This is a genomic window from Fischerella thermalis PCC 7521 (assembly GCF_000317225.1).
Taxonomy (GTDB): Bacteria; Cyanobacteriota; Cyanobacteriia; order Cyanobacteriales; family Nostocaceae; genus Fischerella; species Fischerella thermalis.
In genome coordinates, this window is the sequence record NZ_AJLL01000090.1 from 57,672 (window position 1) to 115,342 (window position 57,671).

38 protein-coding genes and 1 pseudogene (1 of these 39 only partly in view) are annotated in these 57,671 nt (G+C 41.2%); 17 read left to right on the forward strand and 22 right to left on the reverse strand.

Annotated features, from left to right (window positions below; all coding sequences use genetic code 11):
• On the reverse strand, positions 1 to 3,155 hold the 5' portion of the coding sequence (locus UYK_RS0119270; RefSeq protein ID WP_009454162.1) for a PAS domain S-box protein. Its footprint begins 1,132 nt before the window's first position; only the first 3,155 of its 4,287 coding nucleotides appear in the window; the start codon lies at positions 3,153 to 3,155; its stop codon lies off the left edge, out of view.
• A gap of 290 nt (positions 3,156 to 3,445) precedes the next feature.
• Here UYK_RS0119270 and trpD point away from each other — a divergent pair, with 290 nt between their 5' ends.
• Positions 3,446 to 4,549, forward strand: a complete 1,104-nt coding sequence (gene trpD / locus UYK_RS0119275; RefSeq protein WP_009454163.1) for an anthranilate phosphoribosyltransferase — start codon at positions 3,446 to 3,448, stop codon at positions 4,547 to 4,549.
• Here the strand turns inward: trpD and UYK_RS0119280 are convergent.
• Positions 4,479 to 5,576 (reverse strand): retropepsin-like aspartic protease family protein, encoded by a 1,098-nt coding sequence (locus UYK_RS0119280; RefSeq protein WP_009454164.1) that lies wholly within the window; start codon positions 5,574 to 5,576, stop codon positions 4,479 to 4,481. The two genes, trpD and UYK_RS0119280, sit on opposite strands and share 71 nt — an antisense overlap.
• Before the next feature lie 632 nt (positions 5,577 to 6,208).
• Between UYK_RS0119280 and carA the strand changes: the two genes are divergently transcribed.
• The 5 genes from carA to UYK_RS0119305 all read left to right on the forward strand — a co-directional run bounded on the left by carA (position 6,209) and on the right by UYK_RS0119305 (position 10,562).
• Positions 6,209 to 7,387: a glutamine-hydrolyzing carbamoyl-phosphate synthase small subunit gene (gene carA / locus UYK_RS0119285; RefSeq protein ID WP_009454165.1), complete on the forward strand. Its 1,179-nt coding sequence runs from the start codon at positions 6,209 to 6,211 to the stop codon at positions 7,385 to 7,387.
• Positions 7,388 to 7,511: 124 nt separating this feature from the next.
• Complete coding sequence (locus UYK_RS0119290; protein ID WP_009454166.1) at positions 7,512 to 7,916, forward strand: STAS domain-containing protein; 405 nt, start codon at positions 7,512 to 7,514, stop codon at positions 7,914 to 7,916.
• A gap of 556 nt (positions 7,917 to 8,472) precedes the next feature.
• On the forward strand, positions 8,473 to 8,955 hold the full coding sequence (locus tag UYK_RS0119295; RefSeq protein ID WP_009454167.1) for a Mini-ribonuclease 3: 483 nt from the start codon (positions 8,473 to 8,475) through the stop codon (positions 8,953 to 8,955).
• A gap of 277 nt (positions 8,956 to 9,232) precedes the next feature.
• Positions 9,233 to 10,177, forward strand: a complete 945-nt coding sequence (gene rlmB, locus UYK_RS0119300; RefSeq protein ID WP_009454168.1) for a 23S rRNA (guanosine(2251)-2'-O)-methyltransferase RlmB — start codon at positions 9,233 to 9,235, stop codon at positions 10,175 to 10,177.
• An 82-nt stretch (positions 10,178 to 10,259) separates the two neighbouring features.
• Positions 10,260 to 10,562, forward strand: coding sequence for a DUF1816 domain-containing protein (locus UYK_RS0119305; RefSeq protein WP_009454169.1), 303 nt, complete (start codon positions 10,260 to 10,262; stop codon positions 10,560 to 10,562).
• A gap of 65 nt (positions 10,563 to 10,627) precedes the next feature.
• Here the strand turns inward: UYK_RS0119305 and UYK_RS0119310 are convergent, their stop codons facing one another.
• The 6 genes from UYK_RS0119310 to UYK_RS0119335 all read right to left on the reverse strand — a co-directional run bounded on the left by UYK_RS0119310 (position 10,628) and on the right by UYK_RS0119335 (position 21,776).
• The gene (locus UYK_RS0119310; RefSeq protein WP_009454170.1) at positions 10,628 to 11,488 is read right to left on the reverse strand and encodes an alpha/beta fold hydrolase; all 861 of its coding nucleotides are present in this window, start codon (positions 11,486 to 11,488) and stop codon (positions 10,628 to 10,630) included.
• Between the two features lie 102 nt (positions 11,489 to 11,590).
• Positions 11,591 to 12,286, reverse strand: a complete 696-nt coding sequence (locus tag UYK_RS0119315; RefSeq protein WP_009454171.1) for a CAP domain-containing protein — start codon at positions 12,284 to 12,286, stop codon at positions 11,591 to 11,593.
• Positions 12,287 to 12,654: 368 nt separating this feature from the next.
• Positions 12,655 to 13,377: a CAP domain-containing protein gene (locus UYK_RS0119320; RefSeq protein ID WP_016871984.1), complete on the reverse strand. Its 723-nt coding sequence runs from the start codon at positions 13,375 to 13,377 to the stop codon at positions 12,655 to 12,657.
• 372 nt (positions 13,378 to 13,749) lie between these two features.
• Positions 13,750 to 14,514, reverse strand: coding sequence for a DsbA family protein (locus tag UYK_RS0119325; RefSeq protein WP_009454173.1), 765 nt, complete (start codon positions 14,512 to 14,514; stop codon positions 13,750 to 13,752).
• Between the two features lie 245 nt (positions 14,515 to 14,759).
• Complete coding sequence (locus tag UYK_RS0119330) at positions 14,760 to 21,554, reverse strand: PAS domain S-box protein (RefSeq protein WP_016871985.1); 6,795 nt, start codon at positions 21,552 to 21,554, stop codon at positions 14,760 to 14,762.
• Positions 21,555 to 21,575: 21 nt separating this feature from the next.
• A complete protein-coding gene (locus tag UYK_RS0119335; RefSeq protein WP_009454175.1) occupies positions 21,576 to 21,776 on the reverse strand; it encodes a hypothetical protein in 201 nt (66 codons plus the stop codon).
• A 713-nt stretch (positions 21,777 to 22,489) separates the two neighbouring features.
• On the opposite strand from UYK_RS0119335, the gene UYK_RS0119340 reads away from it, so the two are divergent.
• A complete protein-coding gene (locus UYK_RS0119340; protein WP_009454176.1) occupies positions 22,490 to 23,050 on the forward strand; it encodes an SRPBCC family protein in 561 nt (186 codons plus the stop codon).
• 5 nt (positions 23,051 to 23,055) lie between these two features.
• Positions 23,056 to 23,631: a DUF924 family protein gene (locus UYK_RS0119345; protein ID WP_009454177.1), complete on the forward strand. Its 576-nt coding sequence runs from the start codon at positions 23,056 to 23,058 to the stop codon at positions 23,629 to 23,631.
• A gap of 95 nt (positions 23,632 to 23,726) precedes the next feature.
• Here the strand turns inward: UYK_RS0119345 and UYK_RS0119350 are convergent, their stop codons facing one another.
• The 4 genes from UYK_RS0119350 to dnaK form a co-directional block, all read right to left on the reverse strand.
• A complete protein-coding gene (locus UYK_RS0119350; RefSeq protein ID WP_009454178.1) occupies positions 23,727 to 23,957 on the reverse strand; it encodes a Nif11-like leader peptide family natural product precursor in 231 nt (76 codons plus the stop codon).
• Between the two features lie 327 nt (positions 23,958 to 24,284).
• Entirely contained in the window at positions 24,285 to 26,033 is a 1,749-nt protein-coding gene (locus UYK_RS0119355) for a protein kinase domain-containing protein (RefSeq protein WP_009454179.1), read from the reverse strand.
• 1,192 nt (positions 26,034 to 27,225) lie between these two features.
• Complete coding sequence (locus tag UYK_RS0119360) at positions 27,226 to 28,212, reverse strand: DnaJ C-terminal domain-containing protein (protein ID WP_009454180.1); 987 nt, start codon at positions 28,210 to 28,212, stop codon at positions 27,226 to 27,228.
• Between the two features lie 277 nt (positions 28,213 to 28,489).
• The gene (gene dnaK, locus UYK_RS0119365; protein WP_009454181.1) at positions 28,490 to 30,583 is read right to left on the reverse strand and encodes a molecular chaperone DnaK; all 2,094 of its coding nucleotides are present in this window, start codon (positions 30,581 to 30,583) and stop codon (positions 28,490 to 28,492) included.
• Positions 30,584 to 30,698: 115 nt separating this feature from the next.
• Here dnaK and UYK_RS0119370 point away from each other — a divergent pair, with 115 nt between their 5' ends.
• The 3 genes and pseudogenes from UYK_RS0119370 to UYK_RS0119375 all read left to right on the forward strand — a co-directional run bounded on the left by UYK_RS0119370 (position 30,699) and on the right by UYK_RS0119375 (position 33,924).
• On the forward strand, positions 30,699 to 31,544 hold the full coding sequence (locus UYK_RS0119370; RefSeq protein WP_009454182.1) for a M28 family peptidase: 846 nt from the start codon (positions 30,699 to 30,701) through the stop codon (positions 31,542 to 31,544).
• 351 nt (positions 31,545 to 31,895) lie between these two features.
• Positions 31,896 to 31,973, forward strand: a pseudogene (locus UYK_RS27395) (DUF2891 family protein); the annotation flags it as partial.
• A gap of 499 nt (positions 31,974 to 32,472) precedes the next feature.
• Positions 32,473 to 33,924: a serine/threonine-protein kinase gene (locus UYK_RS0119375; RefSeq protein WP_009454183.1), complete on the forward strand. Its 1,452-nt coding sequence runs from the start codon at positions 32,473 to 32,475 to the stop codon at positions 33,922 to 33,924.
• A gap of 344 nt (positions 33,925 to 34,268) precedes the next feature.
• Here UYK_RS0119375 and UYK_RS0119385 read toward each other — a convergent pair whose 3' ends face one another.
• The gene (locus UYK_RS0119385; RefSeq protein WP_258556039.1) at positions 34,269 to 34,922 is read right to left on the reverse strand and encodes a S1 family peptidase; all 654 of its coding nucleotides are present in this window, start codon (positions 34,920 to 34,922) and stop codon (positions 34,269 to 34,271) included.
• 536 nt (positions 34,923 to 35,458) lie between these two features.
• Between UYK_RS0119385 and UYK_RS0119390 the strand changes: the two genes are divergently transcribed.
• Positions 35,459 to 38,179, forward strand: coding sequence for a chloride channel protein (locus UYK_RS0119390; RefSeq protein WP_009454189.1), 2,721 nt, complete (start codon positions 35,459 to 35,461; stop codon positions 38,177 to 38,179).
• A 422-nt stretch (positions 38,180 to 38,601) separates the two neighbouring features.
• Here the strand turns inward: UYK_RS0119390 and UYK_RS0119395 are convergent, their stop codons facing one another.
• Both UYK_RS0119395 and UYK_RS0119400 read right to left on the reverse strand, forming a co-directional pair.
• Positions 38,602 to 41,862 (reverse strand): hybrid sensor histidine kinase/response regulator, encoded by a 3,261-nt coding sequence (locus tag UYK_RS0119395; protein ID WP_016871986.1) that lies wholly within the window; start codon positions 41,860 to 41,862, stop codon positions 38,602 to 38,604.
• Positions 41,863 to 42,101: 239 nt separating this feature from the next.
• Positions 42,102 to 42,872 (reverse strand): hypothetical protein, encoded by a 771-nt coding sequence (locus tag UYK_RS0119400; protein ID WP_009454194.1) that lies wholly within the window; start codon positions 42,870 to 42,872, stop codon positions 42,102 to 42,104.
• Positions 42,873 to 43,560: 688 nt separating this feature from the next.
• On the opposite strand from UYK_RS0119400, the gene UYK_RS0119405 reads away from it, so the two are divergent.
• From UYK_RS0119405 to lpxD, 3 genes are all read left to right on the forward strand, one after another.
• Positions 43,561 to 43,815, forward strand: coding sequence for a hypothetical protein (locus UYK_RS0119405; RefSeq protein ID WP_009454195.1), 255 nt, complete (start codon positions 43,561 to 43,563; stop codon positions 43,813 to 43,815).
• Between the two features lie 3 nt (positions 43,816 to 43,818).
• Positions 43,819 to 45,069, forward strand: coding sequence for a murein transglycosylase A (gene mltA, locus UYK_RS0119410; RefSeq protein WP_009454197.1), 1,251 nt, complete (start codon positions 43,819 to 43,821; stop codon positions 45,067 to 45,069).
• A 109-nt stretch (positions 45,070 to 45,178) separates the two neighbouring features.
• Positions 45,179 to 46,225 carry a UDP-3-O-(3-hydroxymyristoyl)glucosamine N-acyltransferase gene (lpxD, locus tag UYK_RS0119415; protein WP_009454199.1) on the forward strand — a complete coding sequence of 349 codons (1,047 nt, stop codon included), beginning with the start codon at positions 45,179 to 45,181 and terminating at the stop codon, positions 46,223 to 46,225.
• A 710-nt stretch (positions 46,226 to 46,935) separates the two neighbouring features.
• Here the strand turns inward: lpxD and UYK_RS0119420 are convergent.
• The 5 genes from UYK_RS0119420 to UYK_RS0119440 form a co-directional block, all read right to left on the reverse strand.
• Positions 46,936 to 47,697 carry an LEVG family PEP-CTERM protein gene (locus UYK_RS0119420; RefSeq protein WP_016871988.1) on the reverse strand — a complete coding sequence of 254 codons (762 nt, stop codon included), beginning with the start codon at positions 47,695 to 47,697 and terminating at the stop codon, positions 46,936 to 46,938.
• 817 nt (positions 47,698 to 48,514) lie between these two features.
• Positions 48,515 to 49,276, reverse strand: a complete 762-nt coding sequence (locus UYK_RS0119425; protein ID WP_016871989.1) for an LEVG family PEP-CTERM protein — start codon at positions 49,274 to 49,276, stop codon at positions 48,515 to 48,517.
• 531 nt (positions 49,277 to 49,807) lie between these two features.
• On the reverse strand, positions 49,808 to 50,473 hold the full coding sequence (gene nblB / locus UYK_RS0119430; protein ID WP_009454205.1) for a phycobilisome degradation protein NblB: 666 nt from the start codon (positions 50,471 to 50,473) through the stop codon (positions 49,808 to 49,810).
• A gap of 92 nt (positions 50,474 to 50,565) precedes the next feature.
• The gene (locus UYK_RS0119435) at positions 50,566 to 51,030 is read right to left on the reverse strand and encodes a CBS domain-containing protein (protein ID WP_009454208.1); all 465 of its coding nucleotides are present in this window, start codon (positions 51,028 to 51,030) and stop codon (positions 50,566 to 50,568) included.
• Between the two features lie 138 nt (positions 51,031 to 51,168).
• A complete protein-coding gene (locus tag UYK_RS0119440; protein WP_009454210.1) occupies positions 51,169 to 52,221 on the reverse strand; it encodes a M42 family metallopeptidase in 1,053 nt (350 codons plus the stop codon).
• A 149-nt stretch (positions 52,222 to 52,370) separates the two neighbouring features.
• Between UYK_RS0119440 and UYK_RS0119445 the strand changes: the two genes are divergently transcribed.
• Positions 52,371 to 52,571, forward strand: a complete 201-nt coding sequence (locus UYK_RS0119445) for a hypothetical protein (protein ID WP_009454212.1) — start codon at positions 52,371 to 52,373, stop codon at positions 52,569 to 52,571.
• 12 nt (positions 52,572 to 52,583) lie between these two features.
• Here the strand turns inward: UYK_RS0119445 and UYK_RS0119450 are convergent, their stop codons facing one another.
• Both UYK_RS0119450 and UYK_RS0119455 read right to left on the reverse strand, forming a co-directional pair.
• The gene (locus tag UYK_RS0119450; RefSeq protein ID WP_009454214.1) at positions 52,584 to 53,567 is read right to left on the reverse strand and encodes an SGNH/GDSL hydrolase family protein; all 984 of its coding nucleotides are present in this window, start codon (positions 53,565 to 53,567) and stop codon (positions 52,584 to 52,586) included.
• A gap of 347 nt (positions 53,568 to 53,914) precedes the next feature.
• Positions 53,915 to 55,339: an S-layer homology domain-containing protein gene (locus UYK_RS0119455; protein WP_009454218.1), complete on the reverse strand. Its 1,425-nt coding sequence runs from the start codon at positions 55,337 to 55,339 to the stop codon at positions 53,915 to 53,917.
• 828 nt (positions 55,340 to 56,167) lie between these two features.
• Here UYK_RS0119455 and UYK_RS0119460 point away from each other — a divergent pair.
• Entirely contained in the window at positions 56,168 to 57,373 is a 1,206-nt protein-coding gene (locus tag UYK_RS0119460) for a histidine kinase (RefSeq protein WP_180962348.1), read from the forward strand.
• Positions 57,374 to 57,671 lie beyond the last annotated feature (298 nt).

Genomic DNA, 57,671 nt, shown 5'->3' on the forward strand with positions numbered 1-57,671 from the left:
GATACAGGATCGGATATTGCTTCAACATCATCAAATCTGATAATTGCTTTTTGCAAAACTTTTTGAGCAATTGGCCCTACTTCTTCTGTTGTTGGTCGTAGATCTAGCAAACTTGGTACAGCAGGATTTTTAGCCTCTTGAACATTTTCCCAGTAAGGCGGTTCGGCTTCAGCACGATACCAGCTGAAAACACACATATCAAGTTGTAATAAATTGCGAACTTCTGTAACGGCATTTTCCAGAATTTGATTAATATCCAAAGAAGCCCGAATCTGACTGGCAAGACGATTCAGCAGTGTTTCTTTGGAAGCCAGTTCGCGAAACTGGCGTTCAGATTGCCGCAGTGCGTCTTCTGTACGCTGGCGTTGAAGTTCTGCTGTGGCACGGGCAGCAAAAATACTCAGAATTGCTTTAGCCCGTTCCTCTGCCAGCAGTGGCTTTGTATCAAAGACAGCAATGTGACCGATCGCTACTCCAGAGGTATCGAGAAATGCCGCTCCCAAGTAACTTTCTGCCTGCATGGCCGCTAAGTCTTGGTTGAGAGGAAAAACTTGCTGTAACCCATAGGGATAGTAAGCAATACCCTCTTGAATCGCAATTTCACAAGGAGTATGAGCTAAATCAAACTCAAAATTTTCTTTGAGGTTGTCGTCTATCCAGAATGCCAAAACTCGGGCTTTAGTATATTCTGTACCAATTCTTTCCGCTACCATCGCATAGCGAACCCCTAAGGCTGCTGCTAGATGGCGCACCAGAACCGGAAAAAATTCTTCACCCGTTACAGAAGCAGTCCCAGCAACAAGTGCTTGCAAAGCTGCTTCGGCTTTTTTGCGATCGCTAATCTCGCGGACAATAGCTAAAATTTCATCCTCACCGCTTGGTACTATTCGTGCTTCATAGTCGTGTAGTTCTCCTTCGATTGGCAGCTGGTACTCAAAAATCTGGATGCTGTGTTGAGCAAGAGCTTGTTCGGTGTAGTACATTACTTGCTGCGCCAAACTGGGCGGTAAGAGTTCATGGACAGATTTACCGATGATTTCATTGGCTGGTGCTACTAATTTTGCGTCTTTTGCTGCTACGTAATCTAGATAAGTACCTTTTCTGTCAAAGCGAAAAATTAAATCTGGAATCGCGTTGAGCATGGCCCTATTTCTAGCCTCGCTTTTTTGCAAAGCTTCTTCAGCAAGTTTGCGATCAGTAATATCTGTAAGCATCCCTAAAGTGCCAACATAATGCCCAGCAGCATCATGGATCGGATTAGTAGCAATCATTGTCCACAGTTCGGAACCATCCTTGCGGCGGAATTTCAAATCGTGTTGTTCAGCAATACCATGGCGACGACGTTCTAATTGTTCAGTGGCGATCGCTTGCCCTTGTGCATCCATAAAGGCAAACAAAGGCATTCCGATCATTTCCTCTACTGTGTATCCAAGCATTTGGGCCATTTTCGGATTGACAAAACTCGTCTTACCTTCTGTGTCCAGTATCCATATACCCTCTGCTGCTGTCTCAATTAAGCGGCGATATTGGGCTTCGCTTTCATGTAAGGCTGCTTCAGCACTTTTACGTTCTGTAATATCACGGGCTATACCAATTACGCCGATAATGTTACCTTGAGCATCCCGCCAAGGACTTTTGGTTGATAAAAAAATGCGTATGACTCCGTTATCGGGTATATATTCTTCACTGGTATTAGAAATACCAGTATTGATGATTCTGTTGTCTGCTGCTTGAAGCTCAGCAGCAATATCTGCTGGAAACAAATCTATGTCTTTCTTACCAATGATTTCCTTAATTGGTTTTTTCAAAAAATTTGCAAAACTAGAGTTAACCATCACATGGCGTCCCTCTAAATCTTTGGCAAAAATTAAATCCGAGGTACTGTCAATGACAGAATGTAAAAGACTATAGCTGGCTTGCAAAGCTTTTTCTGCCCGTCTGCGATCGCTAATATCAGTATGGATGCCAATTAAACCGATTATTCGGCCATTCGTGTCTTTGATCGCATCAGCACGGAGGTCGATTTGGATCAATTTACCACTGCGATTTTTCATCGTCAGTACACCATTCCACGACTGACCTGTTTGAATCGTGGTGAAAACCGTAGCCGCTTCTGTCACATTAACATAGACCGCGCTAGCCCCTCCAACGGCTTGCATCTCCTCAACGGTGTACCCGAATAAATCAATAAAAGCTTGGTTGTGATAAATTGGTTTACCTGTGATATCGGTAATCGCGATCGCATCGCTAGTACTTTCGATGGCTTGATTGATGGGGATTAATTCTGCTGTGCGTTCTGCAATGCCAGTTTCTAGCTGTTGTTTGGCTTCTTCCACAGCTAGTTCCCCTAGTTTACGCTCGGTGATGTCTAAGAGTGTACCCATCATCCGGGTTACTTGTCCGGTATGATCCCGTAAAACATCTCCTTTGCCTCTGAGCCAGCGCACACTACCATCTTGCCACACCCGAAAATCAGCATCATAGCTAGTTTTTGAGTGTAAAGTATTCCGAATTGCCCGGCTGACAATTGAGCGATCGCTTTTGTAAACTTGCTTGAGAAAAGCTTTGTAGTTTGTAGGTAAATAATTAGGAGTCCAGCCCAAAATCTGCTCTACTTGCTCAGAGCAACTAACTTGCTTGGTTTTAAAATTCCAATCCCAAACTCCTATTTCGGCTAGCCGCAGTCTGGTTTCACTCTGAGTGAAAGAAAACTTTTTTACTTCTATATCAGTAATATCTACACAATAGCCTATGTAACCAGCAAAGCAGCCATTTGCTGTAAATCGTGAGGTAATTGTATCTAAAATCCAGCGATATTCCCCATCAGCTCGACGTAGACGATACTGTCTGCTAAACTTTTTGTGTCTCTTCAAAGCTGAAATATAATGATACTGACATTGCTGTCTATCTTCAGGATGTACCCCCTCTAACCAACCTACCCCTACTTCCACCGAGTGCGATCGACCAGTAAATTCTAGCCAAGCAGGGTTAAAATAATTACAAACTGCGTCACACCCAGCCATCCAAATCATTACAGGTGCTGTATCTGCCAGTGCGCACAACAGTTCTTCAACTTGTGGCATGGCTGTTACTAACACCCTATATTCTGCGCTTTTGCTGTGAGCAATGTCATCTTGCAGCTTTTCAGGGAACATTTTCACCTGCCTGTAAGGATCACGGATCAGGGATTGGGTCAGGGACTGGGGAATAGATTTTTATGCCTTTGTTGTGGGGTCTAGCTAGTTACTCTACCCTGAAATTTTTGTAATTTATTTAACTCTACGTTTGCCATAGTAAATTTACGGTAATTCTGGTAGTAAGGTAAGGAAATTGGCAGGAAAATAATCTAGGTTTGAACAACCAACCACCAACCACTAACTACTAATTACCTTTTCGAGTTAATTTGATTTATGGCGACTAAATTTTAATTAGATAAAATCTGTATATGAACCATTCTTCGCAGCCTGTACAAGAATCTTCTGCGATTTGGTCTAACCTGCTCCAACAACTACTAGAACGTCAGTCTTTGTCTCGCACTCAAGCAGAAAAATTGATGCAAGGATGGCTAAGTGAGGCTATTCCTCCGGAATTATCGGGAGCTATTTTAGCTGCACTACATTGCAAAGGTGTATCTGCTGAGGAACTAGCAGGTATGGCTGGAGTATTGCAAGCTCAGTCTCTAGGAAGAGGTGGGGACAAGGGGATAAGGGGACAAGGAAGTAATTTTTCTTCGTTATCTCCTCACACTCCCCTGATCGACACCTGCGGTACTGGAGGAGACGGAGCATCAACATTTAATATCTCTACAGCAGTTGCTTTTGTTGCTGCTGCTAGTGGTATACCTGTTGCGAAACATGGTAATCGTTCGGCATCAAGTCGTGTTGGGAGTGCGGATGTATTAGAAGCTTTGGGTATAAATCTTAGCTGTGCTAGTGAGAAGGTAGAAGCAGCACTCAAAGAAGTGGGGATCACTTTTTTGTTTGCTCCTGGTTGGCATCCAGCCCTCAAGGCGGTTGCTTCGTTGCGGCGGAACCTTAAGGTGCGGACTGTATTTAATTTACTCGGACCGTTAGTTAATCCCTTACGTCCCACAGGGCAAGTGATTGGTGTATTTGATCCTCAATTATTAACAACAATTGCTCAAGCCTTACAGCAACTGGGTACACAAAAAGCGATCGTGCTGCACGGACGAGAAAAATTAGATGAAGCAGGTTTGGGCGATGTTACTGACTTGGCTGTGTTGTCAAAAGATGAAGTCACAATCACTACCATTGATCCTGTACAATTCGGTATAAATACTGCTCCCATTACGGCGCTCGTAGGTGGCGATCTCCAAGAGAATGCCGAAATCCTTAAGGCAGTGTTGCAAGGTAAAGGAACACAAGCACAACAGGATGTAGTAGCGCTAAATGCAGCCTTAGCATTGCAAGTGGGTGAAGCAGTACCACTGTTGGATCACGCTCAAGGTGTACAATTGGCTAGGGATATCCTCCAGAGTGGTGCGGCTTGGACGAAGTTGGAACAGTTAGTCCAGTTTCTGAAGGATTGAGTTGCTCAGAGTGGGATGGTGGACGAAATTCTACAACATCACGCTTGATTGTGATCTCGTATTCACCAAAAAAATCGTGTCCCAAAAGCCCTGTTTCTAGTTCTGTGCCAGCGATCGCAACTGGAATTTTGTTGACTGTTACTCCACCAGCTTCAATTGAATTTACGTAACCAATAGGGAATTCTACCGCTTTCGCACTGGCAGTATTTGCTTTGGCTTTCCCAAAAGGTACTATTCCCAGGGCATCTGCCATACCCTGGGTGATAACTGTACCACTTGCTCCTGTATCCAAAATCATTTCAAATTGCTGATTGCCATTAAAAGTAACATCAATAATTGGTGTACCCCCTATTCGTCGTTTGATGGGGGCGACAAACACTACAGATTCATGGCGCTGCTGTGTAGTGGGTGCTGCAAAGACCTGTTGTTTGCTGTTGGTTGGTGGTTGGTAGTTGTTGATTGGTGCTTGTTGGGTTTTTGGTACAATCGCTGGTTTAGTAGAAGGTTGAGGAACCACAAGTACTATTTTAGAAGGTTGTGCTTTAGAAGCTTGTACCTGTGTGACTAATTGTGGTGGTGGCTCCTTGCGAGAGAAAGCTTGCTGTTGGGCGTATTTGATGCGGCGTTGATATTGAATGATGTTATCTTGAGCCCTGGAAAAATAGGAACTTTGTCGATCTACTTGTTTCATCAACGCGATCGCATCTTGATACTGAGTAACTACTAAATTCCAATCTTCTGTTGATTGAGCAGATTGACTAATCGCATCAGCACTAGCTGCTTTATCTAGTCCCAGTTCAAATGTACTGGGTTGAAGTTCAGAAGCTTGATATTGCTGTGGTTGTGGACTTATTGTTGGTAATGGTGTGTTCTCACCAGAAGCGATCGCACTTTTTTGTGTTGCTTTTGGTTGTTGTTGCTCATGATTCACAACAGCCTGTTTGTCTTCACGACAGGCAACAGTAAAAATCGCCAGTGTGGTGGAAAGAAATATTAGCGTAGCCTGGGATAAAAAAGACTGAAGCATAATTGTTTAGAACGCATACCTTCCCCTACACCCACGATATTTGGAATAGTTCCTGTATCCGGCTGGATAAAGTAGACACTACATCTTTAATATAATGCCGTAACCGATAAACATTCGAGAGCATTTTTATCTTTTGCTATTGTAATGCAAGCAGACAAAGCAATTCAAATAAAGTAGTACAGTACTCGACCAAATAAGTTTTGACTCTTTAGTGAGGCGTCAGATCCCCGACTTTTCAAAAAAGTCGGGGATCTGGCTCACCTATCAAAATCAATTTGGTGAACTAGTAGAAAGCAAAAGGAAAAAGGCTGTCAGAAAATTAACCTAAAAATTTTCTCATGGGAACTCTAACGAAAATACAGGTAATAAAGCTATGAATTACAATCCTTAATTATCTGTTAACGTCATATATGAAATAGACAAATCTAAATTTATGGGATAATAATGCTTCGCAGTGGACAGGATAGTAATTAGTGGTTGTTTGTTGGTTGTTGATTGTTGATGGGTAGAGACGCGATGTTCCTCGCGTTTGTACATTGGTAATTAGTGGTTGTTTGTTGGTTGTTATCCCTTGTCTCCCCGATCCCTGATCCCCAATCCCCTATACCTATTTTTTTTGACTTATATAATCTATGGCTCTGTTTGAAGCAATACCTGCCTTACTCGTCCTTGCTGATGGAACCACTTATCGCGGTTGGTCTTTTGGTGCTACAGGCACTGCGATCGGGGAAGTGGTATTTAACACTGGTATGACTGGATATCAAGAAGTCCTGACTGACCCTAGTTATTGTGGTCAGATAGTAGTTTTTACATATCCAGAACTGGGTAACACAGGTGTGAATCCAGAGGATGAAGAATCCGCTCGACCCCAAGTGCGAGGAGCGATCGCACGCAATATTTGTACCCGACCTAGTAACTGGCGCTGTTCGCAATCGTTACCAGACTACCTCAAACAGCACCAAATACCCGGCATTTACGGCATAGATACCCGCGCCTTGACCCGCAAAATTCGGATCTATGGAGCTATGAATGGGGGCATTTCTACAGAAATTCTGGACGAAGCAGAATTGCTAGAACGGGTATTAGCAGCTCCTGTCATGAGTGGATTAAATCTGGTTCGTGAAGTGACTACCCAAACAGCATATGAATGGTCAGAAACTACTGATCCCGCTTGGGAATTTAACCCACAAGCAAAAGCTAATTCTGATGAAACCTTGACTGTTGTGGCCCTAGACTTTGGCATCAAACGCAATATTTTACGCCGCTTAGCAAGTTATGGATGCCGTGTTATCGTTGTTCCAGCCCACACCCCCAAAGAAGAAATTCTCAAATACAATCCAGATGGAATTTTTCTCTCTAATGGCCCTGGTGATCCGGCGGCTGTCACCGAAGGTATTGAGACTGCCAAGGCTTTACTGTCGGCTCAAAAACCCATGTTTGGCATTTGCATGGGACATCAAATTTTAGGTCATGCTTTGGGAGCAGAAACTTATAAACTTAAATTTGGGCATCGTGGCTTGAATCAACCAGCAGGTTTGGAAAAACGGGTGGAAATTACCAGTCAAAACCACAGTTTTGCTATTAACCCAGACACCCTACCCGAAGCTGTTGTAGAAATCAGCCACCTGAACTTAAATGATCGCACTATTGCTGGAGTACGTCACAAGAATCTACCTGTGTTCTCTGTGCAGTACCACCCAGAAGCTTCTCCTGGCCCTCACGACGCTGATTACCTGTTTGAGAATTTTGTACAAGCAATGCGCGCAGCTCGCCAAACACCAAACAGTTCTAATGAGGTAAAAATAAAGTAAAAATGGAGAAAGCGCGAGATTGGGGACTCGTGACAGTGAACATTAACTCAGTGAACAGAGAAAGGAAACTGATCACTGATACCCCATCCCCAATGTAGACAACATCTACCAAAACCATCTATACTTGAGCGTTCGACATAAATATGAGGAGGGAATTATTGCTGAGCCACTGAACCTAACCGTTAGCCTGAGAGGTACTCGTGAAGTCCGGGATAACTGTCAGCTATTCCGCCTCACAGGTTTGTTAGACGCGTTTTCGGAACCGACGTTTCGCAAAGTATTAGGAAGCAAGATTGACGAGGGTCCCAAACACATTATTCTGGATCTCTCGCAAATCGATTTTGTTGATAGCTCCGGCTTGGGTGCTTTGGTACAGTTAGCTAAGCAGGCACAAAATGCTGAAGGTACTTTGCAAATTGTCACTAATGCCCGCGTAACTCAAACAGTCAAGCTTGTCCGTTTGGAGAAGTTTTTAATGTTGCAGACATCAGTCGATGCAGCTTTAGAAAACCTCAAAAACCCTTCTTGATTGCTTGACTGCGCCGATAAAATTAGCTATCCGATGCTTTTATCTGGATAGCTTAATTTTTGTCATAATTTGGCATGACTGCTAACCTTTCACAGTTGACTTTTCGAGAAGACAATCCCAAAAAAACTATGAAGAATGAGATAATGGTGCTTCACAATTTCAAAGTTCATTCTAATCTTAAATAAGGCTGATCTCAAGGGAGAACACTCATCTGCTTACCAAGCTCTTGGTGACTAACAGTTCCCCATAGGGTACAAGTTCCTAAGTTCCATAAGTGGAAGCAATCCAAAATGCGTCTTGAAAAGCTTTGAAGTTCCCTCCGGGACGCTGCGCCTGTACAAACTTTTCGCAAAATCCAAAATCCAAAATCTAATGATGCCCCTAGCGTTAATTAATTGTTTACAATAGTTGACAAAACGTTAGTGACTCACTAACTATAGTTGAATAACAAATTTTCTTCCCGCACAATGCTTGTGACAACTGCAACAAAGCCAACGCTCAGAAAAAATGCATTATTTCCAACCTCCCAAATATAGTCTGCAAGGAATTATCACTTGTGAAATCAAAGGAGGAAAATTTATTGAATGAACAAGGTGAAACTAAAGTGTTAGATTCATCTTGTTGGCAGTTTATGCAGGCAACAATAGAAAATTTGTCTCAGCAGCAAATTGACCAAGCACAACTACAAAAACTTTCTCCTGCTGCCTTAGCATATTTGGGAGATGCAGTGTATGAACTTTATGTTAGGATGTATTATCTGCTGCCGCCGCAGCGAAGCGAAAGTTACCATCGTCTGGTAGTAGCGCAGGTAAGGGCAGAAACGCAGGCGCTACACTTGCGATCGCTTACTCCCCATCTGCGACACAGCGAGTTAGAAATAGTCCGAAGGGGCCGTAACGCCACTACAGGACGTCCCAAACGATTAGATCCCGAAATATATCAACAAGCAAGTAGCTTAGAAACTTTAATCGGCTATCTATATCTTACTGATCAGCCACGCTTAGCTGAACTATTACAAAGGCTGCAATTAGAAAAGTAATGAGAAAATTGTCTCATGACAGGACAATTGCTTATTGTATGTTCGGTAAACTATGGTGGTGAAGTTATGAGTTGAATCCGACTCTGACAGCTTATGGACAACGAAAATACTGTCACTGACAAAGCCTAACAACAAGATACCAAAAACTTAAATATGATTAATTTTTTTAGTAGCTGTGATGACGAATAATTTGTCACCAGAACACATGAAAATAATCTTACTTCCTTGTGCCTTCTATTTATTGGATGCCCGCTCCTACGTATAACATCAAAATCTCATGACAAACAACACAAAAAAAATTATTACTTCTGGTGAAAAGAATCGTGGGCAAACCCTGAAACTTAAGGGCAAGCGAGTCGTTTCTCCTTCTTTTCGTCCTCCGATGAAAAAGGTGGATGGACAAAACCAGCACAAACCAACTCAAGATAGCGATTTGATTTATGGTCGCTATCCAGTCTTGAGTGCCTTGGAAAGTCAGCGCCTGCTGAATCGTATTTGGATTACTTCTCGCCTACGCTATGATCCCCGTTTTCACTCTCTGATTTTACAAGCCAAGGACAATGGCACGATCATTGATGAGGTAGAACCCAAGCGCTTAGATCAAATTACTGAGGGTGGTAATCATCAAGGTGTAGCAGCACAAATTGCTCCCTATGCCTACATCGAATTACACGAGTTGATCGAAAACAGCAAATCTGTAACCAATCCAGTCATTGTTGCTGCTGATGGGATCACTGATCCCCATAACTTAGGAGCAATTATTCGTACAGCAGAAGCGATTGGCGCTCAAGGGTTGATTATCCCCCAACGGCGGGCTTCTGGGATCACTTCTACAGTCATGAAAGTAGCAGCAGGTGCTTTAGAACACTTTCAAGTTGCCAGAGTAGTGAATCTGCACCGTGCTTTGGAAGAATTGAAAGCCGCAGGTTTCTGGATTTACGGTACTGCTTGTGAAGGTAGCGAACCGATCAACACAGTAGATTTCAATGGTGCGATCGTTTTAGTAGTGGGATCTGAAGGAGAAGGTCTAAGTTTGTTGACACAACGTTGTTGTGATGTCTTAGTATCAATTCCTTTACAGGGTAAGACTCCTAGCCTCAATGCCTCCGTTGCTGCGGGGATGGCATTGTATGAAATTTATCGTCAACGCTGGGAAAAAAATACGCTACATTTCGATAAACTACAAAAAACTACTTGGAAAAACAATAGTAACAGAGTATAAAGAAGTAAAAATAAATGTAAAACCACAAAACAGCAGCAAACGTTTACAACCCAATACAACGTTAAAACAACTGGCAAAGACCATGAAAACTATTTGGGAACAATCTAGGGAATTTTTGATTAATACATTTCAGACTTTGGGATTGGCTTGGTGGGTTGAAATTGCAACAGAGAATCCCAAATGTACGTACTACTTTGGTCCATTTCTCAACTCGGCAGAAGCAAAGGCCGCTATTAAAGGGTATGTAGAAGATTTGGAACAAGAAGGGGCCCAAGGAATCATTGTGAATGTAAAACGCTGCAAACCAGATGTCTTGACAATTGCTGAAGACCTGGGGGAACGGATTGACCGCAAAGTACAGCCTGCCTTTAGCGGTCAAATGTAATTACAAGGCTTTTTTTGTTGTTTGCTGGTTGTTGGTAGCTCCAAGCAACTGTCAACCGCCAACTATCAACTAAATCTATTGACTGTTTCTGGATGCCCTTCCAACCAACTATCTATATCACTCAATACCTGATCGGGAATTTCCCATGGGAAAAGGTGAGCAGTGTTTGCATAGCACTGCCACTGGCAATTTTTCAGGTGTCGGGCTGTTTCTATACTAGAGTCGGGTGTGATGTGGTAGTCTTGAGAACCTGCTAGTACTAAAGCAGGACACTGAATTTGTTCAAGGTCAGCGAGGCGATTGTAACCTGCTTTGATTGCCGTGTAGAGAGCCCGAGTTGCAGTCGCTGAAGTTTGTAAATAGGCTGACACAGCATCCCTGGCTATGTAGTTATAGGTAGTAGCAGTATGTTGTTGGATCAGGTAGCGAAATAGCGATCGCTTACCAAATGTCTCAATATTCCACTGCCAACCTGGCTTAATCAAGTTCAAAACAGAGGCAATTCCAGTGTAGAGATTATCCTCCCAAGTTATAGGTGGATGGTTTCCTCTAGGTCTTGCAGCAGTTGCAACCAAAATTAACCCCGTGACACGTTCAGGTCGCCGCAGTGCCAATTCCATCGCTAAAATGCCACCCAGCGACCACCCCAATATCAGACATTTTTGCATCTGAAAACTGTCTATAAGGCTCTCTAAGTCATTTAAATGGTCGCTCATGTCAAAATTGTCATTAAACCGACTTTTGCCATAGCCACGTAGGTCTGGGGCAAAAGTTTTGAAGCGTTTGGAGAGGTGATGGGTGAAAACAGAAAGACTAGAACCAGAACCAGGATGACCGTGTAAACAGAGAATGGGGAAGCCTTCACCTTGAATGTAGACATTGAGAGGTACGGCCGGGGAATTTTGAAAATAAGAGCGATCGCCCATGATTCTTAGCCTTACTTTTGAATGACACAATTACAACCCACAACTAAAATTGTAGTGACTGTCGCTAAATCAGTTGACAAGAGTGATCCCATCTTCATCTTTTCACACTGATTCTATATATCCTCCTGCATAATTAATAACGCACATCTGCCTGTAAGTGGGGTGAATACCAAAAGCGACTCCCGTAACTTTAAAAGCGGGGTTAAAAATATTGTGGCGATGACCGCGATCGCTCACTCCATCATCGATAATTAGCTGCATGACAATATCTTGGGCTGTGTGCGAACCATAACTAATGTTTTCACCAGCAGTACTTTGCCAAGTTCCGTAGCGACTTAGGCGCGTGAAGGGATCGCTACCATCACTCCCATCATGACCTGTTGCACCTGTGGAACCTTGGTCTTTGACGTGATCTCTTGCTGCCAAAGACATACCCTGAGATGACCTCAAAGCACCCACAGGACGAACTGATTTGAGGTAGGCGATCGCTTCATCAACAGCCGCCACACCTTCTTGAGTTTGTAAATAGACATTGTGAGAAATTCGGACTTGATTACCCACAAAGCGACTTTTATACTCTTCGAGTACAGCAACATAACTTTGGGGATCTGTCCTCGCTTTATTCATTTCCACAATTACTTGTTGTTCCAGTGGCGAGAAATAATCTGCCTGTATTTGGGGAGCAGAAGTCGCTACAGGTGTTTCATTAGCCACAGAATAAGGTTGTAACACTTGATTTACAGTACAGCCGGAGATGAGAGAAATAGGAGTAAATATCCAAGATAGCAGCCGATGCATTAATTACCTCAAAACTTGACATGGTATGAATCCTGGTTTTACCCCACCCTAACCCTCCCTAACCCTCCCCTTGTAAAGGGGCTACGGTGTACACACAAGTCTGAAATAGTTTATGAATCCTGGTTTTACCCCACCCTAACCCTCCCCTTGTAAAGGGGAGGGGACTGGATTTGTTGTTTCCCCCCGAATATCGGGGGGATTAAGGGGGGTAAATCCAACTTCTGTGTACACGGTAGTTGTCTTGGATGCAAGAATATTATAAATTTTGAATTGGTGCAAAACCGATTATTTACGGCTAAAAGCCCTTTATTGATGGAAATTTTTTAACCGACTAACTACTAAAAATCAACAATCAATTATCAAAAAAATTAACTAGATTTTTCCTGATACCCACCTGCATAATCTATCACACACATTGTTCGGTATTTGGCATGGCTTCCACAAGCAACCCCTACAACTTTAAAAGCGGGGTTAAAGATGTTTTTGCGATGACCGCGATCGCTGACGCCATCATCAATAATCAACTGCATAACGATCTCTTGAGCAGTGCTTGGGCCATAGCTAATGTTTTCCCCAGCAGTGAGTAGCCATTTGCCATAACGATTCATACGCACGGAGGGATCGCTACCATCACTAGCATAGTGACTAGTTGCACCTTTAGGCCCTTGGTCTTTGACATGATCTCTTGCTGCCAAAGACATACCTTTAGATGCTCTCAAAGCACCCACAGGACGAACTGATTTGAGGTAGGCGATCGCTTCATCAACAGCCGCTACACCTTCTTGAGTCTGCAAATAGAGGCGTTCAGAGATTTTAACTCGCTTGCCTTGAAAGCGTTTTTTATGGTTTTGCAAGATGGGAATGTATGTTTTGGGATTAGTCCTTACCTTGTTCATTTCTGCAATCACCTGCTGTTCTAGAGGTGATAAGTAACTTACCTTTGCTAATAAATTGCGATCGCTTTTTGGGACTACAACAGAAATAGAATTAGGCGTGGACTTTGCTACAGAAGGCTGAGATTCAATCGCATGATAATAGCAACTCGTTATCAAGGTAATAGGTAAAATTACCCAAAGTCTTTTGCGAGGCATTTTTAAACTCACGATTTTTGAAGGTTAATTTGATGAAGTTAAACAAATAGACATAAATAAACCTAGTTTTTCATCTTGTTTATTGTTATGTCTACTAACTTGTCAGCACAGTTATCAATCAGATATTGCCTGTACAAAACTGTTTTAACCTTAATGACAAAAAATCGAAATCAGCAAGTTTGCTTAATAGTAATTTTAAGTAATTATTAAATTAGAAAATGAAATGACGAACCTAGAATATAAATGTAGAGACGTGCCATAGCATGTCTCTAGACCTGATCAAATCTCACTCAAATGTCTTAACTGAACCATATTGATTTGTAATCCTCTTACCTTCTGGCTTATGTGTTCCGCCTTAACAGAAGTTAAAATCTACTTAGCACGCGCTAAAATATCCTCTAAGTCAGATAGCTGTATAGCACCAGAAAAAGTTTCGCTGTTAATAATAAAAGATGGTGTGCCAGAAAGCCCTAATTTTTCAGCTAATTGTAGATCTTGAGCAATTGCAGTATTAGCAATACGTCTATCTGTTTCAAACTTTGCTAAATCTAAATTCAGCTTTTTAGCGATATTTATATATAAAGATTCACCTAATTTATTTTGATTAGTAAATAATGCATCATGATATTCCCAAAACTTGCCCTGTTGTTGTGCTGCCCAAGCTGCTGTTGCCGCTGGCATTGCTTCGGCATGTATTGGAGTTAAGGGAAAATGTTTATAAACAAGCTTGACATCTTTTTGATGCTTAGCTAGCACTTTTTTTAAAGTTTGATGAGCTTCAGCACAGTAGGGACATTGAAAGTCAGAAAACTCTATCAATAGAGTTTTTGATTCCCTTGCTCCAATTGTGGGAGAATCAGCGATTACTGCTTGAGGATTGGTTTTTAAATCCTCTAAAAATGCTTGCCGTTCTTTTTGTACTTTCTGTGCTTGTTGCTGTTGATAAGCCTGAACAGATTCGATAATGACTTCTGGGTGCTGGCGGATAACTTGTAAAATTTGTTCTTCGAGTTGTGGATTAATGCGAGTAGCAGCTTGTGCTGGCAATGACAAAGCAAGAAGCAGTAACGAGCATAATACCAACAAGGTACGGAGATATCGCAGAACTTGCCCAAATGCAGGTAAGAATTTACTCATAAAGTCATTGTGGTTGAAATTTTTACATTTTAGTATTTTCTGGGATGGGCAAGAGCGATCGCGCTACTTAATTAATATCAAGTTTGGCTCTATTGCTTAGGATATTATGCTCATACCATTTCATATTAATTACAATACATTTAAAGGGAATTGGTATTAGTTGTTGGACATTGGGCATGGGAAAATCATCAGTATCTTAATTACTGATTATCAATTACCAATTACCAATTACCCATTACCAATAGTTAATTTTTGACTGCGTTAATTAATTCCATTATTTTCTCAAACTGAAAGTTTTCAGCTAAATCACTCAGAGAGTTGATCAGTAAAGATTTTTCGGGAGGGATTTGCTCAAGTAAATCTAAAATCAAGTCATCACTGCATTGAGCAGCAGCATAATGCACTTTTGTCAACCACTCACTTGGCATTTTTGACAATAGAGAAACTATATCAATGGAATTTAAAAGTGTTTCTGTATTTGTTTGCTTTTGCGATAATTTTAAATGACTTTCTTGTTGGTAAAGATATTTCACTCCCAGATATTGGCTAAGTTTTTCAAGCAACAGTTCTTCACGGAAGGGTTTATTAATAAAATCATCACACCCAGCCGAGATCATGGCCTGTCGTTGTTCCTCGAAAGCATTAGCAGTGAGGGCGATGATGATCGTAGGGGAAGAAGACCCCCAGACGCGGAGAGTGGGAGGCGCGGAGAAATTATCAACAACATTCTTCCCGTCCCCGCGTCGGAGTATCCCTATGTCCCCCTTGTCCCCCTTGTCTTGTCTTTCTCTGCGTTTAATTTCCCTGGTAGCTTCGTAACCATCCATAATTGGCATCCGCATATCCATGAGGATGAGATCAGGTAGCCAGGATTCCCAAATAGAGATGGCTTCTTTACCATTGGTAGCTTCCCTGACAGAAAAGCCAATAGATGTCAGCAATTTTACTAATAGCAAACGACTATCATTAGCATCATCAACTACCAAAATCCGGTACTCAGGTTCATTAGGTGCTATACCAATTACTTGATGATGTACGGAAGTGGTGGTTTGAATTTCATCCACAGAAGCGATACCAATCTGAATATAAAAGGAAAATACACTGCCTACACCCACAGTACTGCTGACGTTGATCTCACCTCCCATTAACTGCACGTATTTGCGGCTAATTGCTAAACCTAGCCCAGTTCCCTGCTGCGATTTTCTACCTGCTTCGGTTTGTCCAAAAGCTTGGAAAAGTAAATCAATTTCTTCTGGGGAAATACCAGGTCCGGTGTCTTGTATCTCGAAGCAGAGGTGGGGCTTCTGTGATGGGGTGGTGGGGAGATGGGGTGGTGGGGTAAAATTTTTCTCCCCATCTCCCAATCCCTCAATCTCCCTATCATCTTTCTTTGCATCTGGGAGAAAAACGCGCAACTTTACGCTTCCTGTTTCAGTAAATTTAATGGCATTGCCTAAGACATTGAGTAAAACTTGCCGCAGTTTACTAGAGTCTGTTCTTACATATCTGGGAATTTCGGGTGCATATTCAAATACTAGTTTTAACCCTTTGGCTACAGCACGGATGTGCAACATTTCTTGGAGATTGTCCAACAGATAAATTAAATCGAAGCTAGATAAATTCAATGTGGTTCTACCAGCTTCGATTTTGGACATTTCCAAAATATCGTTGATTAAATTGAGTAGGTGTTCGCCAGCACGATTGATGATTGCCAGATTCTGTTTGTTTTCAGAGGAGAGAGTGCTGTCACGACTCATGATTTGGGTGAAGCCAAGGATTGCATTGAGGGGGGTGCGTAATTCATGGCTCATGTTGGCTAGGAATTCACTTTTGGCACGGTTAGCAGCATCAGCAGCGATGACAGCTTTTTGGAGTGCGCTTGATTGCTTTTGAGTTCTTGCTAGTAATTGTGCCTGCTGCAAAGCTACTCCCAATTGATTGCCAATTTGCACGACGATGTTAATTTCTCCTTTTTTCCATTGTCGAGAATTGGAATTTTGATAACTTGCTAGTAGTCCCCAAAGTTGATTACCACAAAAGATAGGAACTGTAATGTAGGCTCTGACTTGAAAGCGTTCTAAAAGATTGATGTAACAAGGATCAAACCCAGCTGTATAAATATCTGGTACGCACAGGAAACTTGCGCCTCTGGTATACACACCACCTTGGGTTTGTTGCAGATAGGTATCAAGTACTTGGTTATCTCCACTATTCAAAGTTGTGACTGTGCAGCGTTCGTTTTGGGTAGTAGTTTCTCTGAGATGAGGTTGATCTTGTTGTTGTTCAATTAGCGATCCCCAATCGCTTGCTACTGATTCGGCAACAAATTCGCCGCTCCAGTCAGGGTTAAAACGATACACAACGACGCGATCGCAATTCAGCACTTGCCGCAATTCTTGAGTAGTGGCAGTAAAAATTGTTGCCAGATCCAGTGTCTGGCGCATTCTCTGAATAACTTGGGCTATGGCTCTTTCTCTGTCTGCACTTTCGCGTAAGGCATCTTCGGCAAATTTGCGTTCGGTAATATCTGTGACTGTGCCAATGTAGCCTTTAAATTCACCATCATCTCCAAATTCTGGTAAAGCTTGACCTATGACCCAAATGACTCTGCCATCGGTGTGTACAAAGCGATACTCAGAATAAAAAGGCTTTTTTGTTGATATTGTTTCTTGCCATTCAGCAAAGACGCGATCGCGATCATCTATATGTATAATTTCATGCCAAAACCTATCTAAATCAGCCTTGGAAGTAACTCCGGTAATCTCACTAAAACGCTGATTTACATACAGGTACTTACCATGAGGGTCAGTGTGGAAAATGCCTACAGGTGAGGCTTCTGCTAAAGTTTGGTAGCGACGTTGACTTTCTTGCAAAGCTAGTTCAGTATGCTTACGATCTGTGATTTCTATCACAACTGTACCTACACTAGCGGGGTGATTGTCCTCTCCAAAAATAGGGAAGTAAGAAGTTAAAAAATGCCGTATAATACCAGGCTGCAAAGGTAATGCTGTACTTAGCTCTATGTTGAGAACAGGCTTACCAGTTTGCATAACTTGTTTGTGGACTGATGCGATCACAGGAGCAACGTCGGGTACTATTTCCCAAAGGGTCTTGCCTAAATGCTGGCTTTGGGACATTCCATTAATATTTGCTAGCACTTCGTTGATCTGCACATATCGTAATTCCTCATCTAATATTGTTAACCCTACAGGAGCGCAGGAGAAAAAAGCATTGAGGCGGGCTTCCCGTAAAGCTAATTCCCTTTCTAAAGTTTTACGTTCGGTGATGTCTTTGTGCGTACCAGTCATTCGTAGCGGTTCTCCCGATTCATCGCGCTCAAATACCTGAGCGCAAGACTGTATCCATTTCCATTCACCGGATTTAGAACGCAGGCGAAATTCTACTTCATAAACTGGACTTTCACCACGCAAATAAGCATCCAATTCTGATTTGATAACTGGTGCATCGTCTGGATGCACCAACTCCCCAAAAGCGTGGGAATCATCTGTAATTTCGTGTGCTTCGTATCCCAGCATTTTCTTCCATCGCCAGTCGCGATAGACTTTGCCAGTTTTGATATTCCAATCCCACAATCCTAAATCACTAGCTTCTAGTGCCAGTTGTAAACGTTCTTCGCTTTGGCGATGGGCTGCTTCTACCTGTTTACGTTGAATGAGCGCCCCTAGTTGAGCTGCGACAGCACCTACCAAATATAGTAAACGGCGATCCAAAGCATGGGAGGTGTTTTTAAAAAAGGCCAACACAGCTACTACTTGATTATCGGCTAAAATTGGCACGGCAAAACCAGCTTTTAATCCGACTTGCGCTGCTTGGTGCGTTCGCACAAAAGCTGATTCTGTCACTTGAGAAACATCTTCTATCCATTCTGGCTTTTGCTGGCGCCAAACTCGCCCCAACAATCCCATACCTTTTTCGAGTCTGACAATCTGGGTGTATTGGCAAAATTCTTCTAAGTTGTTGTGGCGTCCATACCAAGCTAAGCTATATTCCAAAGCAGTGCCATTGGCATTGGGTATCCACGCTTCAGCAAAATCCCAATCGATAGTAGTACAGATGAGCCGTAGAACAAGGGCTAAGGCATCATTTACATCTACAGCACGACTGATTGCTTGGGTTGTTACCAATAACAAACGACTTTCATTTTCCGCTTGCTTACGTTCTGTGATGTCATGAGCAGTACCAAGTAAGTACTGTTGTCCGTCTATTTCTATTAATTCAGCACTAAACAGTGTCGTCTTTAGCTCTCCGTTGGCAGTACGGAACTCAACCTCGTGATTGCGAATTGCTTTTGTATGGCGCAGAACTTGGGTGAGCATGGTACATTCTTCTTGATTCACCCAAATATTTAATTCTCGATAATTGCGATCAATTACCTGAGAACGAGAATAGCCAAAAAATCTACAAAAGCTATCATTAACTTCTATGTAGCGGATGTCTGGGAAAGTAGTGAGGGTGATGGGATCGGGAGATGAGCGAAAGGCTGAGGCTAGCTTGGCTTCCGACTGTCGCAGTGCTTTAAAGGTGCGTAACCTCTCCCGTGCTTCTAGTGCTAGGGAGACTAAATTGCTCAAAGAGCGTGCGAAATTTTGATCTTCTGCTGTCCAATCACGAGTAGTACCTGTGTGTTCTAGACATAACACACCCACTGTCATACCCTCAAGCTTGACGGGTGTATCAAGCATTGCAGTAATTCCCAGGGGAGTTAAATAGGATTCAGAAAATTCTTTGGTTCTAGAGTCGGTATGGGCGTCTGTGGCTACAATTGGTTGGTCTTGCTCCAAGGCTTGAAAATAAGATGGATAGTCTGCTGCTACTAGAGAACCACCATCGCTGTGCCTATTACTACTTTTTTCAAATAAGTCAAGGCATTGGATTTGAGTACGTGTTTCGTCATATAGCCAGATACTGACTCGTTCTACTTCGATATTTTTGGCTGCTACTTCAGTGATGTTACGTAAAGCAGCTTTTAAATCACCTTGATAAAGTACTTGATTTTTAGCGAGTTGGGTTAATACTAAGTTGTGATTGCGAAGCTTGTCAGCACTAGCTGTTAGCGCTTGTTCTGCGCGTTTGCGCTCTGTAATATTGGTGGCTGTGCCTGTAACACCAACTATTTTACCCTCTTCATCTTCTACGGTGATCGCATTCAAAATCAGGTAGACTAAGCTACTATCTTTGCCAATGCGGATGGTTTCATACCCAAAAATAGACTCTCCATTGAGGATACACTCAAATGCGCAAAGGTCTTGGGCAAGTTGTGCAGGTGGAACAAATTCAGTGAAGCAACGCCCGATCATCTCCTGTTGTTCATAACCAAGAATCTGTTTGACAGCAGAGTTGACATAGGTAATGCATCCGGAAGTATCCACTGACCAAATGATATCCCGGGAGGTTTCTACTAAGTGACGATATTTACTTTCACTGGCTTTTAAGGCTGCTTCCGCGTTGAGGCGATCGCGAATTTCTTGCTCTAATTTTATCCGGGCTTGTTTTTCCTGTTCTAGTAGTTTGGCTTGGGCAAGAGCAATTCCCAATTGGGCGGCGATCGATTCTAAAAGTTCAATTTCTTCTGGACTCCAGTCTCGGTAGCGATCGCACTGATGTAAACAAACCATGCCATTTGCTTGGCTGTTGTAAGAAGTGCGTACTGCTAGTATGGACTTGATGTTATATTCTCGGCATAATTCTTGAGAATTCTTTAATAAGGGATAAGTATAAACATTTTTAACTGCTATAGCTTGATCTTGAGCTAATAACTGTTGAACGTGAGGATTTCCGCTTACAGGTATTTTATAATGACTTATAGAAGTACACCCAGGGGTCAAAAATTCTGCAAAGATCGGGATTTGAGGAGTTGGTGAGTCTACATAAGAATGAATTAGGGCGCGGCTTACACCCAAAGCCTCTCCTATTTGTTGCGCAGCAGTTTTGATAATATTTTCTGTGTCTAATTCTGAACGGATTTTGTTTGTAATTTTTCTGAGAATATTACTACGTTCTAGTTGTTGTTGTAATTCTAAATCTGATTTATAGCGTTCATAGGCTATAGAAATTGCTCCGCCAACTGCTTGTAAAAAAGCGATTTCTGAAGCTTCCCAAAGACGTGATTCTATACAATTATCAAAGCCAATAAAACCTAAAAATTCTCCCTTAGCAATAATTGGCAAAATTAGAATCGAAAGTATACCTTGCGGTTCTAAAATTGCCCGTTCTGATGCGGGTAATTCTGCGACAATGCCAGAAATAATTTTGCCCTGTGGCAGTAAAGCAGCCCAGCGAGGAAAATATTCTTCATAAGGCAAGTTTTGCAGAATGGGATTATTAATTGTGGAATTAATACCCTCAGCACACCACTCAGCCCGTTGACTCATCAGCAACTTGCCATCATCTGCATAATGATTCTCAAATATGTAGACGCGACTCGCCTTGGAAGCACCTCCCAGAATTGGCATAATATCTTGGTAGCATTTATTGCTGTCATCAAATGACAGCAACCGATGCTGCACTTCTACCAGTGCTGTCAGATATTGTTCGCGCAACTGTCGGGCGGCTTCAATACGTTGACATTGTTGCATTTCCAGCAGCAACTGTTCGTTTTGCTTTTTGAGTTGCTGTTGGAGTTTCTGGATAGTAATTTGATTTTCTACACGTACTAAAACCTCTTCTGCTTGAAAGGGCTTAGTAATGTAGTCTACAGCACCAATTTTAAAAGCTTTAACTTTGTCAAAAACATCATGATACACACTGAGAAAAATTACCGGAATATGGCAAGTCGCCTCATCGGCTTTCAGTTGTTGACAAACTTCATAGCCATCTATATCTGGCATTTTAATATCAAGCAAAATCAGATCCGGTAAAGCTAATTTTGCTACTTCTAAAACCATTGAACCTGTAATTAAACCCCGGACTGCATACCCATATTGAGACAAAGTAGCAGATAAAGCTTGTAAATGTTCCCAGGAGTCATCAACTATGAGGATGCTTCCTTTGCTTGTTTGCTGTGAATTGCTGCTACCCATATTGGTTTTAATTGACGTGGTTTAGAAACGCCACCAGGTTTTTTGCAAGTGACTGAGAATACCTATTGCGATCGCTACCAATAACAACATTAAAATAATTCCTCCAGGAAGAAAAGTTAGTACCCCAAATCCCCTTAATACCCAGACGGCGATTGTAATCCCAAGAACAATACCAACTGCTTGGGTTAATCTGCGATTTAATTTAGAAGAAGATTGGCTCATATTGCTACCTATTGTCTCAACAATTAAGCTTATTCCAAGGATGAAGTATTCATGTCATGTCCGTTTAAAGACTTATCATATCTGTGAAGGCCGGTAATTGGTAATTGGTAATGGGTAATGGGAAAAATCAATGCCCAATGCTCAACTGCATCAGAATAATATCGTAAGTAATTAGCCGGACTTGATATCAAACATCAGTTTTTAGCTTTCATCCTTATTTTGGTGACAGTCGCTCATGGGGGAAACAAATCTCCAAGACTGCGCTGTCTCACCACCGCAGTGGCTCCTCTGCTCCTCTGCATACCTGCGGAAGCCACTGCGGGTCTACGTACTTCTGCCTTTCTTTGTAAAGATATTTGTGCAAGAGGTCATTTTTAGCCATTATTATGGCAGTTTTTACATTTTCTGAGAATTCCTACTTAAAAGCTAAAGTAATTTTAATTACTTTAGATTGATAAACTTTTAAGCATAATAGCCGAGAAAACAGCATCTCCGGAAATTATATATCTGGAGTTGGAATTAGAATTGATCGGATAGACTCTATCAATTGAAGTGATCACACCTTATAAACCGATGAAATAAGTAGCTATCATGAACTGCATAGGCCAGGAAGGAGTTAAAGATCAAAAGCTAGGAAAGAAACTTTTTCCTTCTACCTTTTGCATAGCTAACCACCTTCTGTTTTCGATGTGTTGAGGAGTGAGTGAAACGTTATGTCTGCATCTTATATTTCAGACTCATTTACCACAGGTTTGCCAATGACTTGGAGTCAAGACAAGCAACAGAAAATCATCCAGGGTGAAATTTTTACAGAAACGCGATCGCATACGTCTTGGGGTGGTTGTGTTACTGCTTGGATGTATTTACCCCTGCTGCGATCGCAAGTATTTTCCCAACTAACAGATTACCCTCGTTGGGTACAGTATTTTCCCGATATTACCAGAAGCGAGGTTTTGCAAATCAAAGGTGAAGCCAAGCGTCTGTATCAAGCAGCACAAAAAGTCTTCTTGTTTTTCACAGCCCATGTGGAAATTTACCTAAACGTCATTGAAGAATTAGGACAAAGAGTGCAATTTCGCCTAGAAAAAGGTACTTTTCACGACTTCAGCGCTGAATTATACTTACAAGATTATGCTAACGGTACTTTGTTGAGCTATACAGTACAAGCGACTCCTAACATCCCCATACCGTCTATTTTTATTCAACAAGCAATGAATTTTGAATTGCCTGCAAATATGCGTAAAATGCGACAAGTTATTTGTAATGCTCAGTAAAATCAATGTCACAGGCACAAGAAATATTAGACTTTTGGTTTGGTAAGCCCGATCAACCTAATTACGGTAAACCACAGGAATTTTGGTTCCAAAAGAAACCAGAGTTTGATGAACAAATACGAAATAGGTTTTTTAAAGATTATCAAAAAGCAGCAGAGGGTTACTTAGATGACTGGATGGAATTTCCAGAGTCTTGTTTAGCACTAATTTTACTGCTAGATCAGTTTCCTCGTAATATGTTTCGTGATACTCCACAAGCCTTTGCCACCGATTGGGAAGCACTTTCAACAGCTCATCATGCTGTTGCCCAAGGATATGATCAAAAATTGCTACCTGTACAGCGTTGGTTTATTTATTTACCTTTTGAACACAGTGAAAACCTAGAACATCAACGTCAAGCAGTTAAGTTATTTAAACAACTCAGTGATGATCCTGATAGTGCTAGCTGTATTGAGTATGCAATTCGTCATATGGAGGTGATTGAACGTTTTGGTCGTTTTCCTCACCGAAACGCAATTTTGGGAAGAACTTCAACTCCAGACGAAAAGGAGTTTTTGAAACAATCTAATTCGTGGTTTTAGCTAAGTTTCATCTCAAGCAGAGGGGTTCATTGGGACAGCCCTCTGCCTTCTGCCTTATCCCAACGACAATGATTTACACTAGCTAAATTATCATCTCACTGCGTAAATCCTACACAAAGACTTGTATCTCCACCAAACCATGCCAAATCCAGTTCAGTTTCAGTGAAGTTGTAACCAATAGAAGCAGCAAAATCAACTATTTTGCTTTTGTCCCAATTCCAGACACCAAAAACGCCTTTGTTAGAACATTTGTTATAGTATTGCTCGTAGAGAACTTGATCTGAATTTAAAAGCTCATAAAAAGCATTAACCTGTTCTAGCGACATAAAATGTTGTTTCCAATAGGATTTTGTGAACTTACTAAAATCTACACGGCTTACTAGAGGATTTCCGTTAAGACAGTTTTTATATTCAATGTATTTGCTTTGTCACAAGGATAAATTTTTCGGCAACGCCAATTCTTCCAATGGTCACTAAAACATTTTGTTTCTTAATAACCCACTAGCCAAATCTATCGCAAGAAGGAAAGTGTGAAAGGAGATGGAAAGACAAGAAGGACAAGGGGGATGGTTAACTAACTAATGTACAGACGTGCCATGGCACGTGTCTACAAGCAATAACCACCAACAACCAACAATCAACAACCAACAAAATTACCAAGTACGATAATTACGTGCTGTTTTGTTGCAAGGCTGAATTTCGTCTCCAAATACCCACCCTTGTGTACCATCAGCAAGTCGTACTTGAACAAAATCTCCCCTTGCTTGAATAAATAAAACTTTTTCACCAAGATTCAATTGTTTTAATGCACCAACTTCTGTTTGTGGTTCTGGACGCAGTTTTGCTAATAATTTGCCGCCAGAGGGAGATACAAGACGACACATTTGTGGTGCTTGGGAAATGAGATTTTGTTGGGAATTACCTCTGCTTAAATTAACGGTATTTAATACTATGATACCCGCGATCGCACTCATGAAAGCAGCCGTACCTGTCTTGAGTAATGGTCGTTGCGCTTTTTTGGGAGCGACTGAAACAATCATAGACTGAGGTGGTAGTGAGGGCTTAGCTACTTCTTCGGACTTTTTAAATTGAGATACCCGTATTGTCTTTAGTACAGGTTGTGGTGATGCTAATGTAATTGCAAAACGTTTAGCATACTCTATCGGGGTGTAACCATCACTATACTCTTTGCAGGTTATATCTTTAACCCTAAAATCCTGTTGACCCAAACGTATGTGACTACCAACAGCAAGAGGTATTTCCCCAGCTAAAAGCAACTGTCCATCAACGATTGGCGGGTTTTGCTGTCGTAAATTTCGTAAATAAAATCTTTGCTTTTCGGTATGAAAAAATATCTCAGCGTGCAGTCCAGATATTGTCAGATCTGGTAAAACAATATCGCACTCTTGAGGGTTGCGGCCAATACGTATTTTACCTATATTTTTACTAGCTTGATTCTCAAGAATCGTACGATATTTAATTTGTCCGTCTTCTATCCACTCTATTGTTAATTGATGTAATTTCTTACTGACAATTTCTGATTTTATCTCAACTTCTGCTGCTTCTGTTTCACTAGAATTAATTAATAATTCTCGCAGTGCTTCTAATGTCTCAGTCGCCGTTTGGTAGCGGTCTTTGAAATGATAACGAGTCATCTTAGTAAGGACATCAGCAAACTCTGGAGTCACAGAGGTGAGTTCTTGCCAAAGTACTTCTCCTGTCTCCGGATCATCTTGTAGTGTATGCGGATGTACTCCTGTTAATGCTTGAATACCCATCATCCCCAAAGCATAAATATCACTGCTGGGACGAGGTACACGCCGGATTTGTTCAGAGGGCATATAACCACGAGTACCAACAACAATTGTCATATTTTGCTTTCCTGACCCAATTATCGTTTGGTTTCGCAATTGTTTAATTGCCCCAAAGTCAATTAAAACTAATTGATTATCACTAGCGCGTCTAATCACATTATCTGGTTTGATGTCGCGATGAATTACTCCTTGACCGTGGACAAATTCTAAAATGCTTAATATTTCAATAAGCATTTTAATAGTTTGTTTTTCTGTCCATTTTTGTCCGACAAAAAATTCTCTACTGAGGGGATGTCCCTCAATAAACTCTTGAACTAAGTAGAATTGTTGGTCTTCTTCAAAGTAAGCTAAAAGCCTTGGTATCTGGTCGTGGTTACCTAACTTTTGCAGGGTTTCGGCTTCTTTTTGAAATAGCCTCCTGGCAATTTCTAAAGATTCTGAGTCCGTACTAGTAGTTTTAAGATGTTTAAGAACACACTTAGGTTTTCCGGGAAGATGTATGTCTTCAACGATATAAGTTTGACCAAATCCCCCCTCACCCAATACTTTAAGGACTTGATAGTGTCCTGCGAGTAACTGACCAATCATATTGTAAAGGTGATGATGAAAAAGTTAATCCAAATTTGCTTCACAATTTAGTTGTTTAACTTGTTTTCCCCTCCCCTATTTATCTCAAGTGCTACATCAAAAAAAGATTAAAATTTGGCGATTGTAAGGCATCTTATTGTCATTTATTGGCATTTTTGTCACTTTTTTGACCATCAGTAGACATAAATAAAAAGCCTGGTAAATCAATGAATAACAAATCTACAGAGTTTATGTTGCCAAACTGGCAACTATCATCGTAAACTATATTTTTACTTAAATTTAATATTTATTTTATTTAGAAATAATCACAGATTTGTAAATTTTGATTTTCATAAATTCCGCTGTTTATGCTACTAAATTTATAAAAAATAAAATTTTAATTTTAAGACAGAAAAAGTTGATTACTAGTATTAAATTTACTAGCATTGTGGCAAGATTATTTGAATAATTGTTCTATGGAAATAAAAACATTATAAATGTTTCCTGACAAAATAGAGTAAAAAACTTGTAAATATCCAGTTAAGTTGGTGATTTGTTTAAATTTAAGCCAACACGATAACACAGATTAGCGGCTGACATCCTCTCCCAACTAGTAGAGATAATTGCTGTAACAATGGTAACTATGATGCAATTGCAAATAAAATTCTGTTACACCGATAATCATGCAATTGTTACAAAAATCACAAAAAAGTTAGATAAAGTTATATTTGGCTTTAAAATCAATTTAATTACTTAAAATATAGAAAAAAATAGACACTTTTGATTGTCAATCAAGATTGAGATAGTTTTCAGCTGGTGCGTATAAAGTTGTATACCTTACAGCAAAAAGATGCATACTCACTCTTTTAATCTATTTTGGGGGCAATTCATATGCGATCGCACCAATGTTTTTTTGCTGATATCTTGCACCTACGCCATATCTTGCCTTGGAATTTATTTCAAGGCTAATAGCACAAGTCCGTTTCCAACAGACTCAAAGACTTGGCGCTCTGAAAATTTAGTGCAAGATATCAGTAGACATCACGTGCTACAAGCCGGGAAACCCGTCCAACGCAGTGGCTCCGCTTCCCGTCGATTGCGAACTCCCGTAAACGCGCTCATAAGCTTAAGGCACAGAGAGTACCCGCAGGGCTTAAGGTAAGGGTGGAGTGGACATTGGGCGTTGGAAATTACCAATAACCAACTAACAACCTTATGAAAACAAATCAGCACGGGGTCTAAAATTTTCAATCTGTCGTATTTTTTCGTATAATTGCCGTTCTTCTTGGCTAATATTTTTAGGAGTAACTATTTGAATTTCTACTAATTGGTCGCCGCGTTTACCTTTGTCGCTGGGATAACCCTTACCAGCTAAACGTAATCTTTGTCCAGACCTAACTCCGGGAGGAATGGTCATTTTTACCAAACCATCAAGGGTTGGTGCTTCAACTTGGCCTCCCAATACAGCTTCACTGGGAGTAATGGGGATTTGACAGTAAATATCTGTGCCTTCTATTTTAAAAAGAGGATGAGGTTCGACAGTGATTTTTAAGTATAAATCGCCACCATTGATGCCTTGATTACGGAGACGAATAATTTGACCTGTTACCATTCCTGCGGGCATTTCTACTTCTAGCGATCGCCCATCCTCTAGGCGGATTCTTTCCAAACCACCGTGATAAGCTTTTTCTAGAGGTAGAGATAATCTTGCTTCGATATCTCGCTTTGTGGGGCGTTGGTTTGGGGTATATGCAACTTTTGTTCTCGGGGTACGAAATGGATCGGCGTTGGTGGTATTAGCAGCTGTAGATGTGGCGTTTCGACCAGTTTTTACACCAATGACTTCATTAATAAAGGTTGTAAAATCCGAATAATTACTAGGGTTTACATCCTGGGTACTGCGACCATTGCTACGGCTATCCGCGCCCCAAGGTTTTTTCTGTGCTTGTTTATCAAAGCCTTTTTGCTTCCAGTAGCGGCTGAATTGGTCGTATTGGGCTCGCTTTGTGGGATCGGAGAGGATTTCATAAGCTTCACCGATATCCTTAAATTTTTCCTCTGCTGCTTTGTTCCCTGGATTCAGATCTGGGTGATACTGCCTAGCTAAGCGTCGGTAATTTTTTTTAATTTCTTCATTGGTGGCATCTTTAGATACTCCCAAAACTTCGTAATAATCGCGAAAATTCCGCAAATTCTGCATAATCAGTTTTAATTAAAGATTTAGTTTTTAAGATAGTTGGTTGTTGGTTGTTGGTTGTTGATAATGAATGATCAATTGTTAGCGGTTGGTAGTTGTTGGAAAAAACAAATAACCACTAACCATTAGCTACTGACTATTACTGATTACCTATTAATATCGACTAAATCCGAAATTCAAATCAATTTCATCACCTTTTTCTAACTAAATATTCAGTATTTTGCACTAGCAATACATCTGAACAACGAAGGAGTGATAATTTTTTACCTAACAAGCTTGATTACCAATCATCGTCATCATCCCAGTTATCCTGATAGGTGGGACGAGAGCGGCGTGAAGAACCACCGTCAAAAGCAGAAGAACGGCTGTCTCGACCATAGCTTTTGTCGTGGTCTCGGCTAGGACTGCGGTCATAATCTCTGCCATAACCTCGGTCATAGTCTTTGTCATAGTAATCGCGATCGCGGAAAGTGTCTCTAGGATAATCCCGGTCTTTATCACCACCACCTGTAAAAATGTCTTTAATCGCACCTAACAAATCGTCATCTTCTTCTTCAGCGTAGTACTGGCGGACTTCGCGGTTGAGGTCATACAACGCATCTTGCAAGTCGGCGTAAGCTTGGTCTATGCCGCGATCATCATTTTCTTTTAAACTCTCGCGCAGTTCCCGACAGATGTTGTCAATTTGTTGACGACGGTTGCGGGCAAATGCCATACCAAAATCTAGTGCCACTTCCCGCAATTGTCTTTCGGCCTGTAAAATCAAAGCCTCAGCCCGCGTACGTTTTTCAACTTTTTCTTTACGTTGTCTGTCTACGTCAGCAAATTTCTCAGCTTCTCGAATCGCTTGTTGAACTTCACTTTCACTTAAGGTAGAAGCACCTTGAATTGTAATACTCTGCTCTCTACCTGTGGTTCTATCTAAAGCAGTTACTTGTAATATGCCGTTAGCATCGATATCAAATGCTACTTGAATTTGGGGAATACCACGAGGTGCTGGAGGGATACCGTACAGCTTGAATCGCCCTAAGGATTTGTTATCTGCTGCCATTTCCCGTTCACCTTGGACTACGTGAATTTCCACAGTGTTCTGGTTATTTTCTGACGTGGAAAAGATGTCAGAACGGCGGACAGGAATAGTAGTGTTGCGGGGAATTAGTACTTTCTTAACGCCACCTATAGTTTCCAGTCCCAGAGATAGGGGTGTCACATCCAGTAACAATACATCCTTGAGTTCGCCAGCGAGAATACCCGCTTGAATTGCTGCACCCACTGCGACAACTTCATCAGGGTTGACGTTTTGGTTGGGTTCTATGCCAATCATAGCGCGTACTAGCTGCTGTACCATAGGCATCCGTGTAGAACCGCCTACTAGTACAACTTCGTCAATATCATTAGGGGTGAGTCCAGCATCTTTTAAAGCGCGTTTGACAGGGACACGTAACCGCCCTAACAAGTCATCGCATAAGCCTTCAAACTGGGAACGAGTCAGGCGAGTTTCTAAGTGGACAGGTCCTTGTTCCGTAGCAGCGATGAAGGGCAAGTTAATTTCAGTGACGCTAACAGCAGAAAGTTCGATTTTGGCTTTCTCCGCAGCTTCCATCAAACGCTGCAAAGATTGTCGTTCTCTTCTTAAATCTACTTTTTCTTGTTCGAGAAATTGTTCTGCTAACCAATCGACAATTTTTTTATCAAAGTCATTACCACCGAGTTGAGTATCACCGCTGGTAGCTTTAACTTCAAATACACCGTCACCAACATCTAGGATGGAAACGTCAAATGTACCACCGCCTAAGTCAAATACTAAGATGGTTTCCGTCTCCCCGCGATCTAAACCATAAGCCAAAGAAGCAGCAGTTGGTTCGTTGAGAATTCGCAAAACTTCCAGACCAGCAATTCTACCAGCATCCCGCGTTGCTTGCCGTTGGGAATCATTAAAATAGGCGGGAACGGTAATTACTGCTCCTGTAACGGGTTCCCCCAAGTACTTACTGGCATCTTCGGCCAATTTCTTGAGAATCATTGCCGAAATTTCTTCTGGGGCAAAATCTTTATTTAAACGGGGGCAAACAACTTTAATATTGCCAACTTCATCTTTGCGAATGGTATAAGGTACACGCTTCGATTCTGGACTCAGTTCACTGTACCTACGTCCCATGAAACGTTTAATTGCAAAAAAAGTATTTTGAGGGTTGAGGACAGTTTGTCGCCTTGCCATTTGCCCTACAAGGCGTTCGCCGTCTTTGCTAAAGCCAACTACGGAGGGAGTTGTTCGCATTCCTTCTGCATTGGCAATAACCACCGGCTTGCCACCCTCCATGACGGCGACTACAGAGTTAGTTGTACCCAAGTCGATGCCTACTACCTTGCCCATGCGTTAAGTTTCTCCTAGTATTTCTATATAAATTTTTTGTTTAGAACTAATGCTTGATTTATTGTATCTTGCTGTTGATAAATACACCTTCAACCAGGTTCGCTGTTAGAATCTTGTGAATTTAAAAAACCAACTGGAAACTCATCTTACTCAAATAGTCCGCGATCGCGATCCTTACATGGCAAGTGCTGGCCATTTTTTTGTTCAAGAATACATTCGCGCCTCATTTGCACAGTGGGGGAGTGTGGATATCCACACCTTTTATGTGAGTGGTAAAGCTTGCAAAAATCTCATCTTGAACTTACCTGCTGCGGATTCACAAAACAGAGACTTGCCACCAATTTTAATTGGTGCCCATTATGATGCTGTGCCTAGTTCCCCAGGGGCTGATGATAATGCTACAGGTGTAGCAGTGTTACTAGAGTTAGCAAGGATGTTTGCAACACAACCAATCAAATATCCGTTGCAGCTAGTAGCTTTTGATATGGAAGAATATGGCTTGTTAGGTAGCATTGAGTATGCAGCTAAGTTGCAAAAAGAACAGCAACCGCTACGCTTAATGATTTCTCTCGAAATGTTAGGTTACTGTAACTCCAATCCTGGTTCCCAAATTTACCCGCCACCTTTACAACATATCTATCCTAGTCGTGGCGATTTTATTGGTTTAATTGGCAATTGGCGAACCTTAAGAGATTTAATTAACATTAGCCGCAGTATTCGGAAAGTGGGTGTAGCAAGTCAGTGGCTACCAGTACCTAATAAAGGTCATATAGTCCGACAAACTCGACAGAGTGATCACGCCCCTTTTTGGGATGCAGGTTATCCAGCCATCATGATTACAGATACGGCTTTTTTGCGAAATCCCCATTATCACAAACCCACTGATACAATTGCCACTTTAGACTTGGATTTTCTGACTGGTGTTTGTCAGGGTTTGGAAAAGGGAATTCGACGGTTGTGAGAGACAGCGAACACAAACAACTAAATCAGCTATCAGTTATCAAATTAAACAGGTCACTTGTTCACTGATTCATGTCCAATGACAAATGACAATCCCAACTTGTACCAGACACATCTGTACCGACTTACTGATCAGATTTTTGCAGTGTGCGATCGCGTACTCAGACCTAAGCTAATTAAATCATCAATACTGCATTTCATTTAGCTTACTCTATTTACTGTTGTAGTCAGCATAAAAACCAAAGCTATGGAGATAGACGCAGCGATCGCAGCAAAATTGATCCAATTGGTACTTACCTGCATCAAAAAAGAGTATCCCCATAGCGGTATTTACTGATTTGATAACGACGAAGATATCAAGCCACCAGACCAATTAACACCTGCTTTTTATAGTTGCTTGGATTGGCATTCAGCAGTGCATGGACACTAGTTACTCACACGTCTCACTCGTTATTTTCCTGAAGCCTCCTTTCAGACAACAGTTAGAGAATCGTGCTACTGCTGTTCTACATCGTCAAAGTAGCATAACCGAAGCTGTCAGTGAACACTATTCCAGTAGTCACTGGCTGGGGACTTTTGTAGTTTACTTGCTAACAAGTCCTGGCTTGTGCAGGTCGATATAGGACTTTTCTTGGTGTCTTTGTGTCTTGGTGGTGAAAAAATATTTATTTGAAACACCAAGGCACTAAGACACAAAGAGGAAAATATTCTTAGTTTACCGAGATTTGGATTTTTTTCTACCCACTTTGACAGAGCTACCCTATATTCCTATTTTTGACGATAAATCTAAAAAATTATTGAATATTGTGTGTCAAGAACTGCTGCTGATACTTTTATCGTAATAAGTGTCAAACTGTGTCAAGATAACATCAACACATAGACGCTTTGAGTCATAACTTCTAAACTTATTAGCATGTAAGGTGAATATAATGTTGGGTCACAAGCTTCGTGGACGTTACCAAATTGTCCAACAACTGGGATTAGGAGGAGGATTTGGGGCTACTTACATTGCGTGTGACACCGACCGCCCAGGTAATCCTAAGTGTCTGGTTAAGCAGCTAAAACCAAGAACTAATGACCCAAATACTCTACAGATAGCACAGCGCTTCTTTAAACAAGAAGCAGAAATTCAAGAAGAATTAGGCAATCATGATCAGATTCCGCGCCTTTTAGCTTATTTTGAAGAAAATCAAGAATTTTATTTAGTACAAGAATTTATTGAAGGTCACGACCTGAGGCAAGAATTACCTCCATTAGCTAATAGACTCACTGAAGTTGAGACGATTAAGCTTTTGACGGAAATCCTAGAAGTTTTAGCCTTTGTCCATCGTCAAGGAGTAATTCACAGGGATATTAAACCTGCGAATATCATGCGACGACAGGACGGAAAAATTGTCCTGATTGATTTTGGTGCGGTGAAAAAGGTCAGAGGTCTGGAAGTTAATCAACAGGGGCAAACTGTCACCGTGGCTATTGGTACTCTTGGCTACATGCCCAGTGAACAAGCAGCTGGTGAACCACAATATAGTAGTGATGTCTACGCTGTAGGAGTGATTGGTATCCAAGCTTTAACAGGCATATATCCTGACCCTTCCCAAGGAAGTAAACTACCCAGAGACCCCCAAACCGGAGAAATTGTTTGGCGTGACCAAGCGCGGGTTAGCCCTGAGCTAGCTAATATTCTAGATAGAATGGTACGCTATCACTTTGGTGGACGTTATCAGTCAGCGGAGTCAGCACTGCAAGCACTAAGACAAATCTCACACCCAAATCACACTGTTACACAGGGAAAAACAAGACTCCCATCGATTCTGAAATTTCCTTCTTCCACATCTCGTTGGAAATGGTTAATTCCTGTAGGCACAGTTGCAGTGCTTGCTAGCGTATTTGTAGCAATTCGGTCTGGACAAGAACCCGAAAAGTTTATACCCTATGAAAATTCCAATTACGGTATAAAAATAAAATATCCAGCTAGTTGGCAGCTACAAATTAAAGAAATTGATGTTTTAGGAGTTACTGAAGTAGTAACATTTATATCTCCAAAGCAAAGTGAGACTGATAAATTTCAAGAAAAGTTAAATATAGATATTGAAAAATTTTCCGGAACATTAGCTGAGTCTAAAGAATTATTTGTTGATGAAATAAAAAATACTTTGCCAGAAGCTCAAATTATTAATACGAGTTCAACAACGTTGGCATTTAAACAAGCAAATCAGATCATCTACACAGGTAAAGACGAGGACACTAAGTTAAAAAATTTGCAAATCTGGATTTTAAGAGGCGATAAAGCATACATAATTACCTATACAGCAGCTATAGATGATTACGATGAATTTATCAAAACAGTGAATGAAATGATAAAGTCTTTTGAGATTAATTAGATAATTGTCCTATCTTTCTTGTCAACTTCAAAGGAAAGCTGATTTTGCACATCATGTGGAAACGTAATCCTCTAAATGCAAGGAACATTGCATTTGCTAAAAAATCGTTCTTTTTAGAAATCGACCACCGATACACACCGATAAACACAGATGGCACAGATGGATTTTCCCTTAGTGGTTGGGTGATAATTAGTATGTTGACTATTCACTATGATCTATTTGTACCTTTTTCATTGATGTTAGACGTAGATTATATTCTTGGTGTCTTGGTGACTTAGTGGTTCAATCTAATCTTCATCCCTAATTTGTGAAACACCAAGTTTTTTATTACTGTTAAAAGTTCCCTATTTCCTCTTCCCTAATCCAAAGGTGTTTGTAAATTTCTCTGTCGGGACAGCCCAACTTAGGCGAACAATCTGTTCATGCAATTTTTGATCTGCTTCGGAACCATCAACGAATACTGAAGGAACATCCCACAAAGGATATGCGTGCATTCCATTCACACCAACTACTTTACCTTGATGATTGAGGAGTGGTCCTCCACTCATACCTTTTTGGATATCATTAGTGTAGCCAATTTGATAACCACCTGCTAAAGCCTTCGGTAATATTAGTTCTACTTTACCAGTTGTAAAGGTAAAGCCTTTGTCTTTTCCGTCATCTGCATGGGGAAATCCAGCAGCAAATACTTCATCACCGATGGTAGGGTTAAAAGCAATGGATGCCACAGTATAATTTCTGTCTAGGCTACGAAACTGTAATATGGCTAAATCATTAGTGTCAAACTTGACATTTGCCAGCAAATTCGCAGACCAGATCCGACCATCCGGTGTTTGAACCCGATAGGGAGGAGCATCAGCACGCAATACATGGGCGTTAGTTAAAACTATGTAAACTGAGTCTTGCTTTTTTAGTAGAATTCCTGAACCTAAGAATTCTTTTGACATCACTTTCACAGTAATAGCTTGAGCAGTATGGCGTATTTGTTCTGTTGACAATCGGTTTGTCTGCGTAGTGTTTAGATCGTCACAGTTAATATTGGTACACTTAGCTGAATATCTCAGGTATACTGCTGATACACAAATTACAAATAACAAGCCAGGAACCAATGTTACTGACTTTGGATTGTACCATTTCATTTGCTATTACCCCTTTCTATAGGGGTTGGAAAAATAAAATCTGTGAACACTTAATAAAAACTTAGCAATATTGGCTACACAATTAATTAATTATAAACCCATTAGGGTGTGCTGTGGTTTTCGAGATTGGGATTACTTGGTTCATTTGTTAAACCTTGATTCAATAACCCCTGATTCATAAGTAATAAAGTCGATAGAAAAAGAGGGTTAACCTTGACTTTAATTATCAGGCATTTTGAGAAAGATTTTGTCAAGGTGAGCGTCGCCTTCCGAGAAGCCCCCTACGCGTCTATGCACTGCAACGATTTTGGGTATCACAAGGTTGCGGAAGAAGTTAAAATTTCTCCTATAAATGTCAAAAATACTAAATTTTTAATTTTTAATTTTTAATTTCTATGTCGCTCCCTTTTCTGAATCAGTATATTCGCACTGTCTGGCAACCAAGAAGAGGTTTAGCGATCGCAGAAGCCTGTATTATTGGTCTGGTTGCCGCTTTTTCTGCTGTATGCTTGAAATTTGGTTCGGGATGGCTAGGAACATGGCGAGTTCAGGGTTCCCAGGTTTTACCAGCCTGGCTATTCCTCCCAGCAGTTGGTTTGGGCTTCGGGTTTCTGGCTGGACTGTTGGTACAAAGGTTAGCACCAGAAGCATCTGGCAGTGGTATCCCCCATGTGAAAGCTTCTCTTGCCAATGTACCAGTCAAGCTTTCATGGCGAGTGGCGATTGTGAAGTTACTTAGTGCCATGATCACTTTGGCTTCAGGAATTACTTTAGGTAGACAAGGTCCGACTGTACAAGTCGGGGCTGCTTTGGCAGCTGGGATGAGTCGCTGGGTTCCCACATCCCCAGATCATCGACGCCAGATGATTGCCGCTGGTGCAGGTGCAGGTTTAGCAGCGGCTTTCAATGCGCCCATTGCTGGTGTCTTGTTTGTGGTAGAAGAGTTACTCCAAGATTTATCGGGGCTAACATTGGGAACTGCAATCATTGCTTCTTTTATTGGTGGTGTTGTCTCCCGTCTTTTGGGTGGTCGTAGTTTGCTACTGAACTTGGAATTAACTCAATCTTCTAGCAGTTTCTCTATCATCGAAATTCCTTTTTACCTGGTTTTGGGTGTTTTAGCAGGATTACTGGCAGCATTATTTAATCGTGGATTAATTGAAAGTATTAAAACATACCGTAGATTACATGTGAGTTTACCGCTCAGGGTAGCTTTGGCTGGATTTATCTCAGGTATCGTAGTTGCATTTTTACCTCCGGCTTTCCGTGACAATACAGGATTAAGAGAATTTGTGATCGCTGGTCAGGCTAACGCACCTATAGCGGCGATCGCGTTTTTGGCTCAGTTTCTCTTAACCCTGGTAGCGTTTGGCTCAGGTGCGCCAGGAGGATTATTTGCACCTAGTTTGATTTTAGGTTCTTGTTTAGGATATATCGTCGGTATTGTTGAATTCCAGTTACTTGGATTAGCTTCGCCAACTACCTATGCTTTAGCAGGCATGGGGGCATTTTTTAGTGCCGTCTCGAAAGTACCAATCACGGCGATTGTGATTGTCTTTGAAATGACAACAGATTTCAATCTGGTGTTACCCTTAATGATTGGCTCTGTTACATCCTACCTGGTTGCTGACAAGCTGATGACAGGATCGCTGTATACCAAACTTTTACACTTAAGCGGCATCAACCTTGAAAATGTACCCCCCGTTGAGGGTGCATTCACCAAGTTAACAGCAAAAGACGTCATGCAGCGTCGGGTGGAAACCCTGGATGCAGAGATGTCTGTGGAAGAAGTAGTACAAGCTTTCTCTCGTTCTCACCATCGGGGATTTCCTGTAGTTGAACAAGGTAAATTAGTAGGAATTGTTACCCAAACTGATTTATTAAAAATACGCGATCGCAACTTAGCAAAAGATACTCCCCTACGGGAAATCATGACACCCCAGCCAGTGACAGTTACGCCTACCCATAATTTAAGCAATGTGCTGTATTTATTGGATCGTCATCAAATCAGTCGTTTACCAGTAGTAGAAGGGCAGAGAATTATCGGTATCATCACTCGTGCTGATATTATTCGGGCAGAAGCCGACAGTCTCAACTGTCACACTAGAGAACACGGACCCCAACCAGAACCGTCTTACGTTGTTTATCAAACGCGATCGCCCAGCATCGGTAGAGGTAGATTATTAGTACCAGTTGCTAACCCCGAAACAGCCGCCACACTATTACAAATGGCAGCAGCGATCGCCCGCGATCGTCACTACGAAATAGAATGTCTGCAAGTCATCCTTGTTTCTCGTCAAAAATCTCCTGCTGAAACCCCTGTTAGGACTGCCAAAAGTCGGCGATTACTGCGAAACGCTGAAGTTTTAGGCAAAAAATGGAAAATTCCGGTGCATACACAGATCCGAGTTACTCATGATATTGCCCATGCAATTTTAGAGACAATCAAAGAAAGACACATTGACCTAATTTTAATGGGGTGGAAGGGCAGTACTTCCACCCCTGGTCGCATTTTTGGCGACGTTGTAGACACCGTAATTCGTCAAGCCACCTGTGAGATGGTGTTGGTAAAGTTAGGGAAAACTCCAGAGTCAATCATCAATCATCAAAGACCCTTCCTAACTCATCTTTTCCCTATTCCTCCCCTCTCTCACGCCCCATCTCACTACCTTCCCATCGCCCCATCCCCCCATCTCCCCCTTCCTCCTCCCCAATTCAACAGTTGGCTAGTACCAATGGCTGGCGGTCCCAATGCTAGGGCGGCGATTAAATTACTACCTGCTTTGGTAACGCTAGGAAATGACCCGAAAATTCGCCTTACCCGCGTATTTAAACCATCCGAATCAGAACCAGACATGAAAATTTTAGAAGAAGCAATTCGGATACTTGTCCGTCGCCAGAAATCATCCAGCACTGTAGTAGCTGCACCTGTGCAAGCAGATTCTGTAACCGAAGGAGTAATCAACCTAGTAAACACCGAACATTATGATGTAGTTGTTTTAGGTGCTTCCCGCGAGGGAATGCTACAACAGGCGATAAAAGGAAATATTCCGGAAGCGATCGCCTCTGGTGTAGACAGTACCGTAATTTTGGTTAGGGGAGCGATCAATAATTAATGGCGACAAGACAGACAAGGGAGCGTGGGAAGCGTGGAGAGAATAAGTAGTAACTTTTGACCAATGACCTTTGACCACTAACCATCAACCACCAATGCATAATTTATCAGTGTCCATCAGTGTGCATCTGTGTTCATCTGTGGTCGATTTCTAAAACATGACTTTTGTTCCAAACGCGAAAAACACAACATTCCCTACTCTCTACCACACTAATTTTGATAGGTTTGTAGTCAGGGCTTTAGCTCTCATTTAAGCACGCGCATTACTTACTACAAACTTCTTTATGACAGCAAAATAACAAGGACAAAAATATGAACTTTATTCATTTTGAACACATTAACCTGTCTTGTAAAAATATAGACGACAGCAGGAATTTTTATCAAACTTTGTTTCCTGAGCAGAAACAAAACAGTGAAACATTATTACGTGCGTCCCACAAGGCTAGCTACTACTGTAATTAACTCAGATGGATCGATGGGTTTAGGCAAATGCAACTGAAAACCTGCCTGTATAGCTCGGCGTCGATCTTCTGCCCTAGCATAGGCTGTTAAAGCTGCTGCTGGTATTTTGCCTCCTTTTTCTGGCGCAAGCGATCGCAATTTCCGGAGTAAAGAATAACCGTCTTCCTCTGGCATGCCAATGTCACTAACCAAAACATCTGGTTTCCAATGCTCAACAGCCTCTAGTGCTGCTGGTACTGATGCTACTGCTAGCACATCGGCTTGAGACTGTTTAAGTAAAGTGGTGAGATAGTCACGTGTATCAGCTTCGTCATCTACGACTAGTACACGTACGCCATCTAGAACAGAAGATGAGATCGGCAGACAATTAAAATTTGCTTGTTGGCTATTGACTGTTAATTCTTCAGTGTGGACTATTGAATCTTGACTTTTGAGGAGTGGTAGTTTGACTGTGAACGTTGTACCTTGTTCCTTTCCTGGACTTGTGACATCAACAGTACCACCATGCATTTCTACTAAATGACGCACAATTGCTAAACCTAGTCCCAACCCACCATGGGATCTAGTACTAGAACTGTCTGCTTGGCGAAAACGATCAAATACGTAAGGTAAAAACTCAGAACTGATACCTATGCCAGTATCTTTGACTGTAATTTGGGCATAGGCAGTTTCACAAGAGGTAGAGGGAAACCATTGTGTTGCAGGGGTTCCTCCCATTGTCGCACTTAGTTTGGGAAGAGGCGATGATGCTTTGAAAGACGCGCCAATGTTCAGCCTGGGTGATGCAGAGAATCTATCAAAGACACTTTCGCTATTTCTATATTCCCGTATCCTTGTTTCTTCTTTTACCAGTGATAATACTACCTCTACCTTACCGCCAGCAGGTGTAAATTTGATGGCATTGGATAGTAAATTCCACACTACCTGCTGTAGGCGCTCGCCATCGCCAGAAACTAAGGCTGCCTTAGAATCAAAGCTAGTTCGGATGTGAATATCTTTTGCTTGAGCGGCTAGGCGTACTGTATCTAAAGCGGCTTCTATGATAGCAATTAAATTGCAAGTACGTACATTTAAACGTAATTTGCCTCTAATGATACGCGAGATATCAAGTAAGTCTTCTATCAACTGTGTTTGTGTTTTCGCATTGCGTTCTATAGTTTCTAGTGCTTTGGTGATTTGAGTTTCGTTGAGTTTGCGAGAACGCAACAACTGCGACCATCCCAGAATGGCATTGAGGGGCGATCGCAATTCGTGGGATAATATCGCTAAAAATTCATCTTTCATCCGATTTGCCTCTTGCAACTGTTCGGTTTGTTGTTGCAAAGAAGCTATTAAACGCGCCCGCTCGATCGCGATCGCTATTTGATCACAAACTGCTTGCATCATTCCCATTTCATTTTGGCTAAATTGCAAGCGAGTGCGACTGCAAAAACACAGAGTACCCAATAATTTTCCTTGGGCGATTAATGGGTAGCCGTAATAAGTCTTAATACCAATTGCACGCAGAAGTTCTGTTTTCGGATCCTTTGATTCCTGAACATTTTCTATAGAAATGGGACGGCGTTGTTGGGCAACTGTACCACACATTCCTTGACCAATCTCTAGCCAATTGGCTGCTTTAGCAGTTTGCTCATCAATTCCGTGCCAGGAGGCTAATTGCATTATCTGGGAGTTTTCATTGACTAAAAAATTAAAGTAAACATCTAAACCTATTTGCTCTGCCAGTTTTTGGAATAAACTTTCAATCAACGCGACTGGCTCTTTGCTAGAAAGTAAATCGCTAGCTGTACCAAAGAGTAGTTGTAGCCGTTTATACCCTAATGACAGGGCTTTTTCTACACGCTTGAGATTGGTAATATCTTGGAAGGTCAATACACAAGTAGTTGGATAACCGTGCATTGCTGGTAAAGTATCAGCGTAAATTAGCAAAGAGCGAATACCTGTTGGTGTATGCCAGTCTAACTCTACTCCATCTAAGCGTTCCCCACGGGCTACCCTGATTCCTGGTGCTTGTTCCACGGGAATGGGATTACCATCGGCGTCAGTTGAGTAATAGAGAGCTTGATAATCTGCGGCTGAATCTGCTTTGGGAAATTTCCCTCCTGCGACTTCGTCAGCAGCTTTATTGGCAAAAGTGACTCGTGCTGTCCCTGGTTCTATCAATAACAGGGGTGTGGGCATGAGATTGAGTAAGTCTTCCAACCATTTTTGTTGATTGCGGAGTGCTTCTTCTGCCTGTTTGCGGACTGTAATATCTTCAGCAAATGCTAATATTTGATAAATTTCCCCTTGCTCATCAACTATCGGCACATATTTAATTAGTGTTGTCAATGTGCCATTATTGGGTAAAGTAATTGTGGTTTCTGTTGTTTGAGTCGTACGTGTTTCAACTGCTTTAAATAAACTCGGCAGATAAAGTTGTGTAATCTCAACTGGAAAGATTTCTTCGTCAGTGCGTCCAATAACTTCCTCTTTTGGCTTGCCAAGATGCTGCAAAGCCGCCGCATTGACAAATTGAAACCTCCGTTGGGCATCATAAATGGCAAAAACATCTGGCATGTGATCAACCGCCAATCTAAATCGCTCTTCACTTTGGAGTAGGGCTGCTTGAGCTTTTTTGCGTCCGCTCAAATCTAGGATAAACGCTACCGACTCTTGTTGTTTCTCTCCTACTAACGTATAACCTACTAAAACCAGAATGCCACTGCCGTCACGCCGAATGTATTCTTTTTCGTAGGGGATGCAAGCACCTTGAGATTTGGCTTGGGCAATACCCTGTGCATCCGCAGGTAAATACTCTGGTGGTGTAATATTTTTCCAATTAATGCCACCTGCTTGTAAATCTTGCCGTGTGTAGCCAATCATCTGCAAAAATTTGTCATTGGCATGGCTGACACCACCGTAAATATCACCAAATAAAACGCCGATGACGTTTGACTGTGCAAATCTTCTGAGTTTTTCCGTATTTGCTTTCAATGCTAATTTAGCGCGATCGCGCTGATTACTAAGCTTTTGAATCGCGGCTGCATTTTCCCAAATTATGATTGCAAAAATTGTCATCTGAAAAATGGCAAATAGGGAAATTGCAAACTCATACTTGTATTTTCCTGCTTTTTGTCCTTGCAGAATTAACCACCCTGTAATTAAGGGTACTTTGAGTGCGGCTATCAATAAACGACGTGCTAGCAAACCACCATCTGTCGGACTGGTGATTACTTGCATTATTCTCCGTTCTGGCTGCTTCCACAAAATACCCACACAAAGTACAATCAACCCGATCGCTGTATGTAATGCTGTTGCTACATTACTAATGTAATATGGGCGATATATCAGTTTTTTTTCAATCTATCTTTATGCATATTTTTTCTAATTAGCAGAAAATAATGAATGGTTTGTGGTCAGCTACTACCTACAAACCACTAATTACTAGCTAATAAATCGTAAATATTAACCAATTAATTTTAGAAAAACAATTTAAATCGCACTAGTTGACTTTCAATTGTTGGCAGCAGAATTTTATGTAATTCTACAGTGTCTTGAAATTGTAAAATTTGTGTAGGCGGCAAGTCAAAGGGAAACTGCTCTGGGAAATCAGGGCGCTGCATTTGTGCTAATAAAATTTGCTCAGACCTTTTGCTCCCAATAGCGTAGCCAATTTCTACACAGACGGTTGGGCTGGGTATTGATTGAGCAGTTTGTTTGCTTTCTATTTTGGCAATGGGTGTGGTGTCTGCAATAAATAACAAACTCCTACGAATTTTTCGCATCATTGCGCTTCCTAGTCGTAGAGGAGCTTCTTTAGGGCGGTAAGATTCTACTAATTTTAAAGGCAGGCGCGATCGCAAGTTCAATTTTTCCAAACTAATCAATAATGCTTCCCGCAACGCATCAGTTGCTGGCGGATATTCTACTTGAGAACAGAAAAATATGGCAGGTTCTAACTGTGCTAAGGTTGATTGCTTGGTGAAATAAATTTCGTGACTAATCAAGTCAATATTAGCTACGCAATAGCCACCACTACCTTCTATATAAAATTCAATATTTTCCCCTTCTAGATAGCGACCAAACCACGTTGATTTTCTGATTTCATCACTGTCTTCCAAGAAATCTGCTCTTAGCCCAGATTTCAGCAGACTCTTTTTACTGAGGCGAATATCCGGTGGACGTTTTTCCAGTTCTTGTATTGGCTGGTAATTATCAAGATACCATGCTCTAAGAGCAATTATTGACATAAGGCGCTATTTCAACTATTTCAAATGTCTCGTGCGATTCCACTTCGTACCAGCTTACACCTAGTAGTCCTACATGGGGAAAGGTTAAGGAGCAAAAGGCAAAGCAAATGCTAAGAGTAGTGTAAAAAAACAACAACACCCAAGCAACTAATAGCCGAGTTACTTCCTCTTATCGTTAATTCTAGCCGGGGATGTACTGGCTGAATCACCTTTGACTTCAGTGAAGTCAAGCAGTCACAGCGCCCCCTTTCTTTCACTATGAGGAAATATCGCTTTTAGAGTTAGGTGTTGTTGTTTTATAACGAGACAGATTGAGTTTCAACAGCGTCCTTACCTCTTTTTACTTTTGAATCTAGCTGTTTGATCTGCCAGGGAAGCTTTGTTTAGCTTCAATTATTAGATTAGCACTGTCATATTTAGGTATGTTTATTTGAAACTAAACTTTACTAATTTTGGTTGTTGGTTAGTAGTTAGTAGTTAATGGCTTACTACTTCTCACACTCCACCCTTACCTTAAGCCGCTACGCGTCTACACACTCCACCTCCCCATCTCCCTTCCAATCTCCAAATCGGGAACCCTTAGTAGGCTAACAACCGTCATAGTCCCAACTGTGCTTTCTTCACTCTTCCCATTCGGGCAGTGCGTAGTCCAAAATGGGTTGGATGTGTTTCAAATGATTCAGTCAATATGCCTAGAACTCCCAATGAATACGCAGTACACTTACTAATGGCAAGTGGTCATCGGGAAGAAGTACGTTTTCCGACGATTCAGGATTTTCAGAAGTGGTATAGTGGCGAACTGATGCCCAAATCTGCTTCTGATGATTTTATAAACGTGCCGATCAAAAATATTCAAGGTGAATACATGGTTGTGCGTCCCTCGCGGATTGTGGCAATTCGGGTGGAACCACTCTTTAGCTCTAGTGTGGAAAGATTTACATAAATCATGAGAAAAACGCTTGCTTTAGTTTCCTTGAGTCTGGGACTTAGCTTTGTAAATCCTGTTTGCTCTGTGTTGGCTCAGGTTCCTATTAACATAACGCCTTTACCATCACCAGCTAGCCCCATTGAACCGTTACCCCCACCAGAGTTATCACCACCACTAAAACTAGTGAGGTTAGGAACGGACTGTAAACCCGTTCATCAATGTTTGGGTTGGGATGAACAGCTTTGGAGTGGAAAGAGTAAACAGGGCGATCGCAAAGCTTTGTTAGCATCCATTGACCACAGTTTACGTTACCTGACAACAAACAAGGCACTAGCAGCGTATCAAAATTATCCTGTTCCTGAAATCACCCTTGATCGTGTCCGTCGTAGCTTGCAGCGTTTTCGCCAGTTGGTGGTTAGTTCCAAATCGCCAGCTCAACTGCAAGCTGCTGTGCGTCAAGAATTTGATTTTTATCAATCTGTTGGCAATGACGGTCAAGGTACGGTAAAGTTCACCGCTTATTATGAGCCAGTTTACACTGCTAGTAAAGTTCGTACTTCTGTATATAAATATCCTCTTTATAGATTGCCACCCAACTTTGACAAATGGGTAAAACCGCATCCTACACGGATCGATCTAGAAGGTAAAGATGGTTTACTGGGTAATAAAAGTCAGTTACATGGTTTGGAATTATTTTGGTTGCGCGATCGCTTAGATGCATATTTAGTACATATCCAAGGTTCTGCCCAACTCAAATTAACTAATGGTAAAATTACCTCTGTTGGCTACGCGGGAGGCACAGACTATCCTTGGACTAGTATTGGCAAAGAACTGGCCAAAGATGGTAAGTTACCTTTACAAAATTTAACAATGCCTATCTTGGTCAATTACTTTCGCCAGCACCCCAAGGAGATGAATAACTATCTACCACGGTGGGAACGGTTTGTCTTCTTCAAAGAAACTGGGGGTACACCTGCAACTGGCAGTATTGGCGTACCAGTCACAGCAGAGCGTTCGATCGCCACAGATAAATCTCTCATGCCGCCAGGAGCGTTAGCAATCATTAATGCCTCATTTCCTTATCCTGCTGGTCAGGGAAAATTGGTTAAGCGCCGGGTTAGTCGCTTCGTTCTAGATCAGGATACTGGCAGTGCTATTAAAGGCCCGGGACGGGTAGATTATTTTATGGGAACTGGCAAACTAGCAGGCGATCGCGCCGGTATTACCGGTGGTAATGGTACTCTATATTATTTGCTGCTGAAGGAGTAATTACGGAACGGGTAAGGGGTAAGGGATTTGAGCAGCCTTTACCCCTTAACCTTTAACCTTTTGCCTAACCGAAAATAGCACCCTACCCTTAAATCTTCTATGAGGTTTTATGAAATTTAGCGATATACTAGCAAAACTTGGTGATGCTGCCATCTGTAATAGCCTTAATCTCAATAAAGACAATGATCCAGAAATTGCTGGGATGGCGGCAGTTGATGAAGCGACAAGTGGTACTCTCAGCTACATTGAAGGGGCAAAATTTGCCGCAATGGTAGGCAAAACTGGTGCAAGTGCTTTAATTTTGCCTCAAGATGAAGCATTACAGGCACAAGCACAAGAACGCGGTATTGCTTGGATCGCCACCCCAGAACCAAAACTAATATTTGCAAGAACGCTCAAATTTTTCTACCAGCCTTGGCGTCCTACTCCAGAGATTCATCCTACTGCCGTCATTTACCCAAATGTGAAAATTGGCAATGATGTTTATATTGGACCTCATGTAGTAGTTCATCAAGGAGTAGAAATTGGCAGTGGTGTATGCATCCATGCCAATGTCGTTATCTATCCCGATGCTAAGATAGGCGATCGCACAACTTTACACGCTAACTGCACTATCCATGAACGTACTCTCATCGGTGCAGATTGTGAAATTCACAGTGGTGCAGTCATCGGTGCAGAAGGCTTTGGCTTTGTGCCGACTGCTACTGGTTGGCTCAAAGTCGAACAATCTGGTTACACGGTTTTAGAAGATGGTGTTGTTGTTGGCTGTAACAGTGCTATTGATCGTCCCGCCGTCGGTGAAACGCGGGTTGGTCGCTATACAATCATTGACAACTTAGTACAAATAGGTCACGGTTGCCAAATTGGTGCAGGCTGTGCATTAGCAGGACAATCGGGGATAGCAGGAGGAGTGAAAATTGGCAATCGCGTAATCTTAGCAGGACAATCAGGAATTGCCAACCAAGTAAAAATCGGCGATGGTGCGATCGCCTCTGCTAAAGCAGGTATTCACAGTGATGTTGCACCAGGAGAAATTGTCTCTGGCACTCCCGCTATCCCTCATAAACAGTTTATAAAAGTGTCTACGATTTTGACTCGCTTACCTGATATGTATCAAAATTTGAAACAATTGCAACGCCAAATAACTCAAAAATGAGGGGTTTTGAGTAGATTTGCGGACTTTTTGTGAGTAGCCTCGGTTATTTTATACCATTTCACAATATTGATTGATGCAAATTATCCTCTTTGCCTTCTTTCTCCTCCTTGTCTTTTAGTCGCTAAGTTTATCAAACTTATAGTGAAAGGGTGTTAGCCGGGGCTTTTATTATTGCCGTATGCAAGCAGCCATGATGCTAGATATTTTAATTGTTATGCTTGAAATTAAAAACCAGCCTGTTTTGGCTATTTATGACTCTAGTAGTCTGAGCGAAAGAAGGCCATTTCAGTTCGGTAAAAATGATTAAAGTAAATGTTAGTACTATAGCTAGCAAAAGTCTTTCCATCATAGTACTCCCCACGCCACAAAATTTATAAAATAATATCTACTTTTAGTTTTAACTAAAATCTTTTTTTTTCTCAACCAAAGTAACAACAATACTCCTCAGGAATGATTTGGATTTAGAAATTCTGTAATTTGTGTCACTAATTTTTCTAGCAAATAAACTAGCAAGTTTACTTCTTGCTAAAAAGTTAGCAAAACACAGAAATAGAAGCGATCGCTATGAATGGGACTACAGCCAAATGGACGATAGATGAGTATCACTGCGTAACAATGAACTTTGTTGGAGTTCACAAAATTGCTTGATATCATCACACAGAGTTCAAAAAAAGCTGCTGAACACATCAGCAGCTAAAACTGTATTGGCTTTAGCCTGCAAGCACACTCTTTTTACGTTGCCGTAAGCCAAACATACCTGCAACTGCCAAAGCACCTAAGCCCAGGGTTGTCCCAGCTTCTGGTACAGCTTTTGGTGTCCCCTTGATTCCCAAGTTTACACCATCACCATACTTCGGAAACTTACTAGAATAAGCATTACCTAGCTGCACTTCAAAAGATTTGACGTTGTAAAAAGTCAAAGTCTGAATACCGTTGTTCTTGCCAGCAGACAACATCGAGCTGCCAACAGGACTGTTATTGATCAGTAAGACACCAGTGCCTATATCTTCTACATCAAAGAAGTCTAAAGTTATTTCCGACATCACCTTTGTGAACTCAAATAAGAACCGACCAACTTCTAATTGACCATTTTCAGGTAACTTACCGCTTTCTGTAATTGCTACAGGACGTAACCAATATTCATTGACTCCTGTATTAGTGCCTGCATCTTTTGTTCCGAAACTAACTTTGAGAGATGATCCTACATAGGTGTTAGAAGTGGCTCTATTATCTACAAATAATCGGCTAGGCCCATAACCACCAGCCCCATCAAAATCTAAACTCGTTACTGTATAACCTAATGGAGTTGTGTCAATACATAATGTAGTTGGAACAAAACAGCCCAGATTAGTCTTGATTTCGCCTTCCCGGCTAGGAATAAGAGAAGCAGCATGAGCATTAGGCATAGCAGCAACTACGCCCAAACCCAAAACTGTTCCTATCGTTGTTGCTAAAAAATTAAACTTAGGCATGATTCCCCTTCTGCAAACCTGATATGAAAGTAGCAGTAAAAAAATGATGATGTACTATTGATGCACCACTAAGCTAATAGATAAGTTGCCGAATTTGCTAGAGCAAAAAATATATTTCACATGATCTTTAATTACAGATAAAAATCAAAATTTTATCCGCATAAATACAATGTTTATACGTGTTATTAACTATTTATAAAAATATTTTTTTAACTTAATACTGATAATTTCCTGATTCAGTTAAATTGATTATTATTTTAAATAATAGTAATAATCAAAAAAATATTGTGGTTTACACTGATAAGTAGACTGATATCTTGCACCTACACCATATCCCGCCTTGGAATTTATTCCAAGGCTAATAGCACAAGTCCGTTGAAACGGACTCAAAGACATTCTTAGGCAGATTTATCTGATTTAGCTATGAGCCAATAAATTTATTTATCGGCGCTCTGAAAATCTGGTGCAAGATATCAATTATATCATGTTCGCTTAAATACTTATACTGTCCCGTGGGATGGTAATAGGAATGGGTAATATGAACTGTATTGAGATAAAAATTAAAATGTCCCATAAAAAAATTGAGTAGTTTAGAGTAATTAAGTGCTGGACTTATTTACTATACCTACTCAATTTAATTAAACAGAAGGAGAACTTTGTTAATAATAATTTTTCAAATAAATATTAATTTAATTCAATATTATTGAATTATAAGCATCCGGTTTCTTAAAAGTTGAGAAACCGGATTTTTACGAAATCACACAACAAGTTAAGGTTTCTGCGGTAGACCACGAGTATGTAATCTCATGATCAATTTCTAAGCTACTGATGCGGTTTTTCCCCGTCGCCTTAAACCAAATAAACTGACCACTACTAAAGCACCTAAACTGACGGTAGTTCCTGCTTCAGGTACTGGTTTGGGTACCACATTACCTCTGAGATTAACACCATCACCAGTTTTTGGAAATTTGCTAGAAGAAGTGTTACCCAACTGCACCTCAAAAGACTTGACATTGTGAAGAGTTAATGACTGAATACCATTATTTTTGCCAGCTTGTAAAACTAAATCAGTAATATCTTCACCATTGAGCATCAAGATAGCAGTGCCTATATCTTCTACATCAAAAAAGTCTAAAGTTATTTCCGACATCACCTCTGTGAACTCAAGTAAGAACCGACCAACTTCTAATTGTCCACTTTCAGGTAAATTACCGCTTTCTGTAATTGCTACAGGACGGAACCAATATTCGTTTAATGCTGGATTTGTGCCTGCATCTTTTGTACCAAAACTAACTTTTAAACCTTGTCCTTCATAGATGTTAGAAGTGCTTCTAGTATCCACAAATAGTCGGCTAGGCCCATAACCACCAGCCCCATCAAAATCTAAACTTGTGACTGTGTAACCTAATGAAGTTGTGTCAATACATTGATTTGGATCAAGACATCCGAGATTTGTTTGTACTTCTCCTTCTAATTGAGGAACTAGAGAAGCTGCTTGTGCTGAGGGCATAGCAGCAGCAACACTTAATCCGACAGAAAATGCTATCAGTGTTTTTGCTAAAGTAGGGATTTTTTGCATGATTTATTAGAAATAACTAAGGATGATTTCGGGTATCAGACACAAATTTTTGTGCTTCTTCTGAAACATATCCGTATGTTATTTCCGTATCCGAGTAATTGTCATCTCAAAATCAGAACATTTACCTGTTCTTAATTTTGAAAATAAGTTTGGGAAAAATACTTAAAATTACTAAATTAAATTATACGCAAAATTATCAAAGAATTACTTAACTCAAAAAACAAGGAGATTGTAAATGATATTAACTACTTGGTTTATGAAAATTATACGTATTAAGTAAATAATTTTCATAAACATCGGTTCACCAATCTAATGATTCTGTTGGTAAATTGCCTTTTAGCATAACAGCTTTGCTTTTGCACCAATTTCTCGCCTTGCAATAAATTGTGGGTTGATAGCTTAAGTAGATTCAAATCCACTCAAATGTGCATCGATTAACGCTGATTGCTTGGGTTCGTTTTTAATTTGCCAACAAAATCATCTAATTTGTGAACCGATTTTTATTTTATTCAATAGACAGGTGAAATGATATTAGAAATTTTCCAGAGATTTTTGCGCTTCTGTTGCAACAGCCTCCACTTCATCATTCACCAATGTTTCTAATATAGTTTTGGCGTCTGTACTTCTCAAACGACCTAAAGCTTGTGCAACTCTATAGCGAATTTGCCAATCTGGGTTTGTAGCGTAGGGAGCTAAAAGAGGAACTGCTTGTGTATCTCCTAAATCTCCAAGAGAACTAATAGCAGCAGTTTGCACTAATTCATTGTCTGAGGAAAGTGCCTGTTGAAGTAGTTCAAACGATCGCGGATCACCCAATTCTCCTAAAGTAGCAATAATGCTAAATTTCACAATCCATTCATTGCTAGTTTGATAAAGCTGCTGCAAATCTTCAAAAGCTGCTTTTAGCTTTAAAGCACCCAAACAGTCTGCTGCTGCTGCTTGCACATCTGGTTCTGGGTCATTGAGCAAGCGATCGCGTAATATACTCAAGGACAAATCTAAATCTTGTCCACCCAAGGTATCGAACTGACTAACGGCTGAGTAACGCACACGGGAATTACTGTCATTAATAGCATTTTGAATTAATTCAAAACCAATGGTTGGTTCTAATTGGCGAATTTGATTCACTGCTCGTAAGCGATCGCCCAAATCCTCAGACACCAGTAATTGTTTTACAGATTCAGGATTGACACTCATTTATTAATCTCACTTTTTAAGGGTATGTTGTTGATTGTTGTTAGTTGATGGTTGATTGGAAGAACTACCAACCAACAACAACCAACCAATTATTAATCTTGGCCTGCTGCCATTGCTCTAATCACATCACCACGGGTAAGAATACCAATTACTTGACCCTCGCTGTCAAGAACTGGTAGACGGTGAACGTTGCGGTCGTTCATAATTTTGGCGGCTTCTCTGAGAGTTTTGTCTGGGGAGACAGTGATCGGTTGTTTACTCATAACTTCGCCAACAGTTTGCCCCAGGGCTTTGTGCAAATCGCGTTCGTATGTCGCCGGATTTTTTAAATAAATCACGCTATCAAGAAACATAATATACGCTGGAGGCGTAACACCTGTCTCTTGCCACATTAAATCAGTTTCCGAAATAATGCCTACCAATTTACCGGCGTCATCTACAACAGGTAGACCACTGATGCGTCGTTCTGCCAGAATTTGGATAGCTTCCTTCAGAGGAGTTTCGGGTCGGACAACAATTGGGTCACGACTCATTACGTCGGCAACGGTCTTAGGCATTTGTTTGCTGATACCTTTTATCAACCACTCTGGGATTATTGTAGAGAATTTTGGTCATTGGTAATGGGTAATGGGTAATGGGTAATTGGTAAACTTCCATTCCCCAATTAATAACAACCAACAATCAACAATCAACAATCAACAACCAACAAATGATTGAGTTTCACAAAAGACTTGTAACAAATCAATACAATTGGCGATCGCTCCTAAATGAGCAATTTCATAACCGTGGGTGTTTTGTGTCGGGAAGGCTAAACACGCAGCACGGGCGACATGACCGAATTTCATGGCAATAGAAGCATCGCTGCCGAAACCATTTAAGATTGCAAGTTGCACTGGTATATGTAGTTGTTTAGCAGATTGGCGCAGTTGTCCATTTAAGGTTTCATCATACATACCGTAGGCATCCTGAGATAAAATTACAGGGCTTTTGCCATCTTCAATGGGGTATTCTGATGATAAAGGACAAATCTCTAAAGCAATTAAGGCATCCAAGCATTGGTTTTGAGTAAAGTAAAGTGCGCCAATTGCCCCCACTTCTTCTTTTGCTGATGCAACTAAATAAACATCAACTGCTGGTTGTTTCATCTTTTCTGCCAGGGCTAACAAAATGGCAACGGAGGCTTTGTTATCCAGTGTATAACTGGCAACATGGTCTTTTAGCCGAATTGGATGCTTGCGATGTTTACCAATCACCATTCTACTTCCCGGTCGAATGCCAGCAGCTTCTAGTTCCGCAGTGGTACGTTTAGTTTCAATCCAGACATCTTCCCATTTCACAGCAGTGTCTTCTTGCTGGACTTTTTGTGGTGATTCGTGGGAAACGTGCCGAGAACCAAAACTGAGAATTCCACTGATAGTTGTATGATCGCCTAGTAAATCGACAACACCTTCACCGTAAACCCACGGAAATGCACCTCCTAATTTACGGACTTCGACTCTACCTTGTTCACCAATACTTTTGACAATTCCACCAATTTCATCTTTATGAGCAGTGATGGCGATCGCTTGGTCAGAATTTTTACCAGGTATTTTGGCAATGATGTTATCTGCGCGATCGCACCATACTTTTACTCCCAAGTTTGTAAATCTCTGCATTAAGTATTTATTAATTTCTGTTTCAGCACCACTAGGAGAGTGGTGCATTACCAATTCTGCAATTATTTTGAATAAGTGGTCGTAATCCCACATAATACGATTTTGGATTTTGGATTGTGAAACATTTATTGGATCAGCGTTTGCGATGTCAAGTTATCGCAATTTTTTTTCAAATGGGTATAAGTATACTCAGAGATATATAAGCTTTTGAATGCAAACAATCATAATATTAGGTGGGTAAAATGCAAGCTATCTCTGTTGAAAAACCTAATCTTCCTGAACCTCCAACTTTTTCTACACCTGAAGAAGAACGTCTACATCGCAAGCAACGCCTAGCAGCGGCGTTTCGCTTGTTTTCTCGTTTTGGGTTTAATGAAGGCTGGTTTAGTTTTCAACCTTTGTACGAAATGATGGTGCGACAAGAACCAGATTTGCTGGAATAAGCTTGAGTATTCCTATTGTTTCAACAGCAGCAAATCCTCAGATTCCTGATTTGGCCAAGGTGCGGGCACGGGCTGAGTATCCAGCGCGGAGAGTGCTGTTTCTGCTACGATGCTGTGGGCGCGTGTCGTCGGATGTACACTATCCCAAAATAAATATTCATTTGGATTAGTACATACAGTGAAATTTCCTTGGGCAATATCGTCAAAATCACCTACTAGACAAGCATCGGTAACATTGGTAAGACCAAATTCGCTAGGAAAACGTCGCACCCTTTGAAATAGGGAATTAATATTAATAGGAATAATATTAACGCCAGGAACTGTACTCAAACTACTTAAAGTTGCTGCCAATGCTATGTTATGTTTGCGGCTTAAACTTGTTAATTGACTGGAATTTTCTTGACCTGATGTCAAAGGAAGCTTGCCTAAATCTGGTAAGTTAATTACCATGATATTTTTAGCACCCGCAAGGGCTAGTAATGCTACTGATCTTGATAAATTTGCAATTGGTTGGCTAACATCAGTGACATTACCAAATACATAATCATTGCTACCACCCCAAACAATATAAAGTGCGTTTGGATCAGCTGATTGATTGCTTTCTCGTAAGGAGCGGGTAAATAAACCAACCTGCCCAAGCACTCCTGGTAATAATGATTCAGGAACAAAAGTATTACTCAGACCAGAGCTACTTCCAGCAAAGGCATAATTAATACCATCGGTGGGGGTGCTGTTCTGTAACTCAGTAAATAAAGTCGGGGATAATCCTAGCTCGTCTCCTAGAGATTCTACCCATACCTGGCCATTGGACAAACGTCCATCAGAGTAGGGTGGACTTGGTGGAATTTGGGATTTGGTGGCGTTATGAAGATTACCAGGATCAGAAAGACTATCACCAAATACGTAAATTTTACTAATATGTGTTGTAGCTAAAGATTTCAGCGGCAACAGAAAAGATATGAGCAAAAATCCTGCCGCAATCAGTCCTTTTTTCATATTAATTTTGTCCTTATTATTGATAGCTAGATCTGCAAAAAGACTAGTTTTTCTAAACAAATTAACTCATACTAAGTTGTATTTAAAAACCTCACCCCCATCCCCTAATCCCCATTCCCTTAAGGGAGTAGGGACTCCGAACTCACACAGAGGGATGCCAAAGGCGGGGTGAGGTAATATCATATGAATGCAACTCGGTACCAAATATTTTTGTTATCTAATAAAGCTTGCTCATTAAAAATGACTACGTAAAGCTACGTAGTCAGAAGGATTTTATCATGAGTAAGTCAAATCTTCGCCAATATTTATCTTTACTATTTCTTATTATGGCTAAAAATGAAAAATGTTCACTGCTGAGCCTGACTCTGTGTTAATTTCAAAGCCTCAGTTGCCGATATACCCTCGCCTTGAGTACCAAAGTACCATAACGCCGCCGCCGCTTCAGCCCGAGTTACTGGTTTTTTAGGTTGGAAAAGCGTCGTATAGCCATAGACTCGACGAATATTTGATTGTTCTCCATTTTGGAAATCAGCTAGTATCGCTCGTAACGCCTTGGGGTCAATTTTTGCTGCATCCTGGAAACCCCAAGTTTGGCTGACTGCACTGACACTAGCAGTAGGTAAAGCTTGGCGGGTATCCAGAGGTACTTTCGACATGAGTAATTGTTCACGCGTCAATGGTGCATCTGGACGAAACAAAACTTGTGTAGAATCCCCAGACAAAAGACTCGGAAATAAACCACTTTCAGCTAGTCCTTGAATAGCTGAAAAATCTGGATCTGTTTTTGGTACATCACTAAAAGCTGGTTGTGCGTTTGCTGATGCCAAGCGAATCCGTTTAGATGGAATGTTGGCATACATAGCATTATTAGCAGCTACTAGCCAACGAGCATATTCTCTACGAGTGATGTTTTTATTTGGTTCAAACAGGTTGGTTGTGGCTGTGGAATTGTTTTTCGTAGCTTGAGACTCTACAGACAAAACACCCAAACGAGCGACATCTTGAATATATTTTTGCAGTTCTTGGGGTGCTTTGTTTAAGTCGCTGAATTCTTGAGTGCTGGATGTTACTGTTGGTGTAGAGTTACTAGTATTGGATGTACCATTTGGTTGGGTGAGTGAACCTTCTGGTTGTACAGGGCCAATGAACTGTGGATTGCCTGGTTGAGGGGCATTATCATTACTGGTAATTTCGCTGCTGGGATTTGGGCTAGCTTGAGCTGTAGTTGTGGAGTTTGGCTGGTACTCAATGAGGAGTTCGGTGGCTGTCTGTGGTTGATTGGGTGCAGCGTTAGTGACTGACTTTGGTTGAATAGAAACTACAAGCTGCAAATCATTGCGCTTTGCGATAAAAGTACCACCACTGTCATCAGCAGGTTGTTGAGAAACCTGCCAATTATTACTTGGCAACTGATTGCGATAAAAACTGGCAATGAAATTGCTTGGATCAGAACTCAGCCAGCGAGTAGTTACTTTGTTTTCTGAGTTAGTTGCAGCAGACACTTCCTGTATTTGGGCGTTGGGATATATAGGGATATCTTTGGGGAAATCCGCTGGTAATTGGACTGTTGGCTGGGTGGATTGGTTGGGATTTTGGCGATCGCTATTAGGCTTTTGGTTAGCGCCAAAAATAACTGGGTTATCTTTGAGTCGAGGATCTGCCGCTAAAGACTGCTCAAGGCTTTTACCAATATTACTATTGGTACAGGCTGTGAGTGAAGTAAGTAATACTGCCAAACTGAGAAGGACAGCTGAACGTTGAAAGTACAGCACAGGAAATCAAAAATTGAGTGTCAATTCCTACCCTAGCGTATTTGAACAGGGAACGGGGAAAGGGGAATGGGGAGACAAGGGAGAATAATACACTAACACCCCAATTCCCAATCCCTGATTCCAGGTGTGAACTGTAGTCGAAGGTGCTAAGCTGGAAATAAGACCACACCTGCTTTAACCAACTACAGAAAAGGAAAGCGATCGCTAGGACTATTTAGCTGAAGATGGTAAGCTATATAAGCCAAAACCAAAAACTACCAGTGCTAGCCATTTCAAAAACTTGATGGTATTGCACGGCTGGTGGTAGTTCGCCGATTTTGTTGTTAGCGCTAAAGTGCAACTAAAAACCCATCAGTAATTATTTTGACATTCCGCTGCAAAGCATTCAAGCTTGGTAGTGTTTCCCAAGAATCTTGAAATCGTGTGATTGGGAAAATGCGGTTGTGGTTTGTACTCAATTTAGCTGTGTGATTAACAGCTGTATCAGTGTGTTATTGGTGATGCGATCGCCCTTAACTTTGGGCTTAGTTTACATCCCCAATAGCCTGTTCTTGTCATAGTCAAAAACCTATTGTATAAATCAATTCATCTGCTCTTGACGAAAGATTTTGATTTGGCGAGGATCGCAACTTAGGCTCTAGAGCATAAGACCTGTCACTACAGTGGAGCAAACAGTTAAAAAAGACATGATTTTATCTCAAAAACCAATGGGTAATAGGAGTATGAAAAATCTAAAATAGATATTAAATTGAAAAACAAGAAAGACCATTATCATCGACATACGCCAATCGATTTTACTTTTTGTTAAGCGTCGTCGGTTTGTTACCAGTGCTAAAACACGATTACATGCAAGCTTCCCAGGATCAGCCTATTTCTTCTGAAGCTCCACTACAGTTGTTACTTTTTGTCGATGGACGACCAAAGTCTCGACAACAAGTCCAGCGAATTCGTGCGTATCTGAAAGAATTGCAGGCTGACTACAAGTTTGAACTCCAAATTGTTGATGTTGGACAACAACCCTATTTGGCTGAACACTTTAAATTGGTAGCAACACCAGCTTTAATCAAAATTCACCCAGAACCTCGACATGTTCTGGCTGGTAGTAATATAATTACGCAGCTCAAAAGCTGGTGGCCTCGCTGGCAAGCCGCAGTGGATGCCTATGTAAAATTACAGACTGACCTGCAAGAAAATACAGAGGATAACGGTCGTAATGCTTCATCTTCTAAATCCTCTATTCGTTCGGTGGCTCTCTCCGCCGAACTGCTACACCTGTCAGATGAAATTTTTCGCTTAAAACAAGAGAAAGAGCAACTCGAAGAGCAATTGCAATTTAAAGACAGGGTGATTGCGATGTTAGCTCATGACCTTCGCAATCCCCTAACAGCCACTGCCATAGCTATAGAAACTCTACAATCCAACTATAATCCAGACAAAGCAGGTTTTGAGCGGCTAACGCCAACAACGACAACTAACTTATTTAAACAAGCTCGTAACCAGACTCGCATCATAGACCGTATGATTACTGACCTTTTGCAAGCAGGTCGTAATAACGAGCGAGAATTTCCAGTCAAGCCGCAAAAAACGAATTTGGGACAACTGTGCTTGGATGTATTGGAAGAATTGAGCGATCGCTATGCAGCTAAATCCTTAAAAGTAGAAAAGGATATTCCCAAAGATTTGCCCCAAGTTTACGCCGATCCAGAACGCATCCGTCAGGTATTGATAAACCTCCTGGATAATGCCATTAAATATACACCAGAAGGCGGTACAATCTCTGTGGCAGGACTGCACCGCACAACCCAAAAAGTTCAATTTAGTATTGGTGATACAGGACCTGGTATACCTGAAGAAAATCGCGATCGGATTTTTGAAAACCATTTCCGCCTAGAACGAGATGAAAGTAAAGAAGGCTATGGCATCGGTCTGTGTTTGTGCCAACGTATCATCCGCGCTCACTACGGTCAAATATGGGTAGATTCTTCACCCAGTAACGGTGCATGGTTCCACTTTACATTGCCAGTGTATATGTAGTTGTTGATTGTTGGTTGTTAGTGGTTTATTACCCCTCATACTCCTCATAGTCCTCATACTCCCGACCTCCCCATCACTCCACCCTAAGCCTCTGATACCGTTTCACTATATAAGTCTGATACATTTAGTGGCTAAGGAGACAAGGAAGACAAGGGAGAGAATTGGTATCAAAAATTTTGTGAAATGGTATCAGCATACCTTTACACCCTACTACTTGGTAAATTTAATCACAAGATTAGCGCTTGCAACTATGGGTGCGAAAGTGCTTTAATAGCCTTGCTTCTTGCTCGAGTATCTT

What these genes read in the sequence shown, in the direction of transcription:
- trpD (WP_009454163.1), top strand. Translation starts at nt 3,446, where the DNA reads ATGAACCATTCTTCGCAGCCTGTACAAGAATCTTCTGCGATTTGGTCT.
- UYK_RS0119280 (WP_009454164.1), bottom strand. Translation starts at nt 5,576, where the DNA reads ATGCTTCAGTCTTTTTTATCCCAGGCTACGCTAATATTTCTTTCCACC.
- carA (WP_009454165.1), top strand. Translation starts at nt 6,209, where the DNA reads ATGGCTCTGTTTGAAGCAATACCTGCCTTACTCGTCCTTGCTGATGGA.
- rlmB (WP_009454168.1), top strand. Translation starts at nt 9,233, where the DNA reads ATGACAAACAACACAAAAAAAATTATTACTTCTGGTGAAAAGAATCGT.
- UYK_RS0119305 (WP_009454169.1), top strand. Translation starts at nt 10,260, where the DNA reads ATGAAAACTATTTGGGAACAATCTAGGGAATTTTTGATTAATACATTT.
- UYK_RS0119310 (WP_009454170.1), bottom strand. Translation starts at nt 11,488, where the DNA reads ATGGGCGATCGCTCTTATTTTCAAAATTCCCCGGCCGTACCTCTCAAT.
- UYK_RS0119315 (WP_009454171.1), bottom strand. Translation starts at nt 12,286, where the DNA reads ATGCATCGGCTGCTATCTTGGATATTTACTCCTATTTCTCTCATCTCC.
- UYK_RS0119320 (WP_016871984.1), bottom strand. Translation starts at nt 13,377, where the DNA reads ATGCCTCGCAAAAGACTTTGGGTAATTTTACCTATTACCTTGATAACG.
- UYK_RS0119325 (WP_009454173.1), bottom strand. Translation starts at nt 14,514, where the DNA reads ATGAGTAAATTCTTACCTGCATTTGGGCAAGTTCTGCGATATCTCCGT.
- UYK_RS0119330 (WP_016871985.1), bottom strand. Translation starts at nt 21,554, where the DNA reads ATGGGTAGCAGCAATTCACAGCAAACAAGCAAAGGAAGCATCCTCATA.
- UYK_RS0119335 (WP_009454175.1), bottom strand. Translation starts at nt 21,776, where the DNA reads ATGAGCCAATCTTCTTCTAAATTAAATCGCAGATTAACCCAAGCAGTT.
- UYK_RS0119340 (WP_009454176.1), top strand. Translation starts at nt 22,490, where the DNA reads ATGTCTGCATCTTATATTTCAGACTCATTTACCACAGGTTTGCCAATG.
- UYK_RS0119345 (WP_009454177.1), top strand. Translation starts at nt 23,056, where the DNA reads ATGTCACAGGCACAAGAAATATTAGACTTTTGGTTTGGTAAGCCCGAT.
- UYK_RS0119350 (WP_009454178.1), bottom strand. Translation starts at nt 23,957, where the DNA reads ATGTCGCTAGAACAGGTTAATGCTTTTTATGAGCTTTTAAATTCAGAT.
- UYK_RS0119355 (WP_009454179.1), bottom strand. Translation starts at nt 26,033, where the DNA reads ATGATTGGTCAGTTACTCGCAGGACACTATCAAGTCCTTAAAGTATTG.
- UYK_RS0119360 (WP_009454180.1), bottom strand. Translation starts at nt 28,212, where the DNA reads ATGCAGAATTTGCGGAATTTTCGCGATTATTACGAAGTTTTGGGAGTA.
- dnaK (WP_009454181.1), bottom strand. Translation starts at nt 30,583, where the DNA reads ATGGGCAAGGTAGTAGGCATCGACTTGGGTACAACTAACTCTGTAGTC.
- UYK_RS0119375 (WP_009454183.1), top strand. Translation starts at nt 32,473, where the DNA reads ATGTTGGGTCACAAGCTTCGTGGACGTTACCAAATTGTCCAACAACTG.
- UYK_RS0119390 (WP_009454189.1), top strand. Translation starts at nt 35,459, where the DNA reads ATGTCGCTCCCTTTTCTGAATCAGTATATTCGCACTGTCTGGCAACCA.
- UYK_RS0119395 (WP_016871986.1), bottom strand. Translation starts at nt 41,862, where the DNA reads ATGCAAGTAATCACCAGTCCGACAGATGGTGGTTTGCTAGCACGTCGT.
- UYK_RS0119400 (WP_009454194.1), bottom strand. Translation starts at nt 42,872, where the DNA reads ATGTCAATAATTGCTCTTAGAGCATGGTATCTTGATAATTACCAGCCA.
- UYK_RS0119405 (WP_009454195.1), top strand. Translation starts at nt 43,561, where the DNA reads ATGCCTAGAACTCCCAATGAATACGCAGTACACTTACTAATGGCAAGT.
- mltA (WP_009454197.1), top strand. Translation starts at nt 43,819, where the DNA reads ATGAGAAAAACGCTTGCTTTAGTTTCCTTGAGTCTGGGACTTAGCTTT.
- lpxD (WP_009454199.1), top strand. Translation starts at nt 45,179, where the DNA reads ATGAAATTTAGCGATATACTAGCAAAACTTGGTGATGCTGCCATCTGT.
- UYK_RS0119420 (WP_016871988.1), bottom strand. Translation starts at nt 47,697, where the DNA reads ATGCCTAAGTTTAATTTTTTAGCAACAACGATAGGAACAGTTTTGGGT.
- UYK_RS0119425 (WP_016871989.1), bottom strand. Translation starts at nt 49,276, where the DNA reads ATGCAAAAAATCCCTACTTTAGCAAAAACACTGATAGCATTTTCTGTC.
- nblB (WP_009454205.1), bottom strand. Translation starts at nt 50,473, where the DNA reads ATGAGTGTCAATCCTGAATCTGTAAAACAATTACTGGTGTCTGAGGAT.
- UYK_RS0119435 (WP_009454208.1), bottom strand. Translation starts at nt 51,030, where the DNA reads ATGCCTAAGACCGTTGCCGACGTAATGAGTCGTGACCCAATTGTTGTC.
- UYK_RS0119440 (WP_009454210.1), bottom strand. Translation starts at nt 52,221, where the DNA reads ATGTGGGATTACGACCACTTATTCAAAATAATTGCAGAATTGGTAATG.
- UYK_RS0119445 (WP_009454212.1), top strand. Translation starts at nt 52,371, where the DNA reads ATGCAAGCTATCTCTGTTGAAAAACCTAATCTTCCTGAACCTCCAACT.
- UYK_RS0119450 (WP_009454214.1), bottom strand. Translation starts at nt 53,567, where the DNA reads ATGAAAAAAGGACTGATTGCGGCAGGATTTTTGCTCATATCTTTTCTG.